58 protein-coding genes (2 of these 58 running past the window's edge) are annotated in these 56893 nt (G+C 59.0%); 50 read left to right on the top strand and 8 right to left on the bottom strand.

Annotated features, from left to right (window positions below; translation table 11 throughout):
• The 3 genes from tatC to groL all read left to right on the top strand — a co-directional run.
• On the top strand, window positions 1-249 hold the final stretch of the coding sequence (gene tatC, locus ACFSKT_RS25855) for a twin-arginine translocase subunit TatC (protein WP_377719503.1). 537 nt of this gene lie to the left of the window's left edge; only the last 249 of its 786 coding nucleotides appear in the window; the start codon falls outside the window, past its left edge; the stop codon is at window positions 247-249.
• A 539-nt stretch (window positions 250-788) separates the two neighbouring features.
• Window positions 789-1070, top strand: a complete 282-nt coding sequence (gene groES, locus ACFSKT_RS25850; RefSeq protein WP_148933378.1) for a co-chaperone GroES — start codon at window positions 789-791, stop codon at window positions 1068-1070.
• Window positions 1071-1185: 115 nt separating this feature from the next.
• Window positions 1186-2814 (top strand): chaperonin GroEL, encoded by a 1629-nt coding sequence (groL, locus tag ACFSKT_RS25845; protein ID WP_377719504.1) that lies wholly within the window; start codon window positions 1186-1188, stop codon window positions 2812-2814.
• Between the two features lie 69 nt (window positions 2815-2883).
• Here the strand turns inward: groL and ACFSKT_RS25840 are convergent, their stop codons facing one another.
• From ACFSKT_RS25840 to ACFSKT_RS25820, 5 genes are all read right to left on the bottom strand, one after another.
• Window positions 2884-3102, bottom strand: coding sequence for a DUF2905 domain-containing protein (locus ACFSKT_RS25840; protein WP_377719505.1), 219 nt, complete (start codon window positions 3100-3102; stop codon window positions 2884-2886).
• Between the two features lie 172 nt (window positions 3103-3274).
• Window positions 3275-4354: a CobW family GTP-binding protein gene (locus ACFSKT_RS25835; protein ID WP_377719506.1), complete on the bottom strand. Its 1080-nt coding sequence runs from the start codon at window positions 4352-4354 to the stop codon at window positions 3275-3277.
• Window positions 4355-4439: 85 nt separating this feature from the next.
• Window positions 4440-5576, bottom strand: a complete 1137-nt coding sequence (locus ACFSKT_RS25830) for a Ger(x)C family spore germination protein (protein WP_377719507.1) — start codon at window positions 5574-5576, stop codon at window positions 4440-4442.
• Window positions 5573-6676 (bottom strand): GerAB/ArcD/ProY family transporter, encoded by a 1104-nt coding sequence (locus ACFSKT_RS25825; protein WP_377719508.1) that lies wholly within the window; start codon window positions 6674-6676, stop codon window positions 5573-5575. Before ACFSKT_RS25825 ends, ACFSKT_RS25830 begins: the two co-directional genes overlap by 4 nt.
• A gap of 9 nt (window positions 6677-6685) precedes the next feature.
• Window positions 6686-8221: a spore germination protein gene (locus tag ACFSKT_RS25820; RefSeq protein ID WP_377719509.1), complete on the bottom strand. Its 1536-nt coding sequence runs from the start codon at window positions 8219-8221 to the stop codon at window positions 6686-6688.
• A gap of 178 nt (window positions 8222-8399) precedes the next feature.
• On the opposite strand from ACFSKT_RS25820, the gene ACFSKT_RS25815 reads away from it, so the two are divergent.
• From ACFSKT_RS25815 to ACFSKT_RS25765, 11 genes are all read left to right on the top strand, one after another.
• The gene (locus ACFSKT_RS25815) at window positions 8400-9509 is read left to right on the top strand and encodes a CobW family GTP-binding protein (protein WP_377719510.1); all 1110 of its coding nucleotides are present in this window, start codon (window positions 8400-8402) and stop codon (window positions 9507-9509) included.
• A gap of 101 nt (window positions 9510-9610) precedes the next feature.
• Window positions 9611-10138 carry a hypothetical protein gene (locus tag ACFSKT_RS25810; protein WP_377719511.1) on the top strand — a complete coding sequence of 176 codons (528 nt, stop codon included), beginning with the start codon at window positions 9611-9613 and terminating at the stop codon, window positions 10136-10138.
• Between the two features lie 135 nt (window positions 10139-10273).
• Complete coding sequence (locus tag ACFSKT_RS25805) at window positions 10274-10891, top strand: NUDIX hydrolase (RefSeq protein WP_377719512.1); 618 nt, start codon at window positions 10274-10276, stop codon at window positions 10889-10891.
• A 254-nt stretch (window positions 10892-11145) separates the two neighbouring features.
• Window positions 11146-12369, top strand: a complete 1224-nt coding sequence (locus ACFSKT_RS25800) for a LolA family protein (protein ID WP_377719513.1) — start codon at window positions 11146-11148, stop codon at window positions 12367-12369.
• A gap of 277 nt (window positions 12370-12646) precedes the next feature.
• Window positions 12647-13822 (top strand): alanine racemase, encoded by a 1176-nt coding sequence (gene alr / locus ACFSKT_RS25795; RefSeq protein ID WP_377719514.1) that lies wholly within the window; start codon window positions 12647-12649, stop codon window positions 13820-13822.
• Between the two features lie 279 nt (window positions 13823-14101).
• Window positions 14102-14383, top strand: coding sequence for a CopG family ribbon-helix-helix protein (locus ACFSKT_RS25790; protein ID WP_148933367.1), 282 nt, complete (start codon window positions 14102-14104; stop codon window positions 14381-14383).
• A 3-nt stretch (window positions 14384-14386) separates the two neighbouring features.
• Window positions 14387-14737: a type II toxin-antitoxin system PemK/MazF family toxin gene (locus ACFSKT_RS25785; protein ID WP_377498458.1), complete on the top strand. Its 351-nt coding sequence runs from the start codon at window positions 14387-14389 to the stop codon at window positions 14735-14737.
• A 221-nt stretch (window positions 14738-14958) separates the two neighbouring features.
• Window positions 14959-15879, top strand: coding sequence for a ribokinase (rbsK, locus tag ACFSKT_RS25780; protein WP_377719515.1), 921 nt, complete (start codon window positions 14959-14961; stop codon window positions 15877-15879).
• 260 nt (window positions 15880-16139) lie between these two features.
• Entirely contained in the window at window positions 16140-16763 is a 624-nt protein-coding gene (locus ACFSKT_RS25775) for a DUF4004 family protein (protein WP_377719516.1), read from the top strand.
• A gap of 16 nt (window positions 16764-16779) precedes the next feature.
• A complete protein-coding gene (locus ACFSKT_RS25770; RefSeq protein WP_377719517.1) occupies window positions 16780-17457 on the top strand; it encodes a hypothetical protein in 678 nt (225 codons plus the stop codon).
• Window positions 17454-18176, top strand: a complete 723-nt coding sequence (locus ACFSKT_RS25765; protein ID WP_377719518.1) for a hypothetical protein — start codon at window positions 17454-17456, stop codon at window positions 18174-18176. Before ACFSKT_RS25770 ends, ACFSKT_RS25765 begins: the two co-directional genes overlap by 4 nt.
• A gap of 101 nt (window positions 18177-18277) precedes the next feature.
• Here ACFSKT_RS25765 and ACFSKT_RS25760 read toward each other — a convergent pair whose 3' ends face one another.
• On the bottom strand, window positions 18278-18934 hold the full coding sequence (locus tag ACFSKT_RS25760) for a hypothetical protein (RefSeq protein ID WP_377719519.1): 657 nt from the start codon (window positions 18932-18934) through the stop codon (window positions 18278-18280).
• A gap of 1072 nt (window positions 18935-20006) precedes the next feature.
• Here ACFSKT_RS25760 and ACFSKT_RS25755 point away from each other — a divergent pair.
• From ACFSKT_RS25755 to ACFSKT_RS25625, 27 genes are all read left to right on the top strand, one after another.
• The gene (locus ACFSKT_RS25755) at window positions 20007-23957 is read left to right on the top strand and encodes a bifunctional 2',3'-cyclic-nucleotide 2'-phosphodiesterase/3'-nucleotidase (RefSeq protein ID WP_377719520.1); all 3951 of its coding nucleotides are present in this window, start codon (window positions 20007-20009) and stop codon (window positions 23955-23957) included.
• Between the two features lie 82 nt (window positions 23958-24039).
• A complete protein-coding gene (locus tag ACFSKT_RS25750) occupies window positions 24040-25587 on the top strand; it encodes an S-layer homology domain-containing protein (protein ID WP_377719521.1) in 1548 nt (515 codons plus the stop codon).
• Window positions 25588-25849: 262 nt separating this feature from the next.
• A complete protein-coding gene (locus ACFSKT_RS25745; protein WP_377719522.1) occupies window positions 25850-27007 on the top strand; it encodes a YhgE/Pip domain-containing protein in 1158 nt (385 codons plus the stop codon).
• Window positions 27008-27079: 72 nt separating this feature from the next.
• Window positions 27080-27673 carry a TetR/AcrR family transcriptional regulator gene (locus tag ACFSKT_RS25740; RefSeq protein ID WP_377719523.1) on the top strand — a complete coding sequence of 198 codons (594 nt, stop codon included), beginning with the start codon at window positions 27080-27082 and terminating at the stop codon, window positions 27671-27673.
• A 206-nt stretch (window positions 27674-27879) separates the two neighbouring features.
• Window positions 27880-28599: an SAF domain-containing protein gene (locus ACFSKT_RS25735; protein WP_377719524.1), complete on the top strand. Its 720-nt coding sequence runs from the start codon at window positions 27880-27882 to the stop codon at window positions 28597-28599.
• On the top strand, window positions 28596-29438 hold the full coding sequence (locus ACFSKT_RS25730; protein WP_377719525.1) for a hypothetical protein: 843 nt from the start codon (window positions 28596-28598) through the stop codon (window positions 29436-29438). Before ACFSKT_RS25735 ends, ACFSKT_RS25730 begins: the two co-directional genes overlap by 4 nt.
• A complete protein-coding gene (locus ACFSKT_RS25725; protein ID WP_377719526.1) occupies window positions 29435-30820 on the top strand; it encodes an ATPase, T2SS/T4P/T4SS family in 1386 nt (461 codons plus the stop codon). Before ACFSKT_RS25730 ends, ACFSKT_RS25725 begins: the two co-directional genes overlap by 4 nt.
• Window positions 30817-31749, top strand: a complete 933-nt coding sequence (locus tag ACFSKT_RS25720) for a type II secretion system F family protein (protein WP_377719527.1) — start codon at window positions 30817-30819, stop codon at window positions 31747-31749. Before ACFSKT_RS25725 ends, ACFSKT_RS25720 begins: the two co-directional genes overlap by 4 nt.
• Window positions 31750-31780: 31 nt before the next feature.
• Window positions 31781-32665 carry a hypothetical protein gene (locus ACFSKT_RS25715; protein ID WP_377719528.1) on the top strand — a complete coding sequence of 295 codons (885 nt, stop codon included), beginning with the start codon at window positions 31781-31783 and terminating at the stop codon, window positions 32663-32665.
• Between the two features lie 34 nt (window positions 32666-32699).
• Window positions 32700-32849 (top strand): hypothetical protein, encoded by a 150-nt coding sequence (locus tag ACFSKT_RS25710; protein WP_187434543.1) that lies wholly within the window; start codon window positions 32700-32702, stop codon window positions 32847-32849.
• Window positions 32850-32877: 28 nt separating this feature from the next.
• The gene (locus ACFSKT_RS25705; protein WP_377719529.1) at window positions 32878-33024 is read left to right on the top strand and encodes a hypothetical protein; all 147 of its coding nucleotides are present in this window, start codon (window positions 32878-32880) and stop codon (window positions 33022-33024) included.
• Window positions 33021-33446: a hypothetical protein gene (locus tag ACFSKT_RS25700; protein ID WP_377719530.1), complete on the top strand. Its 426-nt coding sequence runs from the start codon at window positions 33021-33023 to the stop codon at window positions 33444-33446. Before ACFSKT_RS25705 ends, ACFSKT_RS25700 begins: the two co-directional genes overlap by 4 nt.
• A gap of 46 nt (window positions 33447-33492) precedes the next feature.
• The gene (locus ACFSKT_RS25695) at window positions 33493-33978 is read left to right on the top strand and encodes a hypothetical protein (RefSeq protein ID WP_377719531.1); all 486 of its coding nucleotides are present in this window, start codon (window positions 33493-33495) and stop codon (window positions 33976-33978) included.
• 350 nt (window positions 33979-34328) lie between these two features.
• Window positions 34329-35381, top strand: a complete 1053-nt coding sequence (uxuA, locus tag ACFSKT_RS25690) for a mannonate dehydratase (protein WP_377719532.1) — start codon at window positions 34329-34331, stop codon at window positions 35379-35381.
• Window positions 35382-35398: 17 nt separating this feature from the next.
• Complete coding sequence (locus tag ACFSKT_RS25685; RefSeq protein ID WP_377719557.1) at window positions 35399-36304, top strand: sugar phosphate isomerase/epimerase family protein; 906 nt, start codon at window positions 35399-35401, stop codon at window positions 36302-36304.
• A complete protein-coding gene (locus ACFSKT_RS25680) occupies window positions 36301-37470 on the top strand; it encodes a Gfo/Idh/MocA family protein (RefSeq protein WP_377719533.1) in 1170 nt (389 codons plus the stop codon). Before ACFSKT_RS25685 ends, ACFSKT_RS25680 begins: the two co-directional genes overlap by 4 nt.
• Window positions 37471-37571: 101 nt before the next feature.
• Window positions 37572-38663: a Gfo/Idh/MocA family protein gene (locus ACFSKT_RS25675; protein WP_377719534.1), complete on the top strand. Its 1092-nt coding sequence runs from the start codon at window positions 37572-37574 to the stop codon at window positions 38661-38663.
• 76 nt (window positions 38664-38739) lie between these two features.
• A complete protein-coding gene (locus ACFSKT_RS25670) occupies window positions 38740-39678 on the top strand; it encodes an AraC family transcriptional regulator (RefSeq protein ID WP_377719535.1) in 939 nt (312 codons plus the stop codon).
• Window positions 39679-39698: 20 nt separating this feature from the next.
• The gene (locus tag ACFSKT_RS25665) at window positions 39699-40472 is read left to right on the top strand and encodes an SDR family oxidoreductase (protein ID WP_377719536.1); all 774 of its coding nucleotides are present in this window, start codon (window positions 39699-39701) and stop codon (window positions 40470-40472) included.
• A 119-nt stretch (window positions 40473-40591) separates the two neighbouring features.
• Window positions 40592-40993, top strand: a complete 402-nt coding sequence (locus ACFSKT_RS25660) for a YkvA family protein (protein ID WP_377719537.1) — start codon at window positions 40592-40594, stop codon at window positions 40991-40993.
• A 192-nt stretch (window positions 40994-41185) separates the two neighbouring features.
• Entirely contained in the window at window positions 41186-41725 is a 540-nt protein-coding gene (gene sigY / locus ACFSKT_RS25655) for an RNA polymerase sigma factor SigY (protein ID WP_377719538.1), read from the top strand.
• Window positions 41722-42156 carry a YxlC family protein gene (locus tag ACFSKT_RS25650; RefSeq protein ID WP_377719539.1) on the top strand — a complete coding sequence of 145 codons (435 nt, stop codon included), beginning with the start codon at window positions 41722-41724 and terminating at the stop codon, window positions 42154-42156. Before sigY ends, ACFSKT_RS25650 begins: the two co-directional genes overlap by 4 nt.
• Window positions 42144-42362, top strand: a complete 219-nt coding sequence (locus tag ACFSKT_RS25645; RefSeq protein ID WP_377719540.1) for a sigmaY antisigma factor component — start codon at window positions 42144-42146, stop codon at window positions 42360-42362. The genes ACFSKT_RS25650 and ACFSKT_RS25645 overlap by 13 nt, the downstream gene beginning before the upstream one ends.
• A gap of 105 nt (window positions 42363-42467) precedes the next feature.
• Window positions 42468-42674: a PLD nuclease N-terminal domain-containing protein gene (locus ACFSKT_RS25640; RefSeq protein WP_377719541.1), complete on the top strand. Its 207-nt coding sequence runs from the start codon at window positions 42468-42470 to the stop codon at window positions 42672-42674.
• A complete protein-coding gene (locus tag ACFSKT_RS25635; protein ID WP_377719542.1) occupies window positions 42671-43603 on the top strand; it encodes an ABC transporter ATP-binding protein in 933 nt (310 codons plus the stop codon). The genes ACFSKT_RS25640 and ACFSKT_RS25635 overlap by 4 nt, the downstream gene beginning before the upstream one ends.
• Window positions 43600-44367, top strand: coding sequence for an ABC transporter permease (locus tag ACFSKT_RS25630; protein ID WP_377719543.1), 768 nt, complete (start codon window positions 43600-43602; stop codon window positions 44365-44367). The genes ACFSKT_RS25635 and ACFSKT_RS25630 overlap by 4 nt, the downstream gene beginning before the upstream one ends.
• A 125-nt stretch (window positions 44368-44492) precedes the next feature.
• On the top strand, window positions 44493-44873 hold the full coding sequence (locus tag ACFSKT_RS25625; RefSeq protein WP_377719544.1) for an ATPase: 381 nt from the start codon (window positions 44493-44495) through the stop codon (window positions 44871-44873).
• 136 nt (window positions 44874-45009) lie between these two features.
• Here the strand turns inward: ACFSKT_RS25625 and ACFSKT_RS25620 are convergent, their stop codons facing one another.
• Window positions 45010-45843, bottom strand: coding sequence for a hypothetical protein (locus ACFSKT_RS25620; RefSeq protein ID WP_377719545.1), 834 nt, complete (start codon window positions 45841-45843; stop codon window positions 45010-45012).
• A gap of 267 nt (window positions 45844-46110) precedes the next feature.
• Here ACFSKT_RS25620 and ACFSKT_RS25615 point away from each other — a divergent pair, with 267 nt between their 5' ends.
• From ACFSKT_RS25615 to ACFSKT_RS25580, 8 genes are all read left to right on the top strand, one after another.
• The gene (locus ACFSKT_RS25615) at window positions 46111-46875 is read left to right on the top strand and encodes an SDR family oxidoreductase (RefSeq protein WP_377719546.1); all 765 of its coding nucleotides are present in this window, start codon (window positions 46111-46113) and stop codon (window positions 46873-46875) included.
• Window positions 46876-47248: 373 nt separating this feature from the next.
• Window positions 47249-47992 (top strand): sulfite exporter TauE/SafE family protein, encoded by a 744-nt coding sequence (locus tag ACFSKT_RS25610; protein ID WP_377719547.1) that lies wholly within the window; start codon window positions 47249-47251, stop codon window positions 47990-47992.
• 90 nt (window positions 47993-48082) lie between these two features.
• Window positions 48083-48370, top strand: a complete 288-nt coding sequence (gene gatC / locus ACFSKT_RS25605; protein ID WP_377719548.1) for an Asp-tRNA(Asn)/Glu-tRNA(Gln) amidotransferase subunit GatC — start codon at window positions 48083-48085, stop codon at window positions 48368-48370.
• A gap of 78 nt (window positions 48371-48448) precedes the next feature.
• Window positions 48449-49906: an Asp-tRNA(Asn)/Glu-tRNA(Gln) amidotransferase subunit GatA gene (gene gatA / locus ACFSKT_RS25600; RefSeq protein WP_377719549.1), complete on the top strand. Its 1458-nt coding sequence runs from the start codon at window positions 48449-48451 to the stop codon at window positions 49904-49906.
• 131 nt (window positions 49907-50037) lie between these two features.
• On the top strand, window positions 50038-51480 hold the full coding sequence (gatB, locus tag ACFSKT_RS25595) for an Asp-tRNA(Asn)/Glu-tRNA(Gln) amidotransferase subunit GatB (RefSeq protein WP_377719550.1): 1443 nt from the start codon (window positions 50038-50040) through the stop codon (window positions 51478-51480).
• Between the two features lie 406 nt (window positions 51481-51886).
• Window positions 51887-53821, top strand: a complete 1935-nt coding sequence (locus ACFSKT_RS25590; RefSeq protein WP_377719551.1) for a DUF4097 family beta strand repeat-containing protein — start codon at window positions 51887-51889, stop codon at window positions 53819-53821.
• A 73-nt stretch (window positions 53822-53894) separates the two neighbouring features.
• Window positions 53895-54326, top strand: coding sequence for a peroxide-responsive transcriptional repressor PerR (gene perR, locus ACFSKT_RS25585; protein ID WP_377719552.1), 432 nt, complete (start codon window positions 53895-53897; stop codon window positions 54324-54326).
• Between the two features lie 130 nt (window positions 54327-54456).
• Window positions 54457-56190, top strand: coding sequence for a glycosyl hydrolase family 18 protein (locus tag ACFSKT_RS25580; RefSeq protein WP_377719558.1), 1734 nt, complete (start codon window positions 54457-54459; stop codon window positions 56188-56190).
• A gap of 71 nt (window positions 56191-56261) precedes the next feature.
• Here ACFSKT_RS25580 and ACFSKT_RS25575 read toward each other — a convergent pair whose 3' ends face one another.
• Entirely contained in the window at window positions 56262-56618 is a 357-nt protein-coding gene (locus ACFSKT_RS25575) for a YgzB family protein (protein ID WP_148933323.1), read from the bottom strand.
• Between the two features lie 141 nt (window positions 56619-56759).
• Here ACFSKT_RS25575 and ACFSKT_RS25570 point away from each other — a divergent pair, with 141 nt between their 5' ends.
• On the top strand, window positions 56760-56893 hold the start of the coding sequence (locus tag ACFSKT_RS25570) for a nucleotidyltransferase-like protein (protein WP_377719553.1). Its footprint extends 739 nt past the window's final position; 134 of the gene's 873 nt are visible here — the first part of the coding sequence; it begins with the start codon at window positions 56760-56762; its stop codon lies beyond the right edge, outside the window.

Genomic DNA, 56893 nt, shown 5'->3' with positions numbered 1-56893 from the left:
ATCCTCATCATGTTCCTGACGCAGATTCGGATTCTGACGCCGATGCGGCTGCGCAAAATGCGCCGTGTCGCCTACCTGATCCTGATCATTCTCGGAACCATGATCACGCCGCCGGACTTTATTTCGGACATGCTCGTGGCGATCCCGCTCATCGTGCTGTACGAGGTCAGCGTCATGCTGTCGGGCGTCGTTTACCGCAAGCAGCAAGCGCGGGATGCCGCATGGGAAGAAGAGTTTGGCACGACATAATCCACCGCAAGCCGGCCGATGAGGCCGGCTTTTTTGTCCTATCGCAAAGGGAAGCTTCACATTTATACGTCAGCCTTAATGTCCCGGGGTTGAAACGCGCACCTCGCCGCCAAGGCGGCATCAGCCGGTTCACCTCGCGGATTGCAAGGGAGAGCGGCCAGGCTTGGGGAAGCGGACGGAAACTTTTGCGGCGGCGTCTGCCTAGGCAGGCTTATGATCGAACAAAGCTGTCAATGATGAACAGGGGCGTGTTATTTAGCGGGTGAACGATTAGCGGGAGGAAAGGTAAGCGGACTTTACAATTGGCGCCGTTAACGGCCTTTGAGCCTCCTGCGTGCGGGAAAATGGTCACCTCATGCGGTCTCGGCGGTCATTCTTGCGCGATGCTGAGCTTTTCCAAATTTCACGTAAAATGAACGGCCAGCCACTTGAAATCTAATTTCAAAATCGGTATTATAGGTTATGGTTATTAGCACTTAACAGTTGCGAGTGCTAATAAGTGAACACACTGCAACTCAAATCAAAAGGAGGCTATTTTCATGATCAGACCTTTGGGTGAACGCGTATTGATCGAACCGATCGCGAAAGAAGAAACAACGGCTAGCGGCATTTTGCTGCCAGACACGGCGAAAGAGAAACCGCAAGAAGGCCGCGTCGTTGCTGTTGGCTCCGGTGCGCTCAAAGACGGCGTACGCATCGCGCTTGAAGTGAAGGAAGGCGACCGCGTCCTGTTCTCCAAATATGCCGGCACGGAAGTGAAGTACGACGGCAAAGAGCTGTTGATTATGAAAGAGAGCGACATTCACGCGATCCTGGGTTAATCCCCGGCATTGCCGAACATAGAGCGTACGGACGCGATACTTAGGGAGCCGTGAACGGCTCCACCCGTAAAGCAAAGCGAAACCCCAACTATTCTAATTTCAGGAGGTACTACCCATGGCTAAAGATATCAAGTTTGGCGAAGACGCGCGCCGCGCGATGCTCCGCGGTGTGGACGCACTGGCTAACGCGGTTAAAGTTACCCTCGGTCCTAAAGGCCGCAACGTGGTACTCGAGAAGAAATTCGGCAGCCCGCTCATCACGAACGACGGCGTGTCCATCGCGAAGGAAATCGAACTCGAAGACGCGTTCGAGAACATGGGCGCGCAGCTCGTGAAAGAAGTCGCGACCAAAACGAACGACGTAGCCGGTGACGGTACGACGACGGCAACCGTTCTCGCGCAAGCGATGATCCGCGAAGGTCTGAAGAACGTAACAGCGGGCGCCAACCCGATGGTTATCCGCAAAGGTATCGAGAAAGCCGTTAAAGCGGCCGTAACCGAGCTGCAAGCCATCGCCAAGCCAATCGAAGGCAAGCAATCGATCGCGCAAGTTGCGGCGATTTCCTCCGCTGACGACGAAGTCGGCCAACTGATCGCGGAAGCGATGGAGAAAGTCGGCAACGACGGCGTCATCACGGTTGAGGAGTCCAAAGGCTTCGTGACGGAGCTGGAAGTCGTGGAAGGCATGCAGTTCGACCGCGGTTACCTGTCCCCATACATGATCACGGACACGGACAAAATGGAAGCCGTTCTCGATAATCCGTTCATCCTGATTACCGACAAGAAAATCTCCAACATTCAAGAGATCCTGCCGGTTCTCGAGAAAGTCGTTCAATCCGGCAAGCAGCTCCTGATCATCGCGGAAGACGTAGAAGGCGAAGCGCTTGCTACGCTGCTCGTTAACCGTCTGCGCGGCACGTTCACGTGTGTGGCTGTCAAAGCTCCGGGCTTCGGCGACCGCCGCAAAGCGATGCTGGGCGATATCGCAGCCCTGACAGGCGGCCAAGTAATCACCGAGGAACTCGGCCTTGAGCTGAAATCCACGACGGTTGACCAGCTCGGTTCCGCTCGCCAAGTTCGTATCTCCAAAGAGAACACGATCGTGGTTGACGGCGCAGGCGACAAGAAAGACATCGATGTTCGCGTCAGCCAAATCCGCGCGCAGCTGGAAGAAACAACTTCCGACTTCGACCGCGAGAAGCTGCAAGAGCGTCTGGCGAAGCTGGCTGGCGGCGTAGCCGTAATCAAAGTCGGCGCAGCGACCGAAACAGAATTGAAAGAGCGCAAACTGCGCATCGAAGACGCCCTGAACTCGACACGCGCTGCGGTCGAAGAAGGCATCGTTTCCGGTGGCGGTACGGCACTCGTGAACGTATATGGCGCAGTTGCTGCCGTTCAAGCGAGCGGTGACGAGCAAACCGGCGTGAACATCGTGCTGCGCGCGCTGGAAGAGCCAGTTCGCACGATCGCGGCTAACGCAGGCCAAGAAGGCTCCGTTGTCGTCGAGCGTCTGAAGAAAGAAGCGATCGGCATCGGCTACAACGCCGCAACCGGCGAGTGGGTGAACATGTTCGAAGCGGGTATCGTTGACCCTGCGAAAGTAACGCGTTCCGCGCTGCAGCACGCAGCATCCGTAGCGGCCATGTTCCTGACGACTGAGGCAGTTGTTGCCGACAAGCCTGAGAAAGATAAGCCAGGCATGCCTGACATGGGCGGCATGGGCGGCATGGGCGGCATGATGTAAGACAGACGAAAACCCCTTGATTTCAAGGGGTTTTTTTCTTATTTATCGGCTTATTTGGTCATGAACAGGTCATTTAAACAACCGAATTAAATAAGCGATGCCGGACGCAACCAGACTAATCACGATGCACGTGACGACCGGGAAGTAGAAGCCGAAGCCTTCCTTCTCGATGGCGATGTCGCCGGGGAGGCGGCCCAGCGGAAGGAAACGGCCGAGCAGCGCCCATAATAAGCCGATGACGATGAGGGCCGCACCGGCGAGAATGAGCAGTTTGGGGATCGTCCCCATGGCGGATCAGCTCCTTGCGAGGTTCGTGCGGATCAAAGCCGCTCCTTTTATTATAGCCGATCGCCCAAGTCGTCGGGGCATAGCTGCCCATGAAAAAGACCGTGGATACGCGCGAGCGCGGCACTGATGTGCCGCACGACGCTTTCCACGGTCTTTGCCGATCCGCCAGCCGCTAGTGCTTCGTGAGCTTCTCCCATTCCGCCGAGATGCGGGCGTGATCGAGGTCGATGCCGATGATGACGAAATACGGCTCGCCCGCATAGTCGGCCTTCTGCCATTCGACCCGCTTGCCAGCCAGCTGGAAGAGCAGCATGCTCCCGCCGGGACCAAGCGGCATGAACCCTTTGGCGCGCAGACAGCCGTTGCCGCGGCCCGCGAAGAACGCTTCGAAGCTCCGCTTCGTCACGGCGCTCGCCGTGCCGGGATAGAGCGTGATCGACTTGACGCGCGAATACGACTGGCGCTGCTTCGTGATGACCTGCAAGGCCGAGAAAGGCTGAGAGGCCGAGACGCTTGCCGGCTGCGGCGGAGAAGCGAAGACGCGCGTGCCGGGCGAAGGCGAGATCGGCACGCCGCCGACGCGCACGCTGCCGAAGGAAGGCTTCGGCTTCGCAAGCGGGCTCTTCTCGATGCCATCCAGAATGAGCGAAGGCTTCACATCCCCGCGGACCGTCAGCACGAGCTGGCAAGCGGCGTTGCGGTCGCGCACCATTTTGTCCAGCTTGGCCGCCGTCTTGGAGGAGATGAGATCCGCTTTGTTGGCCAGGACAAGGTCGGCGACCTCGATCTGCCGCCGCAGCGTATGTACAAGTTCGCGGTCGGTGGAGAAGATGCTGTTATAATCAATCGCGTGCTCCGCGTCCAGCACGGTGACGATCCGGTGCAGGGCGACTTGCGCGGCGAGCTGCGGCTCGCTCATCGCTTCGACGATTTCCTCCGGATTGGCGACCCCGGTCAATTCGATGAAGATGACGTCCGGCGCCGCTTCCGCCAGACGCTCCAGGCATTGCGACAGCTCGCTCTTCTTGCTGCAGCAGAGGCAGCCTTCCGTGACGCGCTCCAGCATGCTGGCGGCGGCCTGGCCGCTGACCATAATGCCGTCGACGTCCACCGAGCCAACCTCGTTCATCAGGACGGAGGCGCGCATCCCCTCCGCCTTGGCATGCTGCAGCACCCGGAGCAGCATCGTCGTTTTGCCGCTGCCGAGGAAGCCGCTGACGACTACGACCGGTATCGGTCTCGTTTCCATCATGGGCGATCGCTCCTTTCATCCACGTAAGTGTATGCGGGAGCAGGCCAAAGCTGAACCACGTAATGCTCGCGTTTTGCGGCTTCGGCTACGTTTGCAGCTTGCCGATATCTTTGATTTTGACGTCGGCGGTAATGTTGAATTTAAGGTCGGCAATCATTTCCCGCCAATCGAGCTTCTTCCATTGCGCATAGCTCATACTGTTTCGTACACGCTGGCCGATGCCGAGCGGATCGAGCCGCTGCTTTTGCATTTTCTCGACAAGCAGCAGCGTTTCTTTCTCAACGTAGGCTTTCATCCGTTTCTCAAGCTCTTGTTGGTCACGGCTCTTCTGGAGGTTGAGCTTGCCGCGGTATTCGAGCACCTCGCCTCGTATTTTGAGATGGATATTAACGGTTATATCTTTGCCGTCGCGGATCGTTTTGGGATGGCGGATTTTAATTTTACGGTTGCTGGCGACGAAGCTGAGCATGACGCGCTGCTGTTCGCCTTCCTGGACGGGCATGGCCATGACGACCTCGCCGGTGACGAAATTTTTGTGCAGGAAGTTGAACAGCAGCGATTTCTGCGGCTCGACGCGCATGATGTAGACATCGTTGCGGAATAACGCAATGCCGTCCAGGGCGAGGGCCTCTTTGCCTTCCTTGATGATAGGGGCCACCGGATCAATGCCGTCGTCGAGATAATCCCGCGTGAACGTATGCAGATTGGAGAGCGGGATCTCGGTCGAGCCGCGCTCGGTCCGGATCAAGTCCTCGATATATTCGCCGGTGCTCGGAAATTGCTTGTAGGTGCGCTGCAGCAGGGCATTGGCACTACCGTTCACCACGACGACGTTCACTTTGCTGCCGATGGACGGATCCCGCACGAGCGTGTCGATGTTTTTCCAAATGCCGTCTTTCGCTAGCTTCATGCCGAACAAGACGGTGCGCATCTGTCCGCTCACGATTTGCCGGTTATTCTGCCTGGAAAACATGATGCGGGCTTCCTTGTTCGATTGTGCGATCGTCGTCAGGACAATCCGAGCGTTGAGGGGCTCGGATTTTGGGATGCTGATCGTCACCTTCAGCTTCGTCTTGTCTTCTTCGCCGTCCGGGAAGTCAAGCGCGACCGTGCGCGTGAACCCCATCCGCTCGATGATCTTCTCGTCGCGGCAGCCGGCGAGCAGCAGCGCGGCGGCGGTGAGCGCGAGCAGCGGCAGCCGGCAAGCGCGCATCATTCTCATGCCGGCGTCCCTCCTTCGGGTTTCGGCGTGTTGCCCCGTGCCTGGAAGGCGGCCAGCGCGAGCAAGGCGGCCGGAAGCAAGAAGGCGAGGCAGGCTTCTACGTAGAGGGCGACGCGCAGCAGAATTTCCGAATCCCGCAATATGGTCGGGTAAAAGGAGATGCCAAGCGAGGCCGCGATCAAGAGCAGCTCGAGCAAGTTCTTGCGCGCCTTCGGAAACACGCGCCGAAGCGCCATGAGCGCCATCCAGCCGAACAGCACAAGGGAGGCCAAGTTGCTGAACAGAAACAGCGTGAAGATGAGGTTCTCCAGCCGGTTCAGGAAGGGCAGCTCGATATAAGAGAACAAATTCAGCAGCGGATACATAATGGCTTGGAGCTGTTCGAGACTAAAGAAGCCATAGGAGACGATGATCAGCAGCAGATAGACCGACGTCGTTAGCAAGTGTCCGGAGTAAGCGCCTTTAAATAACGATTTCGGCGCCGCGAACGGAATGAGTAGAAGGGTGATTTCGAACCCGACGAAGATGGTGTACACCTCCAGCCAGTTTTTCAGGCTGAATCCTTCGGTGCCGCCTTTGAGCAGAAACGGCGTGAAACGGTACAGCTCCCATTGGTCTTTGAAATAGAAGGCGAACAGCGCGGCGGGCACGGTGAAATAGAAGAAGATGGTCATCGCCTTGCTAATGTTGTAGATGCCTTTCGTAAGCAAGTAGAAGCCCAGCATGGCCAAAAGGGCGTACAGCAGATTCGCGTTCGTCGTCGGGAAGGCGACCATTTGATAGATAAGCACGTATTTCTTGCAGACGAAGCTGCCGATGGTGATCCATACCAACGAGAGAAGCAGGTACGCCGGCTTGAGCAGGAACTGAGGAATCGACTGCTCGGCAATTTCGAACGGGGAGCGGCCGCGGCCGACGCGGTGAACAAGATGAATCAGGCCGAGGTTGGCGAAAGCGATGGCCGACAGCAGCAGCAGGCCGATCCACCCGTTCGTGCCGAGATTTTCCGCGAGAATGCGGGGCAGGCTGAAGACGGTCACGTCAAGCTCGATCATGACGATGATGAAGGCGACATGAAAGCCATTCAGTTTTTCGCTCATCCGCATCCCCTACTTTCGCATTTTGTTTTTCTCTTTGTTGGGCGTTTTGACTTGGGACGGCCGAGTGCGCAGCGAATAGAACGGTCCGCGTATGAAAGTGTCCAGCCAATCCTTGATGTTCATCGGCGCAATCGGCGTTAAATACGAGCTGCCCAGGTTCGTAATGCCGGAAAGATGAATGACGATGAACGCAATGCCGATCATCAGGCCGAAATTGCCCCATATCCCCGCCAGGAAAATGAGCGGAAAACGGATCAGACGAATCGATGCGCTCATGACGTAGCTCGGAATGACGAACGAGGCGATCGCGGACGACGCGACGGCGATGATGAGCACGTTGCTCGTGAAGCCGGCTTGCACGGCCGCTTGTCCGATGACGATACCGCCAACGATGCCGATCGTCTGGCCGATCTTGGTCGGCAGCCGGGCGCCCGCCTCCCGCAGGAGTTCGATCGTCGTCTCCATCAGGAGCGCCTCGTACAGCGGAGGGAACGGCACGTTGCTTCTGGACTTGGTCAAGTTCAGCAGCATTTTGTGCGGAATCATCTCATAATGAAACGTCGTCACCGAGACGTAGAACGCGGTAAAGCCGACGGTAATGATAAACCCGACGATCCGCAGCAGACGAAGCGCAGAGCCGACGTGCCAGCGCTGATAGTAGTCGTCCGGCGAAGTGAAAAATTCGAAGAAGGACGACGGCGCGCTCACCGCGGAAGGCGAACCGTCCACGAAAATGACGACCCGACCGGCCGTGAGCTTGGAGCAGACGGCATCCGGACGCTCCGTGACGACGAACTGCGGGAAGAAGGAATTCGGATTGTCGTCGATCAATTGCACGAGCATGTTGGCCTCGAAGATCGCATCGAACTCGATGTCCTTCAGCCGCTCGGTCACTTTGGCGACGAATTCCGGATTGGCGATGCCCTCGATATACGTGATGACGACTTGGGTCTTGGTCACTTCGCCGACCGCGAGGGAAACCGTCTTCAGATGCGAGCTCCGCAGCCGTTTGCGCAGCAGCGCCAGGTTCTCGACGATGTTCTCGACGAAGCCGTCATGCGGTCCCGCGATGACGGTCTCCGTCTCGGTCTGCTCGATCGAGCGCCCGATGGACCGGGTGAGGTCCACCTTATACGCGCGATCGCCGGAGAAGACGACGGCGCTCCCGTATAAGATGGCATACACGGCATCCTCCAACGTATTCACGCCTTCGAAAATCGCCTGCTGCAGCAGTTTGTCGGCCATTTCGTCGGTCACGCCGCTGAACGGAAGCACGAGCGAGCGATAAAGCTGATCGGCGTCGATCATATACTGCAAATAGACGGTTCTGACATTGTTGGCAGGGAAATCGCGATATTTCAGATCCATCGTGTTGGCGAATTCCTGCAGCAGGTTCGCAAGCGTCAGCGGTTTGCGCGGAGCTGCCGCTCGCTCTCCGGTTGCGTGCTGGCCGATGTCCGGGGACGATCCGTTGTTGCCTTGAGAGCTGCCAATTTGCGCGCTGCCCGCATTCGGGCCGCTATTGCCGGACGTTGCATCGGACATGACGGATCGCCTCCTTGGAAGGAAGTGGGGAACGAGGATTATTCTCACCGATGCGACTCGTTATTATGCGGGGGACCAAGAACGCGTGGATTGTTGCAAATTGTGAATCATTCGGCAGGCAAGCTATAATGAGGGGATAGAGACGGCGGCACGGCCGCCAGGGGAAGAGGGGAAAGGCATGAATCGACAGCTTCATCATAAGCAAGGGGAGCGGAGCATTCCCGTGCATCTGTTGTCCGGCTTCCTCGGCAGCGGGAAGACGACGCTGCTGAACCGGGTCATCGACTACTACCGGATGGCGGACGTGAAAGCGGCCGTCGTCATGAACGAGATCGGCGAGGTGAATCTCGACGGGCAGGTTATCGGCGGAGACGTGCCAATGGCCGAGATGCTAAGCGGCTGCATTTGCTGCTCGATGAGCGGCGATTTGGCGATTGAGCTCAAGAAGCTGGTCGACGATCACCGGCCCGAGGTCATACTGATCGAGGCGACCGGGGCGGCCAATCCGATGGAAATTATCGACGCCGTGACGGAGACGTCGATGTACGAGCGGATCGAGCTTCGCTCGGTCGTCACCGTCGTGGACGGACCGGAGCTGCTGGCGCGCAGCCGGCGCGGGGGCCGAACGTTCAAGCTGATGCAGGAGCAAATCCGATGCGCGACCGACTTGGTGGTCAACAAGTCCGATCGGCTGGAAGCCGAGGAATTAATCGAGGTGCAGCAGCTGGTCCGGGAGCTGAACGCCTACGCGCCGCTGACGGTGACGACCCGCTGCGAAATGGATTTGAGCCCATTCGATGCGGACGGCGGCGAGCCGGCCAGCCGCTCTCATGACGGGCATATTTGCGGAGCGAGCTGCGCGCACGAACATCCGAAGGGAGATAAGGCGGGATTAGACGCTTTGGCGAACACCGCGGAGAAGGCGGCGCATGTGCATGATGAAGCGTGCGGACATGATCACGGCGCTTGCGCCCACGGACATGGCGATTCCTCCGATGGACATGTCCACGTCTCGCATGCCCACGTCATGGCGTTGACGCATTATTTGGATGCGCCGGTCGATTCGCATGCGTTCGAAGCATTCGTCAAGGGATTGCCGGACAATGTGTATCGGGCGAAGGGGATCGTCACGCTGAAGGAGACGGGCAGCCGCTTTCTGTTCCAGTTCGCGTACCGGGAGCTGGAGCTCATGCGCATTACGCCGCAAGGGGACGTGAAGGACGTAGCGGTGTTTATCGGCGAGCACTTCGACAAGCAGGCGGTATTGGCGGGGCTGGCGCAAGTATAGAGCGCCGATGCCTGTTGCGCGGAAGGACTATGTCCGGGGAGGTTTGGACAGACTACCAAATGTTGGCCATCCCAAACGCGCAAAAGGAGTGTCAGACCCTCATGTATACGTGGACGAAAACATGCGTGTCCGCGGCCGTGGCCGCGATGCTATTATTCGGCGGCGCATCCGCGTTCGCGGCGCCGCAGGCGCCAGAGGCGGCGAAGGAGCCGCTGATGAAGACCGAGCGATTCGAAGATTACGCGGACGAGCGCGGGAAGGCGATGCAAGGCGAGCATCACCGCCATGGCGCGAAGCGACTGAAGGAAGCGGCGGAATACTTTGGCATCCAGACCGAAGGCAAGACGGCCGAGCAGCTGCGCGATGAGCTGAGGAAGGTCCGTCAGGAGCAGCCGGAGAAGTGGGCGAAGTTCAAGGCCGAGCATAAAGCGAAACGGCTAACCATGCTGCAAGCGGAAGCGAAGCGATTGGGCATCGCGACCGAAGGCAAGGACTTGCGCCAGCTGCACAAGGAGGTGCGCGAGGCGCGCCGAGCAGAATGCGAGAAGGCGAAGAAGCTGGGCAAGGAAGCAGGGAAAGCCGCAGGGCAAGACACGGGCGCGAAGGCGAGCGGCCGTACGCAGGCGTAATGGATGTGCGCCGACTAGTTTAGCTCTTGCGGCGTCTGTGATATGCTTGTCCACAGCGCCAACACCATCGAAGACCCCGCACAACGCGCGCTATGCCGGTGTGCGGGGTCTTTGTCAATGAGGAGGAGAGGAACCATGCCGAAGTGGCTGGAGTGGGCCAAGCAGATTCAGGCGATCAGCCAGACGGGACTGGCCTATGGGAAGGATATGTACGATATCGAGCGGTTCGAGATGCTGCGCGACTTAAGCGTGGAGATCATGCAGACGTACACGGAAGCAGGCGAGGAGAAAATCCGCGAGCTGTTCGCAAACGAAACCGGCTATGCGACGCCGAAGGTGGACGTGCGAGGCGTCGTGCTGAACGAGGACGGCGCCATGCTCATGGTGCGCGAGCTGGCGGACGGCGCCTGGTCGCTGCCGGGCGGCTGGGCGGACATCGGGCTGTCGCCGAAGGAAATCGCGGTGAAAGAGGTGCGAGAGGAATCCGGGTACGAGGTCGAGGCGGTGCGGCTGCTCGCCGTGCTGGACAAGAAGTTCCACGATCATCCGCCTTCGCCGCATCACGTCTATAAAATCTTCATCTTGTGCCGATTGACCGGCGGCGCCGCGCAGATCGGCCTGGAGACGACGCAGGTCGGCTTCTTCGCGCAGGACGCGCTGCCCCCGTTGTCCGTCGAGCGCAATACGGAGCGCCAAATTCAAACGATGTTCGAGCTGGCGCGCGGCGAGCGATCGGACGTCCTGCTGGACTAATCTTATCCCTATACTTCTAGATCGCAGCAATCACAGCTTAACCGCCGGCCGCCGGCGGTTTTTTGGCGTGCCGCCGGAAATGCTCGTCTAACCCGCCTCGGCTGCGACCGCGCGACCCCCGCGGCTGCGCTTCAATTGGGCCAAGCCGGAGCTCGTCAATCTAGTCCGCATAAATGTCCAAGTCCCCTCATAGATATCTTAGCAGTCGAGTGTACACGGCTAAGCCAACATTATGATTAAGGGGTGGAGAGTTCATGCGTCGTCGAATCAGTCTACTAGCAGCCGTTCTATTATGCCTTACGGCACTGCTCGCCGCATGCGGCGGCACGAAGGACGCGGATACGGTCGTCAAGGATTTGGACAAAGTCGTCAACAGCCTGGATAGCTATCACGGGAAAGGCACGATGACGCTCAATACCGGGCAGCAGCCGCTGGAATACCAAGTGGACGTGCAGTACCAAAAACCGAATTACTATCGCATCGAACTGACGAATGCGAAGCGCGACATCACGCAGATCGTGCTGCGCAACGACGAAGGCGTCTTCGTGCTCACGCCGCGCCTCAATAAAGTGTTCCGTTTCCAAAGCGACTGGCCGCAAAACCAAGGCCAAGTGTACTTGTACCAGACGCTCGTCTCGAGCATTCTGCAGGACAACAGCCGTCAATTCGCGGTCGATAAGGAAAATTACGTGTTCGACGTCATGGCGAATTACCAGAACGGATCGCTGGCCCGCCAGAAAATCTGGCTCGATAAAGACTACCGTCCGCTTCAGGTCGAAGTCAGCGACACGAACGCGGCGGTCATGGTATCCGTGAAATTCAACGAGTTCGATTTCGACTCGAAACCGGATAAGAGCGTCTTCGATACGAAGCAAAACTTGAGCGGCTCGAGCAAACCGTCCACGGTGCAGCCGGAAGACGGCGATGCGGCGGCCCAAGGCAACAACGCCGATCAAGCGACGGGCAACACGCCGGCGGATTCCGGCAACGCGGACGATACGGAAGGCAGCGCGAGCGGCAATGCCGCTGGCGAAGAGCCGGCCGAAGACACGATGGCGCCTGCAGAGGGGGAGACGATCCCGGATACCGCGGCGGATAACGGCGAGCAAGCGACGAAGGACAATTTGGCGGCGGCGCTCGATCCGCTCTATCTGGGGCCGGAGCCAATGGCACTGCAGGATTCCAACGATATCGTATTCGGCGGCTTGCCGGGCGTCATGGACCGTTACTCGGGCGCGACGTACGACTTTACGCTGATCAAGACGCAGCCGCGCGATATGGCCGCCTCCTCCATGGGCGAAGGCCAAATGGTCGATCTCGTCTACACGGTGGGCGAGCTGATCGGGGACGAGGAAAGCCCGCAGCGCACGATCGTCTGGACATACGACGGCATTCAATACCGCCTCACGAGCGGCACGCTGCCGGAGACGGAACTCGTTCGCATCGCGCAGTCCGTTCAAGGCGAAATGACGAAATAACATGGAGTGACGACGCAACAATTTCCAGCTCCGAACACGGCCGCACGCCGCCTCGTTTCATTGACGCCGCCTGCCGATGGGTATAACATAAAGAACGATAGGTTGGTCGAGATGTCAGAGCGGCCCAAGGCGGTTCTCTGATGGATCAGAAGCTTCCGCGCCTTGGCAAGGGCAACCGCTCATAGGAATCGGCGCGGGGAATCGCACCCGCGCCGCTTTCTTTTGATCGCTGCGGCAAGCGCGCGAAGGAAGCGTGAAAGAGGAGAAGGTGGAGCTGGTGAACGCATACTATCGCCCGACATGGGCTGAAATTTCGCTGGACGCGCTGCGGCGCAATCTGCAGGCTTTCCGCGCGGCGCTGCCCCCGGGCATGCGCCTCATGGCCTCGGTGAAGGCCAACGCATACGGGCATGGCGCCGTGGAGACGGCCAGGGAAGCGGAGTTATGCGGCGTGGATTATTTGGGGGTTGCCTTCCTGGACGAAGCGCTTCAGCTGCGCAGGGCGGGCATTGCCGCGCCGATTCTCGTCCTGGGCTACGTGCCGCCGGAGGGTCTGGCGATCGCGCGCGAGATGAATATTTCGGTCGCGTTGTTCCGCGACGACGTGCTGGCCGCGGCTTCCGCGCTGCCGAAGAGCGGCAGGAAGCTGCGCGTGCACATCAAGATCGACACGGGCATGGGACGGCTCGGACTTCCGCCCGGTCCGGCGGCGATCGCTTACGTGGAGCGGGCGCTCCGCGAGCCGGGATTGGACGTCGAAGGGCTGTTCACGCATTACGCGCGCGCCGACGAGACGAACAAAGACTATACCGCCCTTCAATACGAGCGGTTCCGCTCGCTCATGCAGGAGATGGAACGCCGCGGCCTTCGTCTGCCGATCGTGCACGCGGCCAACACCGCCGCCGGCATGGATACGCCGGAATGGGCGGGCGGCATGGTGCGCTTGGGCATCGGCATGTACGGGTTATACCCTTCGGCGGAAGTGAACAAGACTCGCATCGCGTTGGAGCCCGTCATGTCGCTCAAGACGCGCGTCGTGATGACGAAGCAGGCGCCTCCGGGCTGGGGAATCAGCTACGGCACCCGTTATTTCACGGCGGGCGAGGAGCGGATCGGCACGGTGCCGATCGGTTATGCCGACGGCTACAGCCGGCTGCTGACCGGCAAGGCCGAAGCGCTCGTGCGGGGGGTGCGCGTCCCGGTACTCGGGACGATCTGCATGGATCAGTGCATGATCGCGCTTGATCCGGCGACGATGAACGGCGAGCCGGTCGAGCCGGGCGAGGAAGTCGTGCTGATCGGCAGTCAAGGCGGCGAGGCCATTACGGCCGAAGAGATCGCAGGGAAGCTCGGCACCATTAATTACGAAGTGACCTGCATGATCGCCAACCGGGTCCCGCGCGTCTATTTGCGCGGCGGGCAACCGGCGAACGTGATGAATCCACTCGTTTAAGCTGATTCTGTCAGATATTACCGACGCCGGCATTCGCGTTCGGAAGAGGATTTCCGCCTTTTTGCGCGAATATGTAGGAAGCACCAAGTATGGATACGGGAACTGGTTTTGTTTTGCCGCGCCCATCGGATTGGACGCCTGGGACGACTTCATTGGTATATCAACGTGTGCAGCATACAGGCAATACGGGCCGCATACTATGAATGGTGTATATTTAACAGGGAACGAAGAAATACTGATAGTGCGCTTTTTTGGAAATGTTTTTGGAGGTGCGAGTTGGTGGCCAATATGCAGAACACCAAGAGGATCATGATCAGTTTGCCGGATCATTTGCTGGAGGAAGTGGACGGGATCGTCGCCAAGGAAAACTCGAACCGCAGCGAATTCATTCGTCAAGCGATGAAGCTTTACTTGATCGAGCGCAAAAAGCGCCAGATTCGCGAATCGATGCAGCGCGGATATATGGAGATGGCCAAGATTAACCTTGGCATGGCATCGGAGGCTTTTCAAGCGGAGGAAGACGCGGGCGATACGCTCGGCCGACTCGTAAGCGGGGTGTAGAGCTTGATCGTTAAACGCGGCGATGTGTTTTTTGCGGACTTATCCCCGGTTGTCGGTTCCGAGCAGGGGGGCGTTCGCCCGGTACTGGTCATACAGAATGATATCGGCAACAGGTTCAGTCCGACGGTAATCGTGGCGGCCATCACGGCTCAGATCCAGAAGGCGAAGCTGCCGACCCACGTCGAGATCGACGCGGCGTCGCATGGCTTTGACCGCGATTCGGTCATCCTGCTTGAGCAGATACGCACCATCGACAAGCAGCGGCTGACCGACAAAATCACGCATCTGGACGACGAGACGATGCACAAAGTGGACGAAGCGCTTCAGATCAGCGTCGGCTTGATCGACTTTTAATACGTGCGGCAGTTCGAAGCCCGCTTGCCTTGGCGTTATGCGCCGGGGCGGCGGGCTTTGCTGCATGCAGGAGCCGCTGTCCGCCAGGGAGCCTTGGTCGTGCATCTGTCCTCATGAACGTGATTTCCATCCTTGGCGAGAGCGCTTTCGTCTTAGTTGAATGTTCAGCCGTGAACGGCTAAGATGAAGGGATAGTACAGCTGTGGAGAGGAACGAGTGTCATGGGCAAAATCGTAGTCATTGGCAGCATCAATATGGACGTGGTCAGCCATGTGGAGCGGCATCCGCTGCCGGGCGAGACGATACATGGATCGAATACGGGCAACTACCCGGGCGGCAAGGGCGCGAATCAGGCGGTCGCGGCTTCGCGCTCCGGAGCCGAAGCGGCGATGCTCGGCGCCGTCGGGGAGGACGCATTCGGCCAAGCGCTGATCGCCTCGCTTCGCGATAGCGGGGTAGACGTCGCGCCGGTGCTGCGCAAGGCGGGGACGTCCGGATTGGCGTTCATCGCGGTCAGCCGGGAAGGCGAGAACACGATCATCCTGTCGGCGGGCGCGAACGGACAGCTCCTTCGCGGGGACATTGAAGCCGCGCGGCAGGTTTGGGCCGACGCATACGCGATTCTGCTGCAGAACGAGATTCCTTGGGAGACGACGCGCTTCGTCATGGAGCAAGCGGCTGCCGCAGGCGTGAGAGTCTACGCCAATCCCGCGCCGGCGCTCCGGCTGCCGGATGACGTATTCCCGTGGATCGACACGATCATCGTGAACGAGACCGAAGCGGGCATCGTGACCGGGCTTACGGTGACGGACGCCGGCTCGGCGGCCGAGGCGGCAGAGGAATTGCTCCGACGCGGCGTGCGCGCCGCGATCGTGACGCTTGGCGAGAAGGGCTGCTACTACCGCGCGGCGGACGGGACGGAAGTGATCGTGCCGGCGTTCCGCGTGGAGCCGAAGGACACGACAGCGGCCGGCGACACGTTCATCGGCGCGTTCGCGGCCGAGCAGTCCCGGGGCGGCAGTGCCGAAGCGAGCCTGCGCTTCGCGGCGGCGGCGTCCGCGATCGCCGTGACGCGTGAAGGCGCGCAGACGTCGATCCCGACGCGGGAAGAGACGCTGGCGTTCCTGCGGGAACGCGCATAATAAGAGCGGGAGAATCCCGGACAGAGCTGCGCCAGGCGCGGTGCTGTCCGGGATTTTTTTTGCGCCCTCGGCGAGTCTTGCGCGAAAATTCGGTCTGCAGACCGAGCGCATATTCATCCCCGCGCAGGTCCAGCTGGAGAAGGAAGCGTCATATAATGCGTAATAAAGAGGCATTCGCGGGCATATGGAATGCCATGGGCGCACCGGCTTCGAGAGCGTAACAATGTTTTGTTACGGGGCTGGCGATGGAGGGGAGCGGGATGGAACCGGAGTTGATCTCCAAGAAGGAGCTGCTCGCAATCACGGGCATCTCCTACGGACAGCTTTACCGCTGGAAGCGCAAGCAGCTGATTCCCGAGTCGTGGTTTATCCGCCGATCGGCCTTTACGGGGCAGGAGACGTTTTTCCCGAAGGGGCTCGTGCTGGCGAGAGTGCGGCGAATCCTCGAGATGAAGGAGGATCTGTCGCTCGACGAGCTGGCGGAGAAATTCGCGCCGGAGCTCCAAGGGCTGATGTGGCACCGGGAAGAACTCGCCGCCCGCCGAATCGTCTCCGAGCAGACGCTCGGCATGCTTCATGCGGTTGGAGCGGCGGACGGACGCGTGTCGTTTCGGATGCTATTCGCGTTGTATGCGGCCGAGAAGCTGCAGCGTCATGAACGGTTGCCGCCGGCAGAGCAGCACGCGCTGCTGCAGCTGCTTAAGGCGGAAGGGCCGGTGAGGGAAGACGAGGAAAAGGAAGTGCTGTGGGTGCGCAAGGCGGGCGTCTCGGTGTTCCTCATCGTGCCGATCGGAGGCGAGACGCGTGTCGAGAGCGGTGCGCGTTTGGCGGGGAGGCTGAGGCTTCGGGATTGTTTGCAGGAGTTGACCAACAAGCTTGCATAAGGGGGCAGAGAATAGGATGCTGGCCGAACCATTCGATTTGACGTTAAGCGGGATCACCCGCGCGGCGGGAGGCACCTACCGAAGCATCAAGATGGACGGCGTCTGCAAAATTGACGGCGATGTCCGAACCGAGGGGATGGCGATCAGCGGCGTCGGCAAGGTGTACGGCGGCGTCGAGACGCGGCTGTTCGAAGCGGCGGGCCACGTAACCGTCGCGGGGTCGCTTGCGGCGGAGCAGATGCGCCTGGAAGGGCAGTTTACGCTGCGGGGCGGTCTTCGCGCGGACAAAGCGGAGCTGAACGGGGCGCTAAAGATAGGCGGAAATTGCGAAGCCGAGGAGATCGTGTTGAACGGGTGGATTCGCGTCGGCGGTATGCTGAATGCGGGGCGGATCGACATCGGGCTCATCGGCTCGTCGAAGGCGCAGGAGATCGGCGGGGGCAGCATTGAAGTGAGGCGGGCGGAACGCGGCGCTTGGGCTCATCTGCTGCAGCGCGTCATACCGGCGTTCGACCCGGCGCTAGAGGCGCGGATGATCGAAGGCGACGAGGTGCGGCTGGAAGCGACGACGGCGGCGGTCGTGCGCGGCGATCGGGTCGTCATCGGGCCGGGCTGCTCGATCGGCCGGGTCGAATACCAGACGGAATTAATTGTCCATCCCAACGCGAACGTGAAGGAGCGGGTACAGGTATGAGCATGAAACCATGGAAAGAAGGCGCGGGCTTCGTCTATCCCCCTGCGTCGGTCCGCGGGAGAAGGCTGAAAATCATGGGAACGGGCGAATCGCTGGGCGGCGCGTTCGAGACGGTCGGGATTATGGGCGAAGGGATCGTGCACGGTGATCTGCAAGCAGAGGAATTCAAAGCGATGGGATCGTGCCGGGTGAATGGATCGGCGGATCTGCGGAAGGGACGTATTCAAGGCGAGCTGACCGTGGAAGGCTCCTTGCGCGCGGAGGTCTTCAAGGGGCTTGGGCAGTTAATGGTCCGAGACGGCATTGCGGCGGGAAGGCTGAAGGTGCAAGGACACCTGGAGTCCGGGGCATCTTGCGAGGTCGACGAGGCGGAGCTCAGCGGAGGCTTCCGGATCGGCGGTCTGCTCAGCGCAGATCGGCTGGACATTAACCTGTACGCACCGTGTCAAGCGAAGGAGATCGGCTGCGACCGCATCGAAGTGAAGCGCAGCCGGATTATGGATCTGAAACGCCGCTTCACCTCGACCGGACCATCGGTGCTGAAGGCGGAGCTCATCGAGGGCGACGAGCTTCGGCTGTCCTACACCGAAGCGGCCGTCGTGCGGGGCAATCGCGTCATGATCGGTCCGGGCTGCGTCATCGGGCGGGTGGAGTACGCGCAGACGCTGGAGAAGAGCCCGGGAGCATTCGTCGGAAGCGAGATCAAGCTCGGATCATGATGCCCTTTCGCCCGGATAGCGGTGGAACGGAATGTTAATAAAGGACCGGAAGCGCGGCTTCCGGTCCTTTTCATATTTTCCAGCCTATGCGCAGTTCGTGACTAGGACAGGTTCACCGTCGTAATCTGCTCGGGGCCATTCTCGCCGGCGTGGTAGATGCCGACCGTGCCGTCCGCGTTCTCGATGACCGCATAGGGGCAGCAGTCGAACAGAAGCAGGCCTCTCAGCTTGCCCGTCATTTCGAACGATTTATGATGCCCCTTCTTCAGATCGCCGAAATCGTTGGCCGTATACACCTCGACTTTGCCGCCGACCTGCTGGGCGAAGTGGTGGCCCGTCCGCGTGACGTATTTATTCGCGGCTTTGGTCAGGATGCGGCCGCAGAAATATTCCTCGATATTGTTGTTCTCTTTGCCTTTGGCGAATTCCGGCCACAGATCGCTGAACACGAGGAGCTCGCCTTTGTTCTGGACGACTACCATCGGCACCTGCATTGGTCCGTATTCGACCACGAACAGATCCTTCAGCGTACCGTTATGGAATTTGCCGTTCGTCTGGAAGAGCTGCCCCTTCTCGTCATGAACGGATACTTTATTGCCGACTTGAAGCGCGGCGAAGGCGCCGTCGGTCAGCAGCTTCGCGGCAGTCGTTTTGGCTGGCGCTGCGGCGGGGGCGGCCTCGCTTGCGGCGGAAGCGGCTGGAAGGGCGATGGCGGATGCAAGGAGAAGCGCGGTCAACATCGGGGTCACTTTTTTCATGGGGGATCATTCCTTTTCGATTGATGTTTTATGAATCACTGGTTCGACCCATGCCGGGGTAGCCGCTGGTAAGGGCAGTATCGCCTTGGCGGCAGCAGGGGCGCCATTGATTGCCTGGGGGGATCGTCCAGCGGAGAGGGCTGCTTGCGTATCGCCTTCGATCACTGAACCTAGGGTAGCTAAGACAGGTTTAAGAGCGGGCGCCAGAGCAGACACAACACGCGGCCGTGGAATCGGCGAATCCGGCTGTTAAGGCGAGAGAGATCGCTGTCCTTCGTTTGGGTGCGGCGAACGGATTTAACAGCGGTTTCGCAGATTTCGGGGGGAATCCTAATACTGGAACGGAAGACAAGCGATTCCGGGGACAAACAGAAGATGGGTGCGGCAAACAGCGTCAACGCAGCTTAGCGTGAAGCGCGATGGGCGATTGGCGATGGGCGAAAGAATTCCTGAATGGAAAAACATGTGGGGTCAATAGCGTACCGTGGGCTCGATGACGGGCGTGCACGGGTTGCGAAGTACAATCGCAGAGCGGTATACCGAGGCGTGAAGCTGTCTTACGGGACCTATTTTGCCATATCGTTCCTAATCAGGCAAGAGTTTATCCAGTATGACATTGTCATTAGTTTTGTCATGATTTGGAGTAGGCCTATGATGCTTCAAGCGGGAGAGTAGCGAAGCTTTTATGGAAGCGGGACGTCGGATGCGGGACTTCGGCCGGATGGTTTAGAACATTCGGTGCACGGAAGAACGGCATTTGATGGAGGGATAGGCCTTTACAAAAGGTTTATATGCAGAAAAAACAACCCTGAATCATCCCTTTAAATATTCAAGGCTTTAAAGGTTTACGCCATTAATTCAACTAATATTTGTTAAAAACGACCTCTGTCTTGAACCAATGTTCAATTCCTTCTTATCCCAAATGAACCTTTTGTTCGCTAAACTTGCCGCGTGCCATGCGAAGCCGATGGGGATGAGCGTCTTTACTTCTTCTGCACGAATTCTTAAATTGGGCTTTACAATATTTCTGTTATATTTCCTGTAGATCATACGAAAGGTGGATTACTAGGAAATGAGATGGATACAGAAGAGAATGACGCGGTCCGCGCTGGCTGCTTCCCTTCTCGCCGGCTTTTTGGCATCACCTTACGTGACGACGCCGGTGCGCGCGCAGACGGCGCTGGAGCTGGGGGTCGTCACCGTTCAGGCGGCTTCGGGCGCAGCGGCAGAGAGCAACCGGGCGTTTACGATCACGAACCCGACATTCAATACGTCGGAAGGCACCATGGCGAGCGTCATTGTTTCTCCGACCGGCATCGCGCATGCGGGCGAAGAGACCGTTATTTTCGAACTGTTCGACGGCACGACTCCGGTTGGCATTGCCGCGATGACGCAGGACATTACGGGCAGCGAGAAAATGACGGCCCACTTTAACACGACGGGCGGCAATCTGTCGATCAAAGTGTTCGTCGTCGACGGCTACAGCGGTAAATTGACCGACGTCGGCAGCAGTCTCGCCGATCCCCTCACGATTTCCGGCACTACCGGCACCGGCGCCGACCTGAAAGTTAGGATCATGGAGACGACGGACGTTCATACCAATTTCATGAACTATGATTACTATAAAGACGCGACCGCGGATACGGTCGGTATCGTGAAGACGGCCACGCTCGTGAAGCAAGCGCGCGCCGAAGCGAAGAATACGCTGCTGGTGGACAACGGCGACTTGCTGCAGGGCACGCCGCTCGGTACCTATATGGCGAAGGTGAAGCCGCTTGCGGACGGGCAGGTTCACCCGGCTTACAAGGCGATGAACCTGATGGGGTATGACATCGCCACGTTCGGCAACCATGAGTTCAACTACGGGCTGGATTACCTCGACGAGGCGATCGACGACGCGAAATTCCCGTACGTCAACGCGAACGTCTATGTCGACGACCACGACGCGGATCCGAATAACGACAAGAACAAATATAAGCCGTACCAGATCATGGAGAAAACGTTCGTCGACGAGAGCGGCAAGAACCAGACCGTGAAGATCGGCTTCCTCGGCCTGGTCACGCCGCAAATCATGGACTGGGACAAAGCCCATCTCGACGGCAAGGTCATTACGAAGGATATCGTCGAGACGGCGAAGAAATTCGTGCCGCAAATGAAAGCGGAAGGCGCGGACATCGTCGTCGCGCTCACGCACTCCGGCTTTAACCGTTCGGCAACGGCCGGCTCGGGCGCCGAGGACGCGATCTACCCGCTCAGCGAAGTAGCCGGCATCGACGCGATTACGTTCTCGCATACGCACAAAGTGTTCCCGGCGGCGGACGTGAAGTCGCTTGACGCCCTGTTCAAAGATGCTTCCGGCAACGTGCTCCCGGGCGTGGATAACGTCAAAGGCACGATCAACGGCAAAGCGGCCGTGCAAGCCGGCTTCGGCGGGGCCAACCTCGGCATCATCGACCTGACGCTGACCAAGCAAGCAGGCAAGTGGGTCGTCAAGAACTCGCAATCCTCGACCAAAGCGATCTATGACACCGTAGGCAAAAAGCCGCTGGTCGACGCGGATGCCGCGATCGTCGAAGCGATCAAGGACGAGCACGCTGCCACGAAGGTGTACGCGAACCAAGCGATCGGCACGACAACGGCGCCAATCTACAGCTATTTCGCGCTTGTCCAGGACGATCCGTCCGTACAGATCGTAACGGCCGCGCAGAAGTGGTACGTTCAGAAGGTGCTGAACGAGAAGAATTCGCCGGACAAAAACCTGCCGATTCTGTCCGTCGGCGCGCCATTCAAGGCCGGACGCAACGGCCCGACGGAATACACCGATATCAAGGCGGGCGGACTTGCCATCAAGAGCGCCAGCGACCTGTATCTGTACGACAATACGCTGAAGGCGGTCAAGGTGAAGGGCTCCGTCGTGAAGGAATGGCTGGAGATGTCCGCCGGCATGTTCAATCAGATCGACGCGTCCAAGACGAGCGAACAAGCGCTGCTCAACGCGTCCTTCCCGGTCTACAACTTCGACGTCATCGACGGCGTGACCTACCAAGTCGACGTGACGAAGCCGGCGAAATACAAAACGGACGGCACGATCAACGACGCGGCTTCCAGCCGGATCATCAACTTGCAGTTCGACGGCAAAGCGATCGACCCGAACCAAGAGTTCATCGTCGTCAGCAACAACTACCGCGTCGGCGGGGGCGGCAACTTCCCGGGCGTGAAAGGCTCGACGCTCGTCGTGGACTCCGCGGACGAGAACCGTCAAGTACTGATGGATTACATTACGGAGCAGAAGACGATCAACCCGTCCGCGGACAAAAACTGGTCGATCGCGCCGATCGCGGCAGATGTGAACGTAACCTTTACGTCCGCGCCGTCCGCGAAAGAATATTTGGCTGCCAACCCGAACATTACGGATACGGGCAAGACGGACGAGAAGGGCTTCCAGATCTATAAGCTGGCTCTTAAAGGCGGAACGACGCCTCCTCCGACCGGCAACGTGAAAGTAAAGCTGCTGGGCATCAACGATTTCCACGGCCAGCTCGATTACTCCACGACGGCCGGCGGCAACGTGCTGGGCGGCGCGCCGTACTTGGCCACGTATCTGAAGCAGCTGGAGCAATTGAACCCGAACAACACGCTGCTCGTGCATAACGGCGATGCCGTGGGCGCAAGCTCGCCGGTGTCGGCGCTCGATCGGGACAAGCCGACGCTCGATTTCTTGAAGCTGCTCGATTTCGACGTCGCCTCGCTCGGCAACCATGAGTTCGATCAGGGCATTCCTGCGCTTCTGGCCCAACTGGATGGCGGACAAGATCCGATCAACACGGCGATTACGCATGAGAAAACCGACATCGAATACGTGAGCGCGAACGTCATTCGCAAAGCAACGAACGAACCGTTGATTAAACCTTACGTCGTGAAAGAAATCGGCGGCGAGAAAATCGGCTTCATCGGCGTCGTGACGATGCTGACGCCAGGCAAAGTGTCGCCGTCCGCGCTCGAGCCGGTCAACATCGTCGAGCAGGCGCCGGTCGTGAACAAGGCCGTCGAGGAACTGAAGAAGCAAGGAATTAAGGCGATCGTCGTGCTTGCGCACGATCCGGCTTCTCAGAACAGCACGACGGGAGCGATTACTGGCGAAGCGGCCGATCTGGCCAACGCGGTGGATGACGAAGTGGACGTTATTTTCGCCGGCGACAACCACGCCAAGGTGAACGGGCTCGTCGACAACAAGCTCATTTTCCAAGCGTACTCGTACGGTACGGCGTTCGCGGACGTCAACCTGGAGATCGATCCGGTTACGCACGACATCGTGAAGAAGGAAGCGACGGTCGTCGACGTGAAGCAAGCGGGCGTAACGCCGGATCCGGCCGTTGCCGCCATCATCGATGCAGCCTTGAAGCGCCATCCGGAGCTGTCGCAGCCGGTCGGCAAGACGGACAAGGCCATTACGAAGGCGAACGCGTACAATCAAGAAATCGAGCTCGGCAACCTGATCGCCGACGCCATGAAGGATGCCATGTCGGCGGACTTCGCGTTTATGAACCCGGGCGGCATCCGTGCGGATCTTCCGCAAGGCGAAGTGAAGTACTCCGACCTGTTCCGGATTCAGCCGTTCGGCAATCAGCTGGTCAAGATGACGCTGACCGGCGCGCAAGTGAAGACGCTTCTTCAGCAGCAATGGGGCGAAGCCGCGTCCGACACGAAGACGCTGCAAATCTCCGGCTTGAAGTATACGGCCGACTTCAGTAAGCCGATCGCCGAGCGCGTTACCGTCCTGACGAAGGAAGACGGGACGGCGATTACGGATACGGCGGAATACACGGTCGTCGTCAACAACTTCATGGCGGCGGGCGGCGATAATTACAAAGTATTGCCGCTGGGCAAAAATCAAATGGCCGGCCCGACGGACATCGATGCGTTCTATAATTACGTGCTGAAGACGTTCAATCGCGGGACGATCGCGTCCAGCCTGAAAGGCCGCATTACGAATATCAATGTTCCAGCCCCCGTAACCCCTTAACGCTTGTCATGCAGCAAGCGTGCCCGAGCCGGAAGGCGATCGCCCCCGGCTCGGGCTGCCTAACAGAAAGGAGCCACACAAGTTGAGAAGCAAAGCGATTGTTCGCACAGCCCTGGCGCTGACGCTTGCCCTTCCGGTCGCCGCGCCGGCTGCCGCGTACGCGGATTCGGCGGTAACGGCGGCGGCGAGCACGACCATGGATAGCATTTCAAACCCGAGGACGGGCGAAAATGTCACGATTGCAGGTACCACGAACGCCCCAGAAGTCATTGTGAAGGTCATCGCCCCGAACGGGACGGTCTTGTTCTATGACATTGTCGCGCCGAGCGCGGGGCGTTATAGCGTATCCTTCAAGCTGCCGACGACGGCTTCTGCCGGCAGCCAGTATCAAGTCGTAGCCGGTCAAGGAACCGCGGTTGCGACCGGCACCTTCACGGTGCAGTCCAGCGGAGGCACGACGTCTCCGCCGCCAGCGGGCACGCCAACTTCGCCGACCACGCCGCCGGCTGCCGTCGGCAAGGTAGAGTTCAAGCTGACCGACATTGCCGCTCCGGCTAACGGCATTGCCACGGTGGACGCGAGCAAAGCTTCTATCGAGGGCGCGCAGATCGTGCTGCCGATCGGTGCGAGTCAGACTGTGGGCAGCAACGCCCTCGCGATCAAACTGTCCTCCGGCACGGTGACGATTCCGTCCGAGGTATTGGGCGCGTTGTCGACGCTGGCGGGTTCGGACGCGAAGGCTTCCATCGCGCTCGGCGTCAGCCAACTGTCCGATAGCGAAGCGGCCGCCGCGATCGCCAAGGCGAAGGTGCCTGGCGCTCAGATGGCGCCGCAGGGCCAAGTGCTGGCGTTGACGCTCGGCGTCGTGCTGGCCGACGGCACGACGAAGCCGCTCACCGCGTTCGCCAAGCCGATCAAGCTCCAGCTTCAGCTGGCGGTCGGCGCGGATGTCGGCCTTTCGGGCATCTATTACATCGCCGACAACGGTACGGTCGAATATATCGGCGGCACCGTGCAGGGGACGACGATTACGGCGGAAGTATCGCACTTTAGCCAATACGGCGTCTTCTCGTACGCGAAGAATTACGCCGACCTTCCGTCCGCCCACTGGGCATCGCGCGCCGTGCAGGAGCTGACCGCCAAGCATGTCGTGGAAGGCATCGCCGCGGACAAATTCGGGCCGAACGCGGCCGTGACGCGCGCCGAGTTCCTGACGATGGTCGTCAGACAATTCGGACTGGAAGCAAGCGGTCCATCGCCGTTCAGCGACATTCAGACGGGCAGTTGGTACGCCGATGCCGTCGCGGCCGCGTACGCCAACGGCATGGTCGAAGGCACCGGTACGGGCAAGTTCGAGCCGAACAAGACGATTACGCGCGAAGAGATGGCGGTCATGATCGCCCGCGTCTACGAGAAGCAGGGCGGCCAGGCTACCGGCGGCCAAACGCAGGTATCCGGCTTCGCGGATGCCGCCTCCATCAGCAAGTGGGCGCTGGAGGACGTCGAAGCCGCGGTGAAGTCCGGGCTCATGAACGGCAGCAAGGACGGGCGTTTCGCGCCGCTGAGTAAAGCTTCCCGCGCGGAAGCGGCTCAGGTGCTGTACAACCTGCTGCACAAGACGCAGGCATAAGCGATTCATCCCCCTAACGGACTGCAGGCATACCCTGCAGTCCGTTATTATTTTTTGGGGGAAAATAAATTGAAAGCGCCTAAGCAAGGATGCAACTTGCAGTTCCTTGCCTTGCAACACCTGTTGTACAGCACATGCATACGCGATTAAACTCCGTCGTTGACAAGACAAGCCGCGCGGCGCTATAGTAACAAAACAGACATTTAAAACGATTGTTTAAAACAAATGTTTAAGCGATTGTAAAAGAGGAGTGGGAGCACGAATGGGAAACGTACTGAAGGCGTTTTTAAGCAAGCCGACGACTAAGGTCGGCATCATCACGGCGCTTATGTTCCAAGTCATCTTTGCGTTGATTTGGATGACGGGGTATAGCGGGGTGTCCGATCCCGAGCGATTGAAGCAGTTGAACGTAGGGATCGTGGCGCTGGATACGGCGATGGGACCGCAAATCGCGGAGCAGCTGAAGCAGTCGCTGCCGGTGACGACGTTAACGGTCGCGACGGAGGAGGAAGCGGCGCGGATGCTGAACGACCGCGAACTCCAGATGGTGGTGACGATCCCGGCGGATTTCAGCAAGGCTGCGTCGTCGCAGGAAGGCACAGCCGCCATCCGATATTACATTAACGAATCGAATCCGCAGATGATCAAGAGCGTCATGAATTCCATGGCCGCCCAAATTACGTCGACGGTGAACAAAGTCGCCGTGACGCAAGGCGTGCAGGCGGTGCTGACCGGCGCCCAATTCCCGGCCGAACAGGCGGCGGGCGCCGCAAGCGCGCTGTCGGAGCGAGTAACCTCGGATATTCAATACTCGAACGTCGTGGACGGGATGAACAACCAGATGGTGCCGATGATGCTCGTGCTGGCCTCTTATGTCGGCTCGATGCTCCTGGGGATGAACCTGCAGCAATCGTCGATGATGCTGGCCGGCTCCTTCGGACGCTGGCAGCGTTTCGCCGCCCGCTGTATCATCAACGTGGCCGCGGCGGTCATCGTCTCGCTGGTCGGCTCCTCGCTGGTGCTTGCGCTTGGCGGCCAATCCAGCCACGGCTTCCTGGCGATGTGGGGCTTCCAGGCATTGTTCGTCCTGACCTTCATGTTCCTCGCCCAGCTGTTCCTGCTGCTATTCGGCATGGGCGGCATGTTGTTCAACATCATCATGCTCTCGATCCAGCTCGTTTCCTCCGGCGCGATGATGCCGCGCGAGCTGCTGCCGGACTTCTACCACGCGATCAGCGTCGTTTTCCCGGCTACCTATGCGGTGGAAGGGCTGATGGATTTGCTGTTCGGCGGACCGGGCGCGGGCGGCGCGGTGCTGGGCTTGATCGTCATTGCAGCGGCGTCGCTGCTGCTCGGGGCGGGCGCCGTGGCGCTTCGCAAAGGCCATGCTCCTCAGCTGGCTCCCGCGAAAGCGGCTTGATTGGCTCTTCGAGACAGGCTTGCCAATCTGACCTCCGCCCGTTCATAATATTAGCAACAGGAGGAGAGCGGAATGCGAGCGGAAGAACCCGATGTGAAGATGCGGCTGCTGAAGGCGGCCAAGCGGTTGTTTGCGAGGCAGGGCTATGAAGGCACGAGCGTGCGCCAAATTTGCGAGGAAGCGGGCGCGAACGTCGCGCTCGTCTCCTACCATTTCGGCGGGAAGGAAAATATGTTTCAGGCGCTATTCGAAACCTTCTTCCCGCATGCGCAGATCGCGGAATTCACCAAGACGCAGTATGACCCGGTCGAGGGGCTGCGGACGATCATCCGGGAAGTGATGCTCTTCCATCAGGAAGAGCCGGAGATGATTATCTTGCTGAATCAGGAGATCGCTATGAATTCGCCGCGGATCGAGGTCATCCGGCGCAACGCGAATCCGGTCTGGCTCCAGCTTAAGGAGATGCTGCGCGAGGGCAGGGAGAAGGGCGTTTACCGGTTCCGCTCGTTGGACCATACGCTGATGACGGTGCTGGGCAATATTTTATTCCACAAGCAGCGGAACTATTTCACCCCGATCTTAAGCGGCGAGCCGCGCGACCCGATGGCGGATATCGAAGATACGATCGCCTATGTGCTGCGGGGGCTTGAGTATAACGGCGACTAAATGAGTAAAGTTACATGAACGAACAAATAATGACAAAATTTGAGTTCCATATATAGACAGCATTTGCGTTGTCTGCTATGATGAATTCAAATTCCAACGAAACATAATAGCGAACGGCTATGCGAAGAACGCAAGCAGGGCGATGTGCCCGGCTGCGTTCTTTTTTTGTTGCCGCTTAATGCCGTTCGCGCGAAAGAGGTGCGACCATGAATAGAAAACGAAACGCGACCATAGCGGTAACGGCTGCGGCGCTGTCGGCTCTGCTCGTTTACGGCATCTATATGCTGCAGCTGAGGCAGATCCGCTTCCAGGAGACGATCGCCGTCGTCGTGCCGAAGCGCTTCATTCCGGCAGGCGAACGAGTAACGGCGGATATGGTGGAGTCGATCCCCATTGCGAAGGCTTCCTTTCGGGCGGATATGGTTCGCGATGCGGGCGAGGTGATCGGCATGGAGTCGGTCGTCCCGCTCGGCCACAGGGAGCCGCTGCTCGCTTGGAAGTTCGACCGGTACCGACTGATGCCCGCGAAGGCGGAATCGACATTCCAAATTCCGAAGGAGTACGTGCTCTCGGTGGCCAGCGGCATCCGCGCGGGGGACAAGGTGTTCCTTTACGCCACCGGCAAAGAAGCGGATACCCGGAAATTGTTCGCGGAGGCGGTCACGGTAGCTTCGGTCCGCACGTCGGCGAATGTCGAGATCGATGATCCGGACAACCCGCACTTGTTTGCCATGGCGGAAGGGGACCTCGAGAATATGTACGCTTCCAGGCGCAGCGCGAACGGCGCGATCGACGCGGTGAACTTGAATTTGACCGAAGCGCAGTGGCTGGAGCTCGATGCGCTCTGCCGTGCCGGCGAACGCAGGCTTGTCATCGCGTTCTCGTCCGATTCGCTTGCGGTGGAGGAGCAGGGGGAGACGCCATGAGCACGCAATCCTCGCTTGCCGCATTCGTCGGGACGACGCCGAATATCGGGACGACGCTCGCAGCCTTCTCGGCGGCGTATCGGCTGGCGGAGTCGTATCAAGGACGCGTCGGATACTTGTGCCTCAATCTGAAGAGCGCCAAGATTCACCGGTATCTCGGCATCGACGGGCCGGTCGTGGCGCTCGACGATCTGCGGCCGGAGCTTCGAAGCCTGTCGCTGACGCCCGGCAAGCTTACGCAATCGATGCTGCAGGTTCGAGGGGCTTCGCTTCATGTGCTGTTCGGCAATACGATGCGGGATCAGGCGGAATTTTATCGGCCCGAGGAGATCGATCATTTGCTGGAGAACGCGCACGCGGCGTTTGACATCGTCATCGCGGACGTGGGCGCTTACTGGGATAACGCGGCTACGGTGTGCGCGCTGCGGCGCGCGCATACGCGGGTGCTGACCACGACGCCGGCGCTGTCCCACTTTCAAGAGGATGGCCAGCGCTGGGCGAAGCAGCTATCGCCGCTGTTCGGCATCCCGGGCGATGCTTACGAGGCGCTCGTGATCCGGCATCCCGGCATGGACGCCGGTTACCAAACCAAGGATATTTGCAAAGAGATGGGAGTGTCTCTAATGGGGGAGTTCAAAGTGAGTCCGTCGCTGCTAGGGGAGCTGGACAGCGGGAAAATCGACGAGTGGCTGGCCCACGACGAGCAAGGGCGGACAGCGATGGCGGCCGAAGCGGGCAGCCTCGCGGCTAGACATGGCCTGAAGCGGCGGCCGATGATGGCGGTGCAGCCTTGGTACAAGCGGCTCGTCGCCCACCGCAGCGGGAAGAGTCTGTCGTGACGGGGCAGGAACGATTCTCGCCGGCTGCGTTCTCCGCCCAGCTTCGCCTGGAAGATGCGCAGGAGCAGAGCAGCATGGAACTGGAAGCGAGGGGGCAGCGGGACTTTCAGCGTCTGGCTGAAGACGTGCGGACTTACTTGGCGATGCCGCGGGGCGAGACGGAGGAGGAGAAGCGCGCGTACAACGAGCGCTTGAACCGGGCTGTGCTCGGGTACGCCGAGGAACGAGAGCAGATACTGGCGGTCATCGCCGATCGGCTGCTGCGCCAGCGCGCCCACGAAATCGCCGGCTACGCCCATCCTTACGGTTCGCTGGCCGAGGCGCTGTTCGCGGAGGTCATCGGCATGAGCGTGCTGGAGCTGGTGCTGCGGCAGCGCGAGGGTTTAGAAGAAATTCAGGTCGTCGGCACGCGCATCTTCGAGGTGCGAGGCGGCATCAGCCGGATTTCCGAGTATGCGTTCGACGCCGAGCGCGACGTGGAACGCATTCAGCAGAATCTGGTGCTGTACAACAATGACCGGATTAATCCGCGCAAACGATGGGCAGAGGTTATGCTGCGCGACGGCACGCGGGTAACGATGACCGGCTTCGGCTTCACCTCCCAGCCGACGCTGACGCTGCGTTTCTATACGGCGCGGGAATACAACTTGAAGTCGTTATGCGAACCCGCGTACGGCACGATGAATGAGACGATTCGGCAGATGTTGGCGGCGATTCTGCGGGCGAGGTTCAATCTCGTCTTGATCGGCCCGACGAACTCGGGCAAGACGCATCTGATGAAGGCGCTCATCGGCGAGCTTCCGGACGAGGAGCGGCTCATTACGATCGAGAGCCGGCATGAGTTGATGCTGCGGCGCGACTTCCCCAGCAAGAACGCGGTCGAATACGAGACGGACGAAGAGGACGCGATGCACCGCGCGCCCCAAGCTTTCAAGCTCGCGCTGCGGCAGTCTCCAGAACGGATTATTCATGCCGAGATTAGGGACGAAGATGCCAATATCTACGTGCGAGCCTGCACGCGCGGACATCAAGGCAGCATGACGACGGTGCACGCGAACGCGCTGGAGGACGTGCCCGAGGCGATTACGGATATGTGCATGCTGGATGGACGTGCGATGAACCCTGAGCGGCTGACGAAACGGATTGCTGAATACGTGACGCAGATCGGGATCGAGATGCGGCTCTCCGGAGGCAAGCGGAGAGTGGCTCGGCTGGCGGAGATCGGCTATGACGAAGGGAAGGTTTGCGTACGCGATTTGGCCGTGTTCGACGAGCGCGTCGGGGATTGGCGCTATCCCGAGGGACCTTCCGACCGGGCGCGGCGCCGTCTGAGCGAATACGGGACGAGCTTTCCCGAAGGGGCGGGGGAGGGGCAGCGATGAGCATCGAGCTTGTCTTATTGTGGGTAGTCTTGTTTCTATTCTTGGGGCTTTTGCTCGGCGTTGTCATTCATTCGTTGTCCACCCGTTCGGTTATATACAACCGGCTTGCGCATCGGCGCGAGAACAAGCTGGGCGCCCGTTTCGTCCGGCAGCTCCGGCGGGCCGAGCGGCCGTATCGCCACGTGGACGAAATGCTGGAGGCGCTGTCGCTCGGCATTGCGCCCGAGGCGGTGTTCGGGGTGACAGCGCTGCTGTTCATAGCCGGCCTTGCGTTCGGCGTCATGGTGTTTCACGGCGTGAAAGGCACGCTGCTGCTGACCGGCATGCTGACCGCGCTGCCGTACACCTTGCTCTGGACGATGCTGATGCACAGACGGATGCAGACGCGGTCCGATTTTCTGCCGGCCTTGGAGCTGTTCTATCAATGCTGCCTCATGAACGGCGGCCGGCATATCCGCTCCGCGCTGCATCGAACCGTCGAGGAGAAGCGCCTGCTCGGCCCGATGCAGCTGGTGTTCGAGCAGTTGTACCGGAATTTGTCCGTGCGCGGGGACGACGAGGCCAGCCTGCGCATCTTCGCGTCCTCGCTGGGCCACATTTGGGCGGATTACTTTATTCAAATCGTGCGCGCGGGACTTGCGGAAGGCTATCCGATCACGGACAGCTTGAAGGATTTGATCGGGGATATGCGCAAAGCCAGACGCGCCAACCAGCAGGAGCGAAACAAGCTGTTGGAGATTCGGATGGCCAATTTCACGCCCGTGTTGTTCCTCGCGCTGTTCATGTACATTAACTTCCGATATAACCCGGATAATGCCTACTTGTATTACGTGAGCGATCCGAAAGGACGGGACTTGATCCTGAACGCGGTTGTGCTAATGTTCGTGTCGTTCTTGATGGGGTTATGGCTGTCGAGGAAGAAATTATGACGAGGGCAGGTGGAGGAGGGTGACGGATGGAATGGCGCGAGTCGCCATGTGGCTGGCGCTTGCAGGACAATACATATTGGGCTTCGCGTTTGCGTTCGCCTTGCTGCGGGCTGCGCTGGCGCGGCCGCCGCGCTTCGTTCATTTGCTCGCGGCGAAGCTGAACAGCCGGCAGGTGCCCGAAGCTTGGCTGCGATTCGCCAGACTGACGCGAGAGGACGCGGTGTTCAAGGAGCGAGAGCGCTTGCTCGCCGGCTGCGGCATGACGTGGGATGCGGGGTGGTACGTGCTGCTGCGGCGAGGGTATTTTGCGCTCGTTCCGTTATTAGGGGCGTTGATCTACTTCGCGGCTCGGATGCCGCTCGTCCGCATGGCGGTTCCGCCCGCGGTACTGCCGGCCGCGCTGGCGGCAACCGTTCTGGCGCTGCTGTGGGATTTGCCGCTGCTGAACATGTTCCGGCGGCTTCGGGCGGAGCGAATGACGAACGAAATTTATATCGTCAGCAATCAGCTGCTCTATCTAGCGGGTTCCTCGCTTCATATTCATGCCAAGCTAATGCGCTGCGTGCCTTATACGAAGACGATGCGGGGAGAACTGCAGCAGCTGCTTGGCGAATGGTATCACGACGCCGAAGGAGCGCTGCGACGGTTCAAGCTCCGTCTGGGCACGGAGGAGGGCTTAAGCTTCGCCGAGACGATCGATTCGCTGCGGCTGCACGAGAGCGAGCAATATTACGAGCTGCTGCGCGAGCGGATCAAGGACTACAAGGAGAAGCTGGAGCTGGCGAAGGAAAGCCGGAAGGAATCGTCCTCTTACGTGCTGTTCGTGCTGGCCGGCATTCCGATCATGTATACGTTTCAGGTTTTTATTTATCCATGGGTGCGTGAAGGACAAAAGCTGTTCGACGCGATGAATTAAGACAGGTCTTATTCTAGTTCAGGAGGTGGGAAACATGCGGAACATTCTGATTACCGTCATGATGCTGGTCGTGGTCGTATTGCTGTTCAACGGCATCGTCGCCAGCGACTCGACGGGCACGCAGGCGCGGATCGAGACGCAAGGCAACGGAGCGAACGCGCGGATTGGCGCCATTAACCCGTAATGTGAGGTCTTAATTAGGAGGTGACGACATGCGGGCCATGCTGATGTCGATGCTGCTCATTATCGTCGTTGTCACAATGTATATGAGCACGACAGGCGGTGAAGAGGGGACGAACGAGCGTCTGGCGGAATCCGGGAGCAGGATGAGCGAATCGATCGCGAGGATTAGTCCGTGAAGTCCATACTCGTGTTTGTCCTATTCGCGGCGACGATGTGCTGGAGCATGTTCTCGCCAATCTACCGTCATGTGCTCATCGTCCGTCAGGCCGTGCTTCAACAAGAGGTGGATTACTTGCTGGAGGTGGGCGCAAGCGGTACTTACGGCTACATCGACGAAGCGATGCTGAATGCGTCCCGGACCAGGCTGGCCGGGTTCGGACTAACGCCGGGTGAAATTGAATTCGAGGTCGCCGCGACGAACGGGGCGGTCGGCACGAATCCCGCATCGCCGCTCCCGCGCGGCGTCGGACTAGCGCTGACGGCGACCTATCCGGTCGAAGGGCTGCTCGAGATCGACCGATTGATCGGGCTGACTCCGCCTTCGTGGGACGCCCGCATACGCGCAAGCGGCATGAAAATGAGCGAGTACGTGCCATGAGGACCGCGGCTGAAATCGGCTTGGACGGGGGAGGGGGCGATCAACCTTGTACAAGCTGCTGTGGATCCTCCTGATGCTCGCGTCGTGGATGTATGCGCATGCGCTGCAGGTCGACGAGGAATCGTCGATGAAGGCGCTATATCACGGCAAGCATGCCGTCAATCGCGCGGCGCATGCGGCCGCGCAGCAGGTGGACGCCGCGGCCCTCGCGGCAGGGCGCTTACGCATCGACCCGGACGCGGCGCTCCGGGAAGCCGCCATCTACCTTCAGGCGAATTTGGAGCTGGACGAGGAAGGCAATCCGCTGCCGGACAGTTATTTGCGGGAGAAGGTCGAGGTGCTCGTCTTCCGGGTGATTAATGACGACGTCTCGTTTCCGTACACCTATCGTCACGCGGTCTATGACTACGAGGTGACGCTGGATCGACCCGGAGTCGTGCTCATGATCAAGCTGAAGTATCCGCGCGTCTTCTCGGCTATGCCGCAGGTGGAGTGGGTCGTGAAGGGGACGGCGGAGTTGGTTGGGTTTTGAACTTCCACGATCCGCGCGGACGGAAGCGGTTGAAGCTGTGCAAGTACAAGTGAAGCTGAGCCATGCAGTCGACGTCTGCATGGCTCATTCTTTTTGGCCGCGTTTAATAGTGGTTTACACCCGGTGATCATCACCGCGCCCCTACCTCTAATGTAATGTACCGTCCCCAAGGCGGAATTCCCCGCGCCACTGTTAACTCTCAGCATCCAATACAGCCATTCATTTGACTGTGGTTAAGTACCTCATCCTTCGGACACCCGCTAACCGGGAACGGGTGCTACAATCAGGATAGACCATGACAGCCTGCAACATGCAAGCATCCATATCGCCTATTGTAAGGAGAGAATCCAATGAAAATGACTTTCCGGTGGTTCGGTGAATCCGACCCGGTCACTCTTGGCGCAATCCGCCAAATTCCCGGTATGCACGGTATCGTGACCGCGCTGTACGACGTGCCCGTCGGCGAAGCTTGGCCGCTAGATGCGATTCGGAACCTGAAGAGCACGGTCGAGTCGCACGGCTTTGCGCTCGCCGTCATTGAAAGCGTTCCCGTCCACGAAGACATCAAGCTTGGGCGTCCGTCCCGCGACCGTCTTATCGATAATTACAGTCAAACGATCCGCAGGCTCGGCGCGGAGGGCGTGCCGGTCGTCTGTTACAACTTCATGCCCGTCTTCGATTGGACGCGTTCTCAGCTGGCGTACCGGCTGCCGGACGGCTCGACGACGCTGACGTTCGAGGACGAGACGATCGCCCTGATGGATCCGGTGAAGGGCGATCTGTCGCTGCCCGGCTGGGACGAGAGCTATACGAAGGATCAGATGCAGCAGCTGATCGACAGCTACAACGGCGTCACGGCGGAGGATCTATGGCAGAACCTCGCTTACTTCCTGGAGCGGGTCATCCCGGTCGCCGAGGAAGCCGGCGTCCGAATGGCGATCCATCCGGACGATCCGCCATGGCCGATTTTCGGCTTGCCGCGCATCGTGAGCAATCGAACGCAGATTGAACGGCTGCTCCATCACGTCGACAGTCCGGCGAACGGGCTGACCTTCTGCTCCGGTTCGCTCGGGGCGGATGCGGACAACGATCTGCTGGCGATCATCCGGGAGTTCGGCGGCCAAGGGAAAATACACTTCGCCCATACCCGCAACATCCTGCGCACCGGACCGCGCTCGTTCCAGGAATCGTCGCATCGATCAAGCGATGGCTCGGTCGACATGGTGCGGGTGCTGGAGGCGCTGTGGGAGATCGGCTTCGATGGCCCGCTGCGGCCGGATCACGGGCGGATGATATGGGGCGAGCAGGGCAGACCGGGGTACGGGCTGTATGACCGCGCGCTCGGCGCGACGTATTTGAACGGCATTTGGGAGACGCTGGACAAAACGAAAACGAGAGGTTGATGAGCATGAGCGATGGAATTAAGCTGTCGGTATTTACGGTAGCCACGCCGGACTTGACCCCGGAACAGCTGTGCGAAGCGGCCGCCGCGAGCGGCATCGCAGGCATCGAGTGGCGCTGCAAGGAGACGGACGAGGCGACTCGCGCGCAGCAGCCTTCGTTCTGGGGCAACAATCTGTGCACGATCGCCCCGAGCGCGGACGAGGACGAGATCAACCGGTTCGAGGAGGCCGCGCGCCGTCACGGCCGGCAAGCGATCGCGCTGACCCCGTATATCGCGGCCGGCGACCTGGAGGCCACCGAGCAGACCTTCCGTCTTGCGAAGCGGCTCGGCGCATCGATGGTGCGCGTCGGCGTGCCGGGCTATAACCGGACGGCCAACTACAATGATCTGTTCGAGCAGGAGATTCGCTACTTGTCCGAGGTGGAGCCGCTCGCCAAGGATTACGGCGTCAAAGCGGTCATCGAGACGCATCACGTCACAATCGCCCCGAGCGCGTCTTCGGCACATCGGCTGGTCAGCCGGTTCAACCCGGATCACATCGGCGTGCTCTATGACCCGGGCAATATGGTCCATGAAGGGTTCGAGAATTACCGGATGGGCATGGAGCTGCTCGGTCCGTATTTGGCGCACGTCCACGTGAAGAACGCCGTGTGGCTGCCTGCGGCCGATCATCCCAACACCCCGCACGCAGCCAAGGGCGGACCGGAGGCCGATCCGCTGAACACGCTGCCGTTCACCTGTTCCTGGCGGCCGATCGCCAGCGGCATCGTGCCGTGGAAGCAGGTGCTCGCCGACCTGAAGGCCGTCGGTTACCAAGGTTGGTTCGGCGTGGAGGACTTCAGCCAAGCTTACGATACGAAGACGATGCTGGGCGTTTATGCCAAGCAAATGCGCGCATGGATGGAGGAGCTGCAATCGTGACCGAAGTTCGTTACGGGATTATAGGCATCGGCAATATGGGAGCGGGGCATGCCCGCAGTCTGATCGAAGGCAAAATCAAAGGGGCGAAGCTGACGGCGGTGTGCGACGGCATGCCCGAGAAGCGGGATTGGGCGCGCGAGCAATTGGCGGGCGTCGCGGTCTATGAGCACGCCGAGCAGATGCTCGATTCGGGGCTCGTAGACGCGATCATCGTGGCGACGCCGCATTACGATCATCCGCGGGAAGCGATCCAAGGCTTCGCCAAAGGCGTGCACGTCCTCATCGAGAAGCCGGCCGGCGTTTACGCGAAGCAGGTGCGGGAGATGAACGAGGCGGCCGCGGCCGCGGCGAAGGACGGTTTGAAATTCGGCATCGTGTACAATCAGCGGACGAATCCGCTGTACCGGAAGCTGCGCGATCTGATCGCCTCCGGCGAGCTCGGCGAGATTCGCCGCACGAACTGGATCATTACGAACTGGTACCGCTCGCAGGCTTATTACGATTCCGGCTCGTGGCGCGCGACGTGGGGCGGCGAGGGCGGCGGCGTGCTCATCAATCAATGTCCGCATCAGCTCGACCTGTGGCAGTGGACGATCGGCATGATGCCGACGCGGATTCGCGCGTTTTGTCATTTCGGCAAGCACCGCGGCATCGAGGTGGAGGACGACGTGACCGCTTATGCCGAGTACGAGAACGGCGCGACGGGCGTATTCATTACGACGACGGGCGAAGCGCCGGGGACGAACCGGTTCGAAGTCGCGGGCACGCGGGGCAAAATCGTCATCGAGAATGACGAGATGACGTTCTGGCGGCTGCGCGAGCCGGAGCCGGACTTCAATGCGCGCAACACGGAATTATTCGCGACGCCGGAATGCTGGAAGGTGGACATTCCGATTCATGGCGCGACGAGCGGACATCCGGGCATTATTCAAAATTTCACCGACGCCATCCTGCACGGCGCGCCGCTGATCGCGCCCGGCGAAGAGGGCATTCACGGCCTGTCGATTTCGAACGCGATGCATCTCTCTACGTGGACCGACGGATGGGTCGACCTTCCGTTCGACGAGGCGCTTCATGAGGCGGAGCTGAACAAGCGCATCGAGGCGTCCACCATTCGCAAGGCGGAGACGGCCGGGAAGCCGGCGGATTTGACGGGCACTTACTAAAGCTGCTCGCTAGAACAGGCATGATAGACGCGTCAACCTGGGCGCAGAAGCGGAAGCCGGGCGTGCTAGTCCGGCTGTTCCCATGAGAGGAGTTAGGGCGAATGGCAGCATCCTTTGAACGCGGGGATGGCATGAATTACGCGCCGGTCGCGGCGAATAAACCGGAGCCGGTATGCGGTCCGGGGGAATTCACCTTCGCGGCGATGGCGCTCGACCACGGGCATATTTACGGCCAATGCAACGGGCTGCTGGAGGCGGGCGGCACGCTGAAGTGGGTGTACGACCCGGATCCGGCCAAAGTCGCCGCTTTTCTGAAGGCCTATCCGAACGTGCAGGTCGCATCGTCGCCGGAGGCGATATTGGAGGATCCGTCCGTCCGCATGGTCGCCGCGGCGGCGGTGCCCTCGGAGCGGGCGGCGCTCGGCATGCAGGTCATGGCGCACGAGAAGGATTATTTTACCGACAAGACCCCGTTCACGACGCTTGCGCAAGTCGAGGCGGCGCGAGCGCAAGCGGCCAAGACGGGACGCAAATATATGGTCTATTACAGCGAGCGTCTCCATGTGGAGAGTGCCGTCTACGCGGGCAAGCTCGTGCAGGAAGGCGCCATCGGCCAAGTGGTGCAGGTGCTCGGGACGGGGCCGCACCGGCTGAACGCCCCTTCGCGGCCGGATTGGTTTTTCCGGAAGGCGCAGTACGGCGGCATTCTGTGCGATATCGGCAGTCACCAAATCGAGCAATTTCTCTTCTACGCCGGCTGTCAGGACGCGAAGGTGCTGCACAGCAAGGTGGGCAATTACCGCAACCCGGATCACCCGGAGCTCGAAGATTTCGGCGACGCGACGCTGGTCGGCGACAACGGGGCGACGAACTATTTCCGCGTCGACTGGCTGACGCCGGACGGTCTGGGCACTTGGGGAGACGGAAGGACCGTCATTCTCGGCACGGACGGGTATATCGAGCTGCGCAAATACATCGACATTGCCCGCGACAAACGAGGGGATCACGTCTATCTGGTGAATCATGAGGGCGAGCATCATCTGCAGGTGGGCGGTCAAGTCGGCTATCCGTTCTTCGGCGAGCTGATTCTCGATTGCCTGAACCGAACCGAGCAGGCGATGTCGCAGGCGCATGCGTTCAAGGCGGGCGAATTGTGCGTGCGGGCGCAGCAGCAGGCGGTCGTCGTCCGTTAACGCGCATCAAGGTTCGGCCCCGGCCTCTAGTTCGGCGCCTTCTCCTGCTGTTCCGCCTCTCGGCGATCATGGTAGAATGGGAGAAAACGAGGCGCCGGCATCCCGCATGCAAGCGCCGTCCGAACTGGAGGAAGCGTGCGTGCCGGCACCGGTCCATCAATCCCAATGGCTATCGCCCGTCGAGATGCTGTACCGCAACGATGCCCCGATGGCGGGGGCGCAGTTTCATTCGCATCCCTATTACGAGATTTATTACTTTCAAGGCGGGGAGTGCAACTACTTGATCGGCGACAAGCTGATCGCGCTCAAGCCCGGCGACCTGATTCTTATGCACGGCATGACGCTGCATTGCTCCAATCCGTCGCCGCACCAGCCGTATATTCGGTCGATTCTCCACTTCGAGCCGGCGATGATCGGCCGCTTGCTGCGTCCCGAAGCGGCGGCGCATATGCTGCAGCCCTTCGAGGAGCTGCGCAATATCTGCTTGTCGCTCAGCGCTGCGCAGCAGGCCGAGTATGAATCGCTGCTCGCCCAACTTTACGTCCTGTATCGGGCTCGCAGGTCGGACGGAGCGGCGGCGGGAGCCGACCGGTTCACCTTCCGCTTTCTCGACGTGCTAGCGCTCATTCGGGAATGGTGCGACGGTCCGACAAGCCAGCACGAGCACGATTCGCTCAAAGAACGTCATGTGCAATCGGTCGTGTCTTATATAGAAGAGAATTACGCCAAGGAATTGACGCTCGATGCGATCGCAGGCGCGCTGCATCTGACCAAGCCGTATTTATCCCATCTGTTCAAAGAAGTGACGGGTACGACCGTCTTCAAATATCTGTACAACCGCCGGCTGAACCAGGCCAAAATGCTGTTTCGGCTCGAGCCGCACCGGAGCGTGTCGGACGTCTGCCGCACGGTCGGGTTTCAGCATTTGGCCCATTTTAGCAGGCTGTTCAAAGCGGCGGAAGGCCGGACGCCGGAGCAATACCGCAAAGCTATGGCGAATCGCGGCGGTCACTGACATTTAAGGAGGCATAAAGCATGGCGGCAAGCCAGCTATTCGATTTGAGCGGCCGCACGGCCGTCATTCTAGGCGCGGGCAGCACGCTCGGCCGCGTTATGGCGGAGGCGCTGCGCGAGCACGGGGCGGATTTGGCCCTTGTCGCGCGCGATACCGCGAAAGCGGAACCCATGATCCGCCACCTGCTGGAGGACGACCGGGGACGGTTGTTTCAGGGGGACGTTACGAGCAAGCCGGACTTGCTCCGGACGCTCGAGGAAATCCGGGCGTGGCGGGGAACGCCCGACATCGTGCTGCACGTGGCGGGGGCGAACAGCGCGACGCCGTTTTTCGAGATCGGCGAGGACGAATGGGACCGCATCATGGACGTGAACGCCAAGAGCGTTATGCTGGCCTGCCAGGCGTTCGGTCAGGCGATGATCGAAGCCGGGCGCGGAGGCAGCATCATTACGGTCAGCTCGGTGTCGTCGGCGCCGCCGCTTTCCCGCGTCTTTACGTACTCCGCCTCCAAGCATGCCGTGAACGGCATGACGCAGTTCCTCGCGCGGGAGTTCGCTCCGCACGGAATTCGCGTCAACGCGATCATCCCGGGCTTCTTCCCGGCCGAACAAAATCGCGCGATCCTCTCGCCCGAGCGCGTCGAGAGCATTATGCGCCATACGCCGATGAACCGGTTCGGCGACCCGAAGGAGCTGCAGGGGGCCGTCGTCTGGCTGGCCTCCGAGGCGGCGTCCAGCTTCGTCACGGGATCGCTCATCCGCGTAGATGGCGGCTTCGGCGCCATGACGATATAGCGCTCGCTGCGCATCTTCCTCCGCTTTCCAGGGAACCCGCGATTGAGCTGCGACGTAAATGAGGTAAGAACCGTTATAGCTCATTTACGATTCGTTAATTAGCACGGGAGGGGTAGCCGATGAGCACGCAGCACGCAATCGAACCGGCCGCGCAGGTTGAATCTCGGGCGTTGGGGACGGGGGTACCCGAAGTTCCGACGCCTTACGATCCGAAGCAGGAGCAGTACGTCCGGAAGGGCTTCTTCGGGAAAATGAAACGATTCGCCGGCAAAGTTCCGTTCGCCAAGGACGCCGTGGCGATGTATTATACGGCGATCGACAGCAAGACGCCTTTGTACGCGAAAGGGATCGCATTTTCGGCGCTGGCGTATTTCATTTTGCCGGTCGACTCTGTGCCCGACGTCCTGGTCGGCCTCGGGTTGACGGATGATCTGGCGATCGTCGCGGCGGCGGTGAAGGCGCTCGGCTCGAACGTCAAGGCGCATCACCGCGAGAAGGCGGAAGCGTTTTTCGATAACTGATCCGATTTGCAGCGACGCGAGAGCGGCCCCAAAGGCCGCTCTTTTTTCATCTCAGGGAACAATAGGACTCGGCATGGTTATCCGCTATACTGAAGGCCGGCGAACGTTACCAAAAAAAATTTTTGCAGGGCAATGAACATTTTCGGCAACCGAAGCGTCACATGGCCAGACAGAGAGAAAGGGGAGGCGCGCATGGAGGCAATCGCGGGGACGATAGACGAAGAGACGGCGGTGAAGCTCGCGGTCCGCGGCGACGAACAGGCGCTGGCCCGGCTGCTGCGGGACAACTACGCGCTGCTCTACCGCTATCTCCTCAAAGTGACGATGCATAAAGCGATGACGGAGGATTTGGTGCAGGAAACGATGGTGAAGGCGATCGAGCGAATCGGCTCGTTCCAGCGCAAATCGAAATTTTCCACGTGGCTGATCACGATCGGCACGCGGCTCTATATGGATGAAATGCGCAAGAAGCAGCGGGAGCGCAAATGGCAGTCCGGCGAGCAGGCGCTGCAGGCGATTCGCTTCGAGACGGCGATGCGGCAGGAGGAATGGCCGGAGATGCTCGAGGCGCTCGGCACGCTCAGCTACGACATTCGGGTACCGGTATTGATGAAATATTACTACGGCTATGCGTATGACGACATTGCGGCCATGCTCGACATTCCGCTCGGCACGGTCAAATCAAGGCTGCATAATGGCCTGAAACAATTGCGAAAGGAGCTGGGACGATGACGAAGGAGCGCAAGGATCAGGACGTTCAGGCTAACAAACCGCGTAAGTTCGACTCGGATGGACCCATGAACAATAGAAATCGTCGTTCGGCCGAAACGATGACCCAGGACGAGGCGGAATGGGGAGAGCTGGAGCAAGACCTGTCCGCCGCGCTGGAGCGGTGGGATGCCCGCATCGAACCGCCGCTTCCGCCGCTTGCCGCATTCGAGCAGCTCGTCGGGGAGCAGCGCGCGCGCAGCCGCAGCCGTCTATGGCGCGATTTGTTCGTCTTCTGGACCGTGGCGGCGCTCATCCTCTCGTTAATGGTCCTGGTAGTCGAGAGCAGCATCATCGGATTCGTCATCTTGCAAGCGACGGTGTTCGTGGCCGCCATCGCGTTTGTCGCGACGGGCGTGCGGTCGAAGGAGGGGGCCGAAGAATGGAGGAGCTAGAGAAACTCGGGGACGTTCCGGTCTGGCTGCTGGTGTTGATCGGCGTCGTGGCCTTATGCCAATCCACGTGGCTGTTCGTGGATGCGAAGCGGCGGAGCCGATTTCCATGGTTTTGGGGATTGTGGGGACTGATTCAAATTCCGATGCCGTTTATTATTTACTGGATCGTTGTTCGCAAAGGGTGGCCGAGGCGCGGTGGTAAATGAGCTGCGGCACTGATCCCCCTATTCGATATAAAGGCATGCCGCAAAACGTTAAAACACTTAAAAAGTAAGGTCGTTAATCACGACCAAGCGAAGGGGCGGATAGCGATGAACGAGGTGTTGGATTCAAAATTGTGGGCGATCGTGGCCCCCTTGTTGGGGCTGCAGCTGATTCTCGTCATAACGGCGTTAATTGGATGCGCGAGAGCGGCGGAGACGAGAGGGCCGAAATGGATGTGGATGCTGATCATCCTATTCGGGAACGTGCTCGGTCCGGTCTTGTTTTTCGCGGCAGGGAGGCGATCGAGCCGATGATGCGAGGCGGGGGCGTAATGAACGTAACGGCGCTGACGAAGCGTTTTGGCGATAAAACGGTGGTTAAATCCGTAAATTTTACGCTTGACAGTATGAGGTGCACGGCGCTGCTCGGACCGAACGGCGCGGGCAAAACGACGACGATTCAGATGCTCGCGGGATTGCTTCGCCCTTCATCCGGACAGATCCGGCTGCTTGGCGGCGCGAGCGAATCGGATCCGCGGCGCTCGATCGGTTATTTGCCGCAGCATCCGGCTTTCTATGCTTGGATGAGCGGCCGCGAGTACATGCTCTACGCCGGCCAGCTTTGCGGGCTGACGCGTAAAGCCGCGTCCGGAGCGGCGGAGGAGCTGCTTGCGCGCGTCGGGTTGACTGATGCCGCCCGAGAACGGATTGGCGGCTATTCTGGCGGCATGAAGCAGCGGTTAGGCATTGCCCAAGCGCTGATTCATCGTCCCAAGCTGCTCATTCTGGACGAGCCGATGTCCGCCCTGGACCCGATCGGCAGGCGCGAAGTCATGGCGCTGCTTCAGGAGGTGAAGCGCGAGACGACCGTGCTGTTCTCCACGCATGTGCTGCACGATGCCGAGGCGCTGTGCGACGACATCCTTATTTTGCGACAAGGCGAGCTGGTCGAATCCGGGCCGCTATCCGAGGTGCGACATCGGAACAGACAGCCGGTTATCGTCGTGGAGACGGAGGACGACGAGGCGTCGCGCGGTTGGACGGAACGTTGGCTGCAAGGGACGGAGGCGGCCGTCTTGAACGCCGAACGGGTCGACCGCGGCATGCGTCTGGTCGTGCGCGACTTGGAAGCCGCCCGGGAGTCGCTTCTGCGGGACATCGCGACAGCGGGCATACGGATCACGCGGCTGGATATGGGACAGATGACGCTGGAAGACATCTTCATGAAGGCGGTGGCGAAATGACGGTTTGGTGGGTGTTGTATCGGAAGGAATGGCGAGAGCTGCTGCGGAGCTATAGATTGTTGTGGGTGCCAGCCGTCTTTCTCCTACTGGGCGGCTCGCAGCCGGTTGCGATGTACTACATGCCCGAGATCATCGAGCGCTCGGGCGGCATGCCGGCAGGGGCAGTTATCGAGATTCCGATACCGCAAGCCTATGAAGTGCTGGGGCAGACGCTGCAGCAATTCGGGCTGCTCGGTCTCCTTGTGCTCGCCCTAGCCGGAATGGGCATCGTCTCCGGGGAGCGGACGGCCGGAACCGCGGTCATGACGCTAGTCAAGCCCGTCTCGCCTGCGGCTTACGTAACCAGCAAATGGGCTGCGCTACTTACGCTGACCGTCGTCGCGGTCGCAGGCGGCTACGGCGCGGCGTTGTATTATACGTCCGCGCTTTTCGGCCCGGTGTCATGGAAGGCTGCGCTGCTTGCGCTAAGTTTATTCGCGATTTGGGCTTGCGTCACGTTGACGCTGACGTTGGCTCTGAGCGCGTGTTTAGGCAGCGGCGCGGCGGCTGCGTTCGTCTCCATGGCGGTCGCCATGGCCGCCGTATTATTGGCGGGCGCCTTTCCGGATGTGCTGGCATGGACTCCGGGCGCAATCCCGGGCTTGGCATCGCGTTTAATAGCCGGAGAAGTGTGGTCCGCTAATGACTGGGCGCCGCTTGTCGCTGCCTTTCTGCTCATGCTCTCATCGCTCGCGGCCGCGGTTCGATTCGGACGTTTAACCTAATGGCGCTATCGCATTCTGCCTCTCGCCCGGGTATTTCTGCAATTTCCCATCGGAGTTGGACTTCCCTGCTATTTTCTAGTAGGATAGAAGAATAGAAAGTAGCTAGTAGAGGCAGGGGTGCGGATATGCTCAAATTAGGGCAGAAGATCGTCGTTGTTTCCGATACGTTTGAACAGAATCTCCCGATCGGGGAGTATGGATATATTATTGCTTTCGACCGCAATGCGGACAATGCGTTTGATTACGTCATCCGGGTGCCGAAGTTAAACCGCAATTTCTATGTGCCGGCTGAAGACGTGGAGCTCGAGGAAGTGCTGTTGACGCTGGAAGCCGAACGGATCGAGCGCGAAGCGCTGATCGATTTCGCGTTGGCGACCCATAACGAGGAGCTGTTCCGTCGGATCATGAACGGCGGAGAACCAGCTGAAGAAGCGGTCGTCGGCGACAATGAGGTGCAGACGAAAGAAGATTTTATTCGTCAGATCCATTTGAAAGCATGGATCTAGACGAGGGATAGAGGCGGACGTCCGATGGATTTCGGGCGTCTTTTTTGCATACTGGAATAAGAACGCGACGAGCCCCGCCATTTTGGCAGGGCTCCTTGTTGTTTATCCAGTCGTGTTAATCGAATATAGGCATGCTTTAAGCCGAAGTGCCTGTCGCGGTAGTCGTCGTGCTGCTTTGACCGCTAGTTGTACCCGAAGGAGCCTGGCCTTTGTCTCCGCGAAGTCCGCCGTGGCCGCGTCCGCCGCCAAAGCCCTTGCCCGCGAATTCGCCATTGACGATGTTTTTCGCCATTTCGGCGGATTTCGCCTTTTGGGCCGTCGCTTGCTCGCTCGTCAGCTTGCCGTCCGTCACGGCTTGGTCGATTTGCGCGTCGATGGCCGCCTGGACCTTCGTAATCATCGTCGCCGTGTCGACGCCCTTCTCGGTCGCAAGCGCCGCGATCGTTTTGCCTGCGGCGAGCTGTTCTTTCAGCGCATCCTCGGTCAGGCCGAGCGCCGAGGCTACCGTAGCGAGCTGGTTGCCGCCGAAGCCGCGGCCGAGGCCGAACGCTTTGCCGCCTTCAGGCGACGTTTGCTTGCTGGTGATGTACGTGTCGAGGTTCGACGTGAAGTTGGATTTCTCTTCTGCTTGACGCGCTTCGAATGCGGAAGTGAGCGCGGCCTTCAGCTGCTCTTCGGTGACGCCCTGCGCCGTCGCGATTTCAGCAAGCGTGCTGCCTGCGGCGAGTTTTTCTTGCAGTGCGGCACGGTCAAGCTTCAGCAGCGTCAGCACCTCGTCGGAGATGAATTTCGCCCCGCCGAAGCCGCCTTTTCCGCCGCGTCCTTCGTGGCCTGGCTTCGCCGTCGTGCTCGTTATGCTCGTTGTCGCGTCGGTCGACGTCGTTGTCGTGCTTGTGGCCGCATAGGCGCTAAGCGGGATCATCACGGCAAGAGCGGCGGTCATGCCTACGGTTTTCATGTACTTGTTCATATTGAATTCCTCCTAAGTAGTCTGTTTGATATCGTGATCGTTGTGTTGTTCGTGCTGCTCTTTCTTACAAGACTCATTATGGCCGCCCAACCTTAAGTCAAAGTGAACGCAACCTAAGAGAAAGGTGAATGTAAGCTGAGCGTTTGCTGAATAACGGGACGTGTTCAACGGTCTCCTTCACCCGAATCCCAGAATAGGAGAGCAACTTTTCGAAATCCGCCTCATGGTACAACTGGAGATGAGAACAAGAAGAGGAGCTGAAGACGAATGAACCATTTGCAAGGAATGACGGCGCTCGTGACGGGCGCAAGCCGGGGGATCGGGCGTGCCATCGCGATACGGCTGGCGAAGGAAGGCGCGCTCGTAGCGGTCCATTATGGACGGGGGAGCGATGCAGCCGAGGAAGTCGTGCGCGAAATAACGCGGGATGGCGGGGCGGCTTTTGCGTTGGGAGCCGAGCTCGGCACATTGGAGGGCGTCGGGCGGCTTTATGATCAGTTGGATGACGCACTGCACGCCAGAACAGGGGAGGCGAAATTGGACATCCTCGTCAATAACGCCGGCATGGGATTAGTGGCCAACCTCGAAGACACGACGGAGCGCCAATTCGACGAAGTGGTCGGCTTGAATATGAAGGCGCCGTTCTTTCTTGTCCAACAAGCGCTGCCCAGACTCCGGGATAATGGCCGCATCATTAACCTGTCTTCCGCCGTCACGCGAATCTCGCTCCCGATTATTCCGGCATACAGCATGACGAAAGCCGCGATCAACGCGCTGACGCTCTCGCTCGCGACCCAGCTTGCGGCGCGCGGCATTACGATTAATGCGATCCAGCCCGGCTTCGTCGCGACCGACATGAACGCGTCGATGCTGAACGATCCGGATAGCCGAGCGGCCGGGGCGAATTATTCGGTCTTCGGCAGATGGGGCGAACCGGCGGATATCGCGGACATCGCGGCTTTTTTGGCTTCGCGGGACAGCCGGTGGATTACGGGGCAATGCATCGATGCGAGCGGGGGCACTCACCTGTAACCTGTACCTTGTCCGGACGCAAACTGCAAACTAGGGAAGGGAGTTTGGCTCAAGAGCCAGGCTCCTTTTTTAATACAGGCATAGATAATTCTCACGTCGATAACTCACCTTGGATCTCGCCGGAATGAAACGACGTCGCTCGCCATTGACGCGCAATAACCGTTTCGCCTTGATTCCCCGGTTGCCGCATGCCGTGAATGATCGAATGCTGCAGCCGATCTTACTTTCCCATATAGCCGCTAATAAACGCGGAATGAATGCCTTATTTTTATATTTAACATGCCAAAATTCAGTATTGTAGATACCTATTAACCCGTTTATGATTTCTGTATTGTTATATCACCTCGCGATTCTAAAGGGAGACTCGAACAGCATGGAAGCCTCTTTGTATTGGCTAATGATTACCTTCATCATTACGGCCGCGGCAGGCATCGCGCAAGGGTTAACGGGATTCGGATTCGCGCTGATTGCGATGCCGCTGCTCGGCGCATCACTCGGCATGCAGTCCGCGGTCGTCGTCGTCGTTATTTTAAGTTTGATCACGAATATTGCGGTTTTGGCGCCGATCCGCCGGCATGTGCAGTTGGGCGGCATGTGGATGCTCATCGTTTCGAGCTTTGCCGCCGTGCCGCTGGGCGCCTGGCTGCTCGCCGTCGCGCCCGCGGCCGCTATGAAGCTGACGGCGGGCGTACTCGTCTGCGCCTTCGCGATCGTTCAGCTGCGCGGCGCTTCGTTCCCGATCCGCGGCACGAGGCTGTCCTATCCGCTGACGGGCGCGCTAAGCGGCGTGCTGAATGGGAGTATCTCGCTCAGCGGCCCGCCGGTTGCGCTGTTTCTATCCGCCAGCGGCATGGACAAAATGCGCTTCCGCGCGAATCTGACGTTCTTCGCGTTAGCCCTCAACATCGTCACCGTGGCGGTATACTTTAGCCAAGGCCTGTTGACGGCCGATGTGCTCCGCGGGTGTCTCGCCGGCATACCAGGAATGCTCGTAGGCGTCGCAATCGGGATAGCGCTGGCGGGCAAAGTCGCGGAATCCGCGTTCAAACGGCTGGTTCTCCTATTCTTGACCTGCTCCGGAATGTGGACATTAATCTCTGGCTTGATGGCGCTGTAACGACCCTAAATTCATTGAGTTTGCACGGACCATTACGCTATAATATGAAGAATGCGAGCATAAAGGCTGGAAAGGGAGGGGCATTTGCCCATGAGCATTACGCTGAAGGACGTTGAGCATGTTGCCAAATTGGCGCGGCTGGAGCTGACGGAGCAAGAGAAAGAGCAGTTCACCGGTCAGTTGAACGCGATTTTGAAATATGCGGAGAAGCTGAACCAGCTCGATACGGAGGGCATCGAACCGACGAGCCACGTGCTTCCCGTGACGAACGTCATGCGCGAAGACGAAGTTCGTGAATCCGTGTCGAACGAGACCGCGCTGAAGAACGCGCCGGACGAAGAGGACGGACAATTCAAAGTACCGGCGGTACTGGAGTAGCACGTCATCAAGTGCGGAAGAAGACGCGGCGTGCGGCTAAGGCTGGCATGCGGCGATTGCTGAAGGGAGGAACGACTGTTGGCTTTATTCGATATGCGCCTGCAGGAAGTACATAACAAGCTGGTCGGCAAAGAGCTGACCGTAGCGGATTTGGTGGACGCTTCGTTCAACCGGATCGGGCAGACGGACGAGGCGGTCCGGGCATTTCTAACTCTAAATGAAGAAGGCGCGCGCGCTTCTGCGGCCGAGCTGGACAAGCAGCTGGCCGAAGGCGGCGAGCGAGGCCTGTTGTTCGGCTTGCCCGCGGGCTTGAAGGACAATATGGTGACGGAAGGGCTGCTGACGACGTGCGCGAGTCAATTCCTGCGTAACTATGACCCGATTTACGACGGAACGGCCGTCAAGAAGCTCAAGGCCGCGCAGTCCGTCCTCATTGGCAAATTGAATATGGACGAATTCGCGATGGGCGGCTCGAACGAGAATTCTAGCTTTTACCCGACTCGCAACCCGTGGAATACCGACTATGTCCCTGGAGGCTCCAGCGGCGGTTCGGCCGCTGCGGTAGCGGCGGGACAAGTTTATTTCTCGCTCGGTTCCGACACCGGCGGCTCGATTCGTCAGCCTGCGGCTTATTGCGGCGTGGTTGGCTTGAAGCCGACGTACGGCCTCGTATCGCGCTTTGGTCTCGTGGCGTTCGCGTCGTCGCTGGACCAGATTGGTCCGATTACGAAGAACGTCGAAGATTCCGCTTACGTGCTGCAAGCCATCGCAGGCTACGATTCGATGGACTCCACGTCCGCGAACGTGGAGATTCCCGACTACGCATCCGCCCTTACGGGGGATGTGAAAGGTCTTCGCATCGGCGTGCCGAAGGAATACCTCGGCCAAGGCGTCGATCCGAAAGTGAAAGAAGCGGTGCTCGCCGCGCTAAAAGTGTACGAGAGCCTCGGCGCAACTTGGGAAGAAGTGTCGCTGCCGCATACGGAATATGCAGTTGCCGCTTATTACATCTTGGCGTCCTCCGAAGCTTCCTCGAACCTGGCCCGTTTTGACGGCGTGCGTTACGGCGTTCGCGCGGACAATCCGGACAACCTGATCGACATGTACCGCAAATCCCGCAGTCAAGGCTTCGGCGCCGAAGTGAAGCGCCGGATCATGCTCGGGACGTATGCGCTCAGCTCCGGTTATTACGATGCTTATTATTTGAAGGCACAGAAGGTTCGGACGCTCATCAAACAAGACTTCGACCACGTGTTCGAGAAGTTCGACCTCATCATCGGCCCGACCGCGCCTACGCCGGCCTTCCGGATCGACGAACAAGTTGGCGACCCGCTCACGATGTATTTGAACGATATCGTGACGATTCCGGTCAGCCTGGCGGGCGTGCCGGCGATCAGCGTGCCGTGCGGCTTCGCGGACGGTCTGCCGATCGGCCTGCAAATCATCGGCAAGGCGTTCGACGAGCGGACCGTGCTTCGCGCGGCCCACGCCTACGAGCAGCATACCGATCACCATCAACAACGCCCGCAGCTGTAAGCGCGGGTTGACCTATCAGCTTCGATGAACCCATTCGCTCGCGCAGCCCATCCGCCGACAGGCCGAGCGTGCTGCCAGTGGGATTCGGGTTTCTCGAAGCCGAGCTTGAAGGAAGCGGAGGGCTATAAGCGATGTTTGAAGCGAACAAATACGAAACGGTAGTCGGGCTAGAAGTTCACGTCGAGCTGCACACGAAGAGCAAAATCTTCTGCGGCTGCTCCACGTCCTTCGGCGCCCCGCCGAATACCCATACATGTCCGATCTGTCTGGGCCACCCGGGCGTTTTGCCCGTGCTCAACAAGCAGGCCGTCGAATACGCGATGAAAGCGGCGATGGCGCTCAACTGCACCGTGGCCGACGTGAGCAAATTCGACCGGAAGAACTACTTCTATCCGGATTCGCCTAAGGCGTACCAGATCTCCCAATACGATCAGCCGATCGGCGAGAACGGCTATATCGATATCGAAGTGAACGGCCAGACGAAGCGCATCGGCATTACGCGCCTGCATCTGGAGGAAGACGCGGGCAAGCTGTCGCACGTCGACGGCGGTTACGCCTCGCTGGTGGACTTTAACCGCGTTGGCACGCCGCTCGTCGAGATCGTGTCCGAGCCGGACATTCGCACGCCGGAAGAAGCGAAAGCGTACCTCGAGAAGCTGCGTGCGATCATGCTGTATTGCGACGTGTCCGACGTGAAGATGGAAGAGGGCTCCATGCGCTGCGACGCCAATATTTCCTTGCGCCCATATGGCCAAGAGAAATTCGGTACCCGCGCGGAGCTGAAGAACATGAACTCTTTCCGCGGCGTTGTGCGCGGCCTGGAGTACGAGCAGATGCGCCAAGCGGATATTTTGGACAGCGGCGGCGAAGTCGTGCAGGAGACGCGCCGCTTTGACGATACCCAGGGCAAGACGTTTTCGATGCGCGGCAAGGAAGAAGCGCACGACTACCGCTATTTCCCGGATCCGGATCTGGTCGTCATGCACATCGATGCCGAGTGGAAAGAGCGCGTACGCGCGTCGATTCCCGAGCTGCCGGATGCGCGCAAAGCCCGGTATACGAGCGAGTTCGGCTTGCCGGCCTACGATGCGGAAGTCATTACGACGTCCAAGAAGCTGGCCGACTTCTTCGAAGAGAGCCTCCAATACACGAAGGACGCCAAGCAGGTGTCGAACTGGATGATGGGCGAGCTCCTCGGGTATCTGAACGCCAACAACCTGGAGCTGGATGACGTGAAGATCACCGGCCAAGGCCTTGGCGAGATGATCGGGCTGTTGGAGAAGGGCACGATCAACGGCAAGATCGCGAAGACGGTGTTCAAGTCGATGCTCGAGTCCGGCAAGCTGCCACAGCAGATCGTCGAAGAGCAGGGACTTGTCCAAATCAGCGACGAAGGCGCGGTCAAGGCGATCGTCGACGAGATCGTCGAAGCGAATCCGCAATCCGTCGCCGACTTCAAGGCAGGCAAGGACAAGGCAATCGGCTTCCTGGTCGGTCAAGTCATGAAAGCGTCCAAGGGCAAGGCGAATCCCGCGCTGGCGAACAAATTGCTGCTGGAGCGTCTGAGTCAATAACGAGCTGCACGCGACATTATAAGGAATCTTCTGTCTACCGCCATCGGGCGGAACGGAGGATTCCTTTTCTCGTATATAGCTCCGACAAAGATCCCCAAACCCAAAACGCCGGACCTAACCGTCGATGCCTTCATTAAAGATCCAATCGGTTGAGGAAATCGTCCGGGTGGTAAGGAAGTCTCGTATACCCGCGTGTTCATCCGCCGCGATTTCGATTTTAGTGTGGTACAATAAGGACAACTTTGTTTAAATACAAGCTGTTTCACGCATAAGTGATCTTATATTTCTATGGAGCGAAAGGCGCTTCGCCGCAAAATACGGCGATAATAGTCCTTTGGTCTTGTGCGTAAGCAACTTTTGGATCTATTCATGGCGATGAGCGCACTTTGTCGGAGGAGGGATAGGGATGGAACGGAGCTCGAGACGCAAGGCGGCGCTGGCCGTGCTCGCGGCGTTTGTGTGCCCGGGAGCCGGTCATCTGCTGCTCGGGCTGCATAGGAAAGGTTTGCTTCTGCTGGCCGGAACGCTGACCGATATCGTGGCCATGATCCATTTCGCCGATTTGGCTGGCGGACGCTTCGCCCTGCTGCTTGTCTATTTGGGATTGGCGGTGCCCGCGTTTTGGTTCTTCAGCGTATTCGGCACCCTGCAGGAGGCTTCCAGGCAGCAACACGACGAGGACGCTGCGCCTGTTCGACAAGGAACGTGGGCCGCCGTGCTTCAAGGGGCTGCGATTGCGCTGCTCGGCGCGATCATGCTCGTTTTTCTGGCGCCGCCGGAATGGCTCGCCGAGCTGCTGGAGGATAACGGCAATGATCTAACCGGCATCGGATTGATCATAATCGCGCTCATCTATGCGTTTAGGAGGAGGGGGACGATGCTGCGGACGGGACGAATCACGGCTGCGCTGCTGATATTAACGGTCGGAGGATTGCTTTTATCGGATCAAATCGCCGGGCGCAACGACATCGCGCTGCTTGGCCGTTGGTGGCCGGCCGCTTTCGTGCTGCTTGGGATCGAGGTAATCGTGTATAGTCTCGCTTATCGCAAGAAGGAGGAGCGGCTGCCCTTTGATCTTGGGGGGAGCTTCATGGCGGCCGTCATCGCGGTTACCGCTTTTTCGGTCACGCAATATGCGGCCATGCCGTTCAAGTGGCTGGATCAATGGAACGTCAATATGCCGGGTACCGCGAGTCTATCGGAGGAGAAAGGCTTTAAGTACGACAAGGAGAAGCTGGAGATTCCGCTTGGCGCCGACATCGAGTCGATCGCGATCCATAACCCGAACGGTTCCGTTACCGTCCTTAAGGGAGAAACGGCGAATATGACGATCGAAACCATCGTGTGGATCGATTCCGCGAACAAACAAGAAGCCGACGAGGCCGCCGCAGCCTCCGTCTTGGAGGTTGGCGGCGAGAAGAAGCTCGCCATCGAAGCGAAGGGCAAAGCATACGGCGCGGACGGCAGCCGCTTGCCACGGATGAACGTGGTCGTCACCATCCCGCCTGATTCGCATTTTGCCAAAATCCCAGTCGTCGACAACAAGCTAACCGAGGCCGAAGAAAGTGAAACTTTACCTCCGAGCGATTCGTCAGAATCAATAAGCGCGAAGGAAGACGTACAGAGCGACGACGCGGCGAACGGTTCCCCTGCCGGCAGCGCGGCTTCGCTTAACGATACGAATGACGCGCAAGACAAAGCACCTGAACAGCCCGAACAGCCTCAAGCTAAATTGACCATTACGGCCGGCAATGGAGCCATACGAGCGGAAGGACTTTTCCTCCCGGGCGGCCTCGCGATTCAGGGAACCAACGGCGAGATCCGGGTTTCTCGAATCGTGGGGGGTGTTGACGTGAAAACGAAGAACGGCGCCATAGCGGTCGACCAGATTACGGGAGACGCGAGTCTTGAGGTCGCCAACGGCGATATCGCGGCGAGGCAAATGGAAGGCACCACGGATGCCTCGACGTCGAGCGGCAGCATCAAGCTGGAGGAGATTCGGGGCGGCGCTGAAGTCGAGACGAAGAATGGTCAAATCTCGATCGCGGAAGCGGCTTCCGGCCTTAGGGTCGACACGTTGAACGGGGAAATCGACATTCGCAGCAGCGTGGTGGGCGGCGACTGGAACATCGATAGCTCCATCGGCGACATCCGTCTCTACTTGCCGGAGACCGGCGAATATTCCGTCAACGGCTCGGTGACGTTCGGGACGATTACGACCGAACTGCCGCTTACGATCGGGAAGAAGACGGTCCGAGGCACCGTGGGCGACGACTTATTCCGCATTGATATCGACGCGAACAGCAGCATCTCCATTAACCGGTATCTTCCATCGAATTGACGCGGCCATTCATTGACAAAATGAAAAGTCTGCACGTACAATGGTTCTAACGAAGCAGAAAGGCGTGAAGGGCATGGGTGCGACCGTAGAACAAGCACTTGAACAATTGAAAAGTACCGGCGTACGGATGACTCCTCAGCGTCATGCTATTCTGAGCTTCTTGATGGATTCGATGATACATCCGACAGCAGATGAAATTTACAAAGCGTTGTCCCCGGCTTTCCCAAGCATGAGCGTGGCGACTATTTATAACAATTTAAGGCTGTTCGTCGAAGCGGGTCTTGTCCGAGAGCTCACGTATGGCGACGATTCAAGCCGGTTTGACGCTGATTTGTCGGACCATTATCACGCGATTTGCCGCCAGTGCGGCACGATCGTCGATTTTGATTATCCGACGCTGACGGATGTCGAGAAGACGGCGTCCAAGGAAACCGGATTTAAGGTGGAAGGACACCGCATGGAGATTTACGGTCTTTGCGGAGACTGCGCCAAGCCGCATTCGTAAGGAACGGCAAGAGAATAGGCTCGGGTGGAAGCGTGCAGGGGGAACAAGGCAAGCGCCTTAACTTCTGCGCGTTTTTATTTTGTCGAGAGCGGGATAAACTTGCGTACAGGAGGAAAGGGAAGGTTTGGATATGCAGACGGTTCAAGTCAGGCCGAGGCGAAGGAAGCCCGGCGGGTTAATTCGAACGTTGCTGCGGCTGTCATTCTTTTTCTTGCTCGGGGTCGTCTTATTTGGCGTGTACTGGTTATTTATCCCGAATACGAAGATGGAGAAGCCTCAATATGGATATACGCATCCGATTATGGTTGCCGGCACAATAGCAAGCGGAGGCGCCGTTATCGAAGGGACGATGGTCAAGCTCCCCCTAAAGGTCTTGATGGAATCGGCGGGGCTGGCCAACGCAATTTGGTACGAAGAAGCGACTGGCTCCATCGTCCTCACGAGCGCGCACCAAGTGCTTCGGCTGAAGACGGATTTGTTGACGGCAACGTTGAACAGCAAGCCTTATGAATTAAGGGAAGCCGCGGAAGTCATTGATGGAGAGGTGTACTTGCCTTCTACGCCGCTCACCGAATTATACGGACTACATGTCGAGGCGGACGATGGTACGGGAGCGGTGACGCTCATTCCTGCCGGGAAGTCCGTTCAGCGGGCGAAGACGACAACGGATACGGCTCTTCGATCGTCGCCGACGATCCGGGCTACGATTTACGAGAAGCTGCAAGCCGGCGCCGAGGTGCGAATTTGGGAGGAGACGACGAATCCCGATTGGTATAAGGTGCAGGCGCTGAGCGGAACGATTGGCTACATGCCCAAAGACAAGCTCAGCTTAATCGGGATCGAGCAAGTGAAGCAGCCATTAGTAGAATCGCCTTTTGTCGCATGGAAGGTGATGGGCAGCAAAATCAATATGACTTGGGAAGGCGTCTACGCGAAAAAGACCGATGTGTCCGCGATCGGCGCGTTGGATGGCGTGAACGTCGTCAGCCCCACCTGGTTCGAATTGATCGACGGCACCGGCAAAATACGCAGCAAAGCCGACAAAGCCTACGTCGACTGGGCGGCCAAACGGAAAACGCAAGTGTGGGCGCTGTTCAGCAACGGTTTCGAGCCGAAAAGAACCACCCAGGCGCTCGCCACTGCCCAGACCCGATTTAATATGATTCAACAATTGGTCGCCTATGCGCAAATATATCGTTTGCAGGGGATCAATATCGATTTCGAGAATGTCGAGACGGCGGATAAAGCGAACCTCGTTCAATTCGTCCGGGAGCTAACGCCCATTCTTCATGAACAGGGACTCGTGGTGTCCATCGACGTGACGCCGAAGTCGAACAGTGAGATGTGGTCCGCGTTTTTGGATCGTCCGGCGTTGGCCGAGAGCGTCGATTTCATGATGCTGATGGCGTACGACGAGCATTGGGCTTCGAGTCCCAAAGCCGGATCGGTCGCATCGCTCCCGTGGACGGAAAACTCGATCCTGCGCCTTTTACAAGAGGATGGTGTTCCACCGAGCAAACTAGTTCTGGGCATGCCGCTTTATGCCCGGGTATGGACGGAGACCAAGCAAGCGGACGGCACGAACGAGGTAAGCTCCAAAGCGCTCGGTATGCAGGCAATCGACAAATTAATCGCCGAGCGTAAGCTTAAACCGGTCTTTGACGCGAAAACAGGTCAGAATTATGTCGAATACACGGAGGGTGGCGCCAAGAAGCGCATTTGGATCGAAGATGACATCTCGATTCGTTCGCGTATCGTGCTTGTGAAGAAATACGGCTTGGCGGGCGTGGCCACTTGGCAGCGTTCATTCCAGGACGATCAGATCTGGGGAGTTATCGATCAAGCTTTGCAACAAAAGCCCTAATACCTAATTCAAAACGCCTCTCCGCGGGTAATATCCGTTGGAGAGGCGCTTTTTTTGATTTTGCTATGTAGTTAGGCCTTCTCCGTAATCCCCTCGTCCAGGTCGGTAGCTTCATTCGGATCAAGCGTCAGCTTTGTTTTGCAATACATACAACGGTCGGTTTTTCCTAGAATTTTCGTGTGACGGTTGCATTCCGGGCAAATCAAGATCACGGCGCTCGTCGACAGCATGCCGGCCCAGAAGTAGACGCCGACGCTGAGCAGCATGGCGATCATGCCGATGACCATGAAGACGCCAGCGAACCATTTGCCGGCTTGTCCCCAGAAGACGATGCCGGAAGTACCGAGAATCATAAGACCCATGCCGAATAACGTGAATAGCAATCCCCAAAGCCGGAATTCGTTGATTTTACTGGATTTAAAAAACATAAGGGTGTCCTTTCTGACGGTCCCGAATCGATTTCTTGCGATTCCAGGCAGGAAACCGGGCGGACATTGTCGAACATTTAGTACACTGCGAAATCATTATAGCTTAAACTGCACTCTGAAGCTATACGGGGGATTGTTGTTGTGGACCTGAGAGCGTATTTTCAACAAAAGTTCGAAGAAGAGGAAGGCGTACTTGCCGTCGCTGTCGTTGAAAATCCTTATCCATACAGTCCGTTAATCGACGGATTGGATGTCATGATGCTCGTTGTTTCGTC

This window comes from Paenibacillus xanthanilyticus (assembly GCF_042682185.1).
GTDB lineage: Bacteria > Bacillota > Bacilli > Paenibacillales > Paenibacillaceae > Paenibacillus_Z > Paenibacillus_Z xanthanilyticus.
Note: the sequence above shows the minus strand (reverse complement) of the source record. Positions and strands in the feature narration are given on the sequence as shown.

Coding starts and splice junctions, on each gene's coding strand:
- groES (WP_148933378.1), top strand. CDS start 789: ATGATCAGACCTTTGGGTGAACGCGTATTGATCGAACCGATCGCGAAA.
- sigY (WP_377719538.1), top strand. CDS start 41,186: ATGGAGGCAATCGCGGGGACGATAGACGAAGAGACGGCGGTGAAGCTC.
- ACFSKT_RS25825 (WP_377719508.1), bottom strand. CDS start 6,676: ATGAGCGAAAAACTGAATGGCTTTCATGTCGCCTTCATCATCGTCATG.
- perR (WP_377719552.1), top strand. CDS start 53,895: ATGGGTGCGACCGTAGAACAAGCACTTGAACAATTGAAAAGTACCGGC.
- ACFSKT_RS25710 (WP_187434543.1), top strand. CDS start 32,700: ATGCGGAACATTCTGATTACCGTCATGATGCTGGTCGTGGTCGTATTG.
- ACFSKT_RS25590 (WP_377719551.1), top strand. CDS start 51,887: ATGGAACGGAGCTCGAGACGCAAGGCGGCGCTGGCCGTGCTCGCGGCG.
- ACFSKT_RS25650 (WP_377719539.1), top strand. CDS start 41,722: ATGACGAAGGAGCGCAAGGATCAGGACGTTCAGGCTAACAAACCGCGT.
- ACFSKT_RS25640 (WP_377719541.1), top strand. CDS start 42,468: ATGAACGAGGTGTTGGATTCAAAATTGTGGGCGATCGTGGCCCCCTTG.
- rbsK (WP_377719515.1), top strand. CDS start 14,959: ATGGGCAAAATCGTAGTCATTGGCAGCATCAATATGGACGTGGTCAGC.
- ACFSKT_RS25635 (WP_377719542.1), top strand. CDS start 42,671: ATGATGCGAGGCGGGGGCGTAATGAACGTAACGGCGCTGACGAAGCGT.
- ACFSKT_RS25805 (WP_377719512.1), top strand. CDS start 10,274: ATGCCGAAGTGGCTGGAGTGGGCCAAGCAGATTCAGGCGATCAGCCAG.
- ACFSKT_RS25625 (WP_377719544.1), top strand. CDS start 44,493: ATGCTCAAATTAGGGCAGAAGATCGTCGTTGTTTCCGATACGTTTGAA.
- ACFSKT_RS25715 (WP_377719528.1), top strand. CDS start 31,781: ATGGCGCGAGTCGCCATGTGGCTGGCGCTTGCAGGACAATACATATTG.
- ACFSKT_RS25755 (WP_377719520.1), top strand. CDS start 20,007: ATGAGATGGATACAGAAGAGAATGACGCGGTCCGCGCTGGCTGCTTCC.
- ACFSKT_RS25720 (WP_377719527.1), top strand. CDS start 30,817: ATGAGCATCGAGCTTGTCTTATTGTGGGTAGTCTTGTTTCTATTCTTG.
- ACFSKT_RS25765 (WP_377719518.1), top strand. CDS start 17,454: ATGAGCATGAAACCATGGAAAGAAGGCGCGGGCTTCGTCTATCCCCCT.
- ACFSKT_RS25770 (WP_377719517.1), top strand. CDS start 16,780: ATGCTGGCCGAACCATTCGATTTGACGTTAAGCGGGATCACCCGCGCG.
- ACFSKT_RS25630 (WP_377719543.1), top strand. CDS start 43,600: ATGACGGTTTGGTGGGTGTTGTATCGGAAGGAATGGCGAGAGCTGCTG.
- ACFSKT_RS25575 (WP_148933323.1), bottom strand. CDS start 56,618: ATGTTTTTTAAATCCAGTAAAATCAACGAATTCCGGCTTTGGGGATTG.
- gatB (WP_377719550.1), top strand. CDS start 50,038: ATGTTTGAAGCGAACAAATACGAAACGGTAGTCGGGCTAGAAGTTCAC.
- ACFSKT_RS25615 (WP_377719546.1), top strand. CDS start 46,111: ATGAACCATTTGCAAGGAATGACGGCGCTCGTGACGGGCGCAAGCCGG.
- ACFSKT_RS25620 (WP_377719545.1), bottom strand. CDS start 45,843: ATGAACAAGTACATGAAAACCGTAGGCATGACCGCCGCTCTTGCCGTG.
- ACFSKT_RS25760 (WP_377719519.1), bottom strand. CDS start 18,934: ATGAAAAAAGTGACCCCGATGTTGACCGCGCTTCTCCTTGCATCCGCC.
- ACFSKT_RS25735 (WP_377719524.1), top strand. CDS start 27,880: ATGAATAGAAAACGAAACGCGACCATAGCGGTAACGGCTGCGGCGCTG.
- ACFSKT_RS25580 (WP_377719558.1), top strand. CDS start 54,457: ATGCAGACGGTTCAAGTCAGGCCGAGGCGAAGGAAGCCCGGCGGGTTA.
- ACFSKT_RS25815 (WP_377719510.1), top strand. CDS start 8,400: ATGAATCGACAGCTTCATCATAAGCAAGGGGAGCGGAGCATTCCCGTG.
- ACFSKT_RS25800 (WP_377719513.1), top strand. CDS start 11,146: ATGCGTCGTCGAATCAGTCTACTAGCAGCCGTTCTATTATGCCTTACG.
- ACFSKT_RS25745 (WP_377719522.1), top strand. CDS start 25,850: ATGGGAAACGTACTGAAGGCGTTTTTAAGCAAGCCGACGACTAAGGTC.
- ACFSKT_RS25675 (WP_377719534.1), top strand. CDS start 37,572: ATGGCAGCATCCTTTGAACGCGGGGATGGCATGAATTACGCGCCGGTC.
- ACFSKT_RS25835 (WP_377719506.1), bottom strand. CDS start 4,354: ATGATGGAAACGAGACCGATACCGGTCGTAGTCGTCAGCGGCTTCCTC.
- ACFSKT_RS25775 (WP_377719516.1), top strand. CDS start 16,140: ATGGAACCGGAGTTGATCTCCAAGAAGGAGCTGCTCGCAATCACGGGC.
- ACFSKT_RS25840 (WP_377719505.1), bottom strand. CDS start 3,102: ATGGGGACGATCCCCAAACTGCTCATTCTCGCCGGTGCGGCCCTCATC.
- ACFSKT_RS25705 (WP_377719529.1), top strand. CDS start 32,878: ATGCGGGCCATGCTGATGTCGATGCTGCTCATTATCGTCGTTGTCACA.
- ACFSKT_RS25810 (WP_377719511.1), top strand. CDS start 9,611: ATGTATACGTGGACGAAAACATGCGTGTCCGCGGCCGTGGCCGCGATG.
- ACFSKT_RS25610 (WP_377719547.1), top strand. CDS start 47,249: ATGGAAGCCTCTTTGTATTGGCTAATGATTACCTTCATCATTACGGCC.
- ACFSKT_RS25830 (WP_377719507.1), bottom strand. CDS start 5,576: ATGAGAATGATGCGCGCTTGCCGGCTGCCGCTGCTCGCGCTCACCGCC.
- ACFSKT_RS25730 (WP_377719525.1), top strand. CDS start 28,596: ATGAGCACGCAATCCTCGCTTGCCGCATTCGTCGGGACGACGCCGAAT.
- ACFSKT_RS25660 (WP_377719537.1), top strand. CDS start 40,592: ATGAGCACGCAGCACGCAATCGAACCGGCCGCGCAGGTTGAATCTCGG.
- ACFSKT_RS25670 (WP_377719535.1), top strand. CDS start 38,740: ATGGGAGAAAACGAGGCGCCGGCATCCCGCATGCAAGCGCCGTCCGAA.
- ACFSKT_RS25740 (WP_377719523.1), top strand. CDS start 27,080: ATGCGAGCGGAAGAACCCGATGTGAAGATGCGGCTGCTGAAGGCGGCC.
- groL (WP_377719504.1), top strand. CDS start 1,186: ATGGCTAAAGATATCAAGTTTGGCGAAGACGCGCGCCGCGCGATGCTC.
- ACFSKT_RS25820 (WP_377719509.1), bottom strand. CDS start 8,221: ATGTCCGATGCAACGTCCGGCAATAGCGGCCCGAATGCGGGCAGCGCG.
- uxuA (WP_377719532.1), top strand. CDS start 34,329: ATGAAAATGACTTTCCGGTGGTTCGGTGAATCCGACCCGGTCACTCTT.
- gatC (WP_377719548.1), top strand. CDS start 48,083: ATGAGCATTACGCTGAAGGACGTTGAGCATGTTGCCAAATTGGCGCGG.
- ACFSKT_RS25665 (WP_377719536.1), top strand. CDS start 39,699: ATGGCGGCAAGCCAGCTATTCGATTTGAGCGGCCGCACGGCCGTCATT.
- ACFSKT_RS25645 (WP_377719540.1), top strand. CDS start 42,144: ATGGAGGAGCTAGAGAAACTCGGGGACGTTCCGGTCTGGCTGCTGGTG.